The 57,671-nt window shown below is 36.4% G+C and carries 55 protein-coding genes (1 of these 55 running past the window's edge); 28 read left to right on the top strand and 27 right to left on the bottom strand.

The annotated features are described in order from the left end of the window. The 8 genes from Q0983_RS15630 to Q0983_RS15595 form a co-directional block, all read left to right on the top strand. Positions 1-469, top strand: the 3' portion of a protein-coding gene (locus Q0983_RS15630; protein ID WP_299555479.1) for an alpha/beta hydrolase-fold protein. The gene continues 662 nt to the left of window position 1, outside the view; 469 of the gene's 1,131 nt are visible here — the last part of the coding sequence; the start codon falls outside the window, past its left edge; its stop codon occupies positions 467-469. 169 nt (positions 470-638) lie between these two features. Then, positions 639-1,124, top strand: coding sequence for a hypothetical protein (locus tag Q0983_RS15625; RefSeq protein WP_299555476.1), 486 nt, complete (start codon positions 639-641; stop codon positions 1,122-1,124). Between the two features lie 189 nt (positions 1,125-1,313). Then, positions 1,314-1,937 carry a JAB domain-containing protein gene (locus Q0983_RS15620; RefSeq protein WP_299555473.1) on the top strand — a complete coding sequence of 208 codons (624 nt, stop codon included), beginning with the start codon at positions 1,314-1,316 and terminating at the stop codon, positions 1,935-1,937. A gap of 152 nt (positions 1,938-2,089) precedes the next feature. Beyond that, on the top strand, positions 2,090-2,728 hold the full coding sequence (hxlA, locus tag Q0983_RS15615) for a 3-hexulose-6-phosphate synthase (protein WP_299555470.1): 639 nt from the start codon (positions 2,090-2,092) through the stop codon (positions 2,726-2,728). Further along, entirely contained in the window at positions 2,718-3,278 is a 561-nt protein-coding gene (gene hxlB / locus Q0983_RS15610; protein WP_299555467.1) for a 6-phospho-3-hexuloisomerase, read from the top strand. The genes hxlA and hxlB overlap by 11 nt, the downstream gene beginning before the upstream one ends. 20 nt (positions 3,279-3,298) lie before the next feature. Next, complete coding sequence (locus Q0983_RS15605; protein ID WP_299555464.1) at positions 3,299-3,766, top strand: VOC family protein; 468 nt, start codon at positions 3,299-3,301, stop codon at positions 3,764-3,766. Positions 3,767-3,929: 163 nt separating this feature from the next. Next, a complete protein-coding gene (locus tag Q0983_RS15600) occupies positions 3,930-6,413 on the top strand; it encodes a hypothetical protein (RefSeq protein WP_299555461.1) in 2,484 nt (827 codons plus the stop codon). A 173-nt stretch (positions 6,414-6,586) separates the two neighbouring features. Beyond that, positions 6,587-7,114, top strand: a complete 528-nt coding sequence (locus Q0983_RS15595) for a DUF2911 domain-containing protein (protein ID WP_299555459.1) — start codon at positions 6,587-6,589, stop codon at positions 7,112-7,114. A 54-nt stretch (positions 7,115-7,168) separates the two neighbouring features. Here the strand turns inward: Q0983_RS15595 and Q0983_RS15590 are convergent, their stop codons facing one another. After that, entirely contained in the window at positions 7,169-7,798 is a 630-nt protein-coding gene (locus Q0983_RS15590; protein WP_299555606.1) for a 7-carboxy-7-deazaguanine synthase QueE, read from the bottom strand. Positions 7,799-7,916: 118 nt separating this feature from the next. On the opposite strand from Q0983_RS15590, the gene Q0983_RS15585 reads away from it, so the two are divergent. The 9 genes from Q0983_RS15585 to Q0983_RS15545 all read left to right on the top strand — a co-directional run bounded on the left by Q0983_RS15585 (position 7,917) and on the right by Q0983_RS15545 (position 15,161). Then, positions 7,917-8,678, top strand: coding sequence for a hypothetical protein (locus tag Q0983_RS15585; protein WP_299555456.1), 762 nt, complete (start codon positions 7,917-7,919; stop codon positions 8,676-8,678). A gap of 119 nt (positions 8,679-8,797) precedes the next feature. Further along, positions 8,798-9,397 carry a hypothetical protein gene (locus Q0983_RS15580; RefSeq protein WP_299555453.1) on the top strand — a complete coding sequence of 200 codons (600 nt, stop codon included), beginning with the start codon at positions 8,798-8,800 and terminating at the stop codon, positions 9,395-9,397. 74 nt (positions 9,398-9,471) lie between these two features. Continuing rightward, on the top strand, positions 9,472-11,019 hold the full coding sequence (locus Q0983_RS15575) for a helicase HerA-like domain-containing protein (RefSeq protein WP_299555450.1): 1,548 nt from the start codon (positions 9,472-9,474) through the stop codon (positions 11,017-11,019). A gap of 37 nt (positions 11,020-11,056) precedes the next feature. Continuing rightward, positions 11,057-11,614, top strand: coding sequence for a hypothetical protein (locus tag Q0983_RS15570; protein ID WP_299555447.1), 558 nt, complete (start codon positions 11,057-11,059; stop codon positions 11,612-11,614). Between the two features lie 10 nt (positions 11,615-11,624). Further along, a complete protein-coding gene (locus Q0983_RS15565; protein ID WP_299555444.1) occupies positions 11,625-12,599 on the top strand; it encodes a YitT family protein in 975 nt (324 codons plus the stop codon). Positions 12,600-12,603: 4 nt separating this feature from the next. Continuing rightward, on the top strand, positions 12,604-12,966 hold the full coding sequence (locus tag Q0983_RS15560; RefSeq protein WP_299555441.1) for a cupin domain-containing protein: 363 nt from the start codon (positions 12,604-12,606) through the stop codon (positions 12,964-12,966). Further along, positions 12,966-13,793 carry an alpha/beta hydrolase gene (locus tag Q0983_RS15555; RefSeq protein ID WP_299555438.1) on the top strand — a complete coding sequence of 276 codons (828 nt, stop codon included), beginning with the start codon at positions 12,966-12,968 and terminating at the stop codon, positions 13,791-13,793. The genes Q0983_RS15560 and Q0983_RS15555 overlap by 1 nt, the downstream gene beginning before the upstream one ends. Positions 13,794-13,972: 179 nt before the next feature. Then, the gene (locus Q0983_RS15550; protein ID WP_299555435.1) at positions 13,973-14,731 is read left to right on the top strand and encodes a pseudouridine synthase; all 759 of its coding nucleotides are present in this window, start codon (positions 13,973-13,975) and stop codon (positions 14,729-14,731) included. Position 14,732: 1 nt separating this feature from the next. Next, complete coding sequence (locus Q0983_RS15545; protein WP_299555433.1) at positions 14,733-15,161, top strand: VOC family protein; 429 nt, start codon at positions 14,733-14,735, stop codon at positions 15,159-15,161. A gap of 11 nt (positions 15,162-15,172) precedes the next feature. Here the strand turns inward: Q0983_RS15545 and folD are convergent, their stop codons facing one another. From folD to Q0983_RS15525, 4 genes are all read right to left on the bottom strand, one after another. Continuing rightward, positions 15,173-16,048: a bifunctional methylenetetrahydrofolate dehydrogenase/methenyltetrahydrofolate cyclohydrolase FolD gene (folD, locus tag Q0983_RS15540; protein WP_299555431.1), complete on the bottom strand. Its 876-nt coding sequence runs from the start codon at positions 16,046-16,048 to the stop codon at positions 15,173-15,175. A 41-nt stretch (positions 16,049-16,089) separates the two neighbouring features. Next, entirely contained in the window at positions 16,090-16,461 is a 372-nt protein-coding gene (locus Q0983_RS15535) for a four helix bundle protein (protein WP_299555428.1), read from the bottom strand. A 42-nt stretch (positions 16,462-16,503) separates the two neighbouring features. Continuing rightward, complete coding sequence (gene ffh / locus Q0983_RS15530) at positions 16,504-17,832, bottom strand: signal recognition particle protein (protein WP_299555425.1); 1,329 nt, start codon at positions 17,830-17,832, stop codon at positions 16,504-16,506. A gap of 336 nt (positions 17,833-18,168) precedes the next feature. Next, positions 18,169-19,926: a hypothetical protein gene (locus Q0983_RS15525; RefSeq protein WP_299555422.1), complete on the bottom strand. Its 1,758-nt coding sequence runs from the start codon at positions 19,924-19,926 to the stop codon at positions 18,169-18,171. Positions 19,927-20,199: 273 nt separating this feature from the next. On the opposite strand from Q0983_RS15525, the gene Q0983_RS15520 reads away from it, so the two are divergent. The 6 genes from Q0983_RS15520 to Q0983_RS15495 all read left to right on the top strand — a co-directional run bounded on the left by Q0983_RS15520 (position 20,200) and on the right by Q0983_RS15495 (position 30,283). Beyond that, positions 20,200-20,718, top strand: a complete 519-nt coding sequence (locus Q0983_RS15520) for a sigma-70 family RNA polymerase sigma factor (protein ID WP_299555419.1) — start codon at positions 20,200-20,202, stop codon at positions 20,716-20,718. Between the two features lie 246 nt (positions 20,719-20,964). Next, entirely contained in the window at positions 20,965-21,861 is an 897-nt protein-coding gene (locus Q0983_RS15515; protein WP_299555418.1) for a FecR family protein, read from the top strand. Positions 21,862-21,898: 37 nt separating this feature from the next. Continuing rightward, positions 21,899-24,199 (top strand): TonB-dependent receptor plug domain-containing protein, encoded by a 2,301-nt coding sequence (locus Q0983_RS15510; RefSeq protein ID WP_299555415.1) that lies wholly within the window; start codon positions 21,899-21,901, stop codon positions 24,197-24,199. Between the two features lie 103 nt (positions 24,200-24,302). Then, entirely contained in the window at positions 24,303-25,940 is a 1,638-nt protein-coding gene (locus Q0983_RS15505) for a DUF1800 family protein (protein WP_299555413.1), read from the top strand. Between the two features lie 13 nt (positions 25,941-25,953). Further along, a complete protein-coding gene (locus tag Q0983_RS15500) occupies positions 25,954-27,582 on the top strand; it encodes a DUF1501 domain-containing protein (protein ID WP_299555410.1) in 1,629 nt (542 codons plus the stop codon). Between the two features lie 166 nt (positions 27,583-27,748). Beyond that, positions 27,749-30,283, top strand: coding sequence for a sugar-binding domain-containing protein (locus tag Q0983_RS15495; protein ID WP_299555407.1), 2,535 nt, complete (start codon positions 27,749-27,751; stop codon positions 30,281-30,283). A 21-nt stretch (positions 30,284-30,304) separates the two neighbouring features. Here Q0983_RS15495 and argS read toward each other — a convergent pair whose 3' ends face one another. Continuing rightward, a complete protein-coding gene (argS, locus tag Q0983_RS15490; RefSeq protein WP_299555404.1) occupies positions 30,305-32,089 on the bottom strand; it encodes an arginine--tRNA ligase in 1,785 nt (594 codons plus the stop codon). Positions 32,090-32,568: 479 nt separating this feature from the next. On the opposite strand from argS, the gene Q0983_RS15485 reads away from it, so the two are divergent. Continuing rightward, the gene (locus Q0983_RS15485; RefSeq protein WP_299555401.1) at positions 32,569-34,635 is read left to right on the top strand and encodes a tetratricopeptide repeat-containing sensor histidine kinase; all 2,067 of its coding nucleotides are present in this window, start codon (positions 32,569-32,571) and stop codon (positions 34,633-34,635) included. Positions 34,636-34,640: 5 nt separating this feature from the next. On the opposite strand, the gene ctlX is transcribed toward Q0983_RS15485, so the two are convergent. The 3 genes from ctlX to Q0983_RS15470 all read right to left on the bottom strand — a co-directional run bounded on the left by ctlX (position 34,641) and on the right by Q0983_RS15470 (position 37,651). Next, positions 34,641-35,576, bottom strand: a complete 936-nt coding sequence (gene ctlX / locus Q0983_RS15480; protein ID WP_299555398.1) for a citrulline utilization hydrolase CtlX — start codon at positions 35,574-35,576, stop codon at positions 34,641-34,643. Between the two features lie 122 nt (positions 35,577-35,698). After that, on the bottom strand, positions 35,699-36,388 hold the full coding sequence (locus Q0983_RS15475) for a response regulator transcription factor (RefSeq protein WP_299555395.1): 690 nt from the start codon (positions 36,386-36,388) through the stop codon (positions 35,699-35,701). 3 nt (positions 36,389-36,391) lie between these two features. After that, a complete protein-coding gene (locus Q0983_RS15470; protein ID WP_299555392.1) occupies positions 36,392-37,651 on the bottom strand; it encodes a HAMP domain-containing sensor histidine kinase in 1,260 nt (419 codons plus the stop codon). 151 nt (positions 37,652-37,802) lie between these two features. Here Q0983_RS15470 and Q0983_RS15465 point away from each other — a divergent pair, with 151 nt between their 5' ends. Together Q0983_RS15465 and Q0983_RS15460 are read left to right on the top strand one after the other, a co-directional pair. Then, entirely contained in the window at positions 37,803-38,678 is an 876-nt protein-coding gene (locus tag Q0983_RS15465) for a DUF2911 domain-containing protein (protein WP_299555389.1), read from the top strand. 30 nt (positions 38,679-38,708) lie between these two features. Further along, positions 38,709-39,545 carry a hypothetical protein gene (locus tag Q0983_RS15460; protein ID WP_299555386.1) on the top strand — a complete coding sequence of 279 codons (837 nt, stop codon included), beginning with the start codon at positions 38,709-38,711 and terminating at the stop codon, positions 39,543-39,545. A 337-nt stretch (positions 39,546-39,882) separates the two neighbouring features. Here the strand turns inward: Q0983_RS15460 and Q0983_RS15455 are convergent, their stop codons facing one another. Genes Q0983_RS15455 through Q0983_RS15445 form a run of 3 tightly spaced genes read right to left on the bottom strand, consistent with a single transcriptional unit; the run spans position 39,883 to position 43,173 of the window. Continuing rightward, positions 39,883-40,767 (bottom strand): class II fructose-bisphosphate aldolase, encoded by an 885-nt coding sequence (locus Q0983_RS15455; protein WP_299555383.1) that lies wholly within the window; start codon positions 40,765-40,767, stop codon positions 39,883-39,885. Next, a complete protein-coding gene (locus Q0983_RS15450; RefSeq protein WP_299555380.1) occupies positions 40,751-42,259 on the bottom strand; it encodes a hypothetical protein in 1,509 nt (502 codons plus the stop codon). Before Q0983_RS15450 ends, Q0983_RS15455 begins: the two co-directional genes overlap by 17 nt. Before the next feature lie 11 nt (positions 42,260-42,270). After that, positions 42,271-43,173, bottom strand: coding sequence for a PfkB family carbohydrate kinase (locus tag Q0983_RS15445; protein WP_299555377.1), 903 nt, complete (start codon positions 43,171-43,173; stop codon positions 42,271-42,273). Between the two features lie 117 nt (positions 43,174-43,290). Between Q0983_RS15445 and Q0983_RS15440 the strand changes: the two genes are divergently transcribed. After that, on the top strand, positions 43,291-44,151 hold the full coding sequence (locus Q0983_RS15440) for an AraC family transcriptional regulator (RefSeq protein ID WP_299555374.1): 861 nt from the start codon (positions 43,291-43,293) through the stop codon (positions 44,149-44,151). Between the two features lie 160 nt (positions 44,152-44,311). Next, a complete protein-coding gene (locus Q0983_RS15435; RefSeq protein ID WP_299555371.1) occupies positions 44,312-45,025 on the top strand; it encodes a hypothetical protein in 714 nt (237 codons plus the stop codon). A 4-nt stretch (positions 45,026-45,029) separates the two neighbouring features. On the opposite strand, the gene Q0983_RS15430 is transcribed toward Q0983_RS15435, so the two are convergent. The 15 genes from Q0983_RS15430 to rpmD all read right to left on the bottom strand — a co-directional run bounded on the left by Q0983_RS15430 (position 45,030) and on the right by rpmD (position 57,621). Continuing rightward, positions 45,030-45,941 (bottom strand): arginine deiminase family protein, encoded by a 912-nt coding sequence (locus Q0983_RS15430; protein ID WP_299555368.1) that lies wholly within the window; start codon positions 45,939-45,941, stop codon positions 45,030-45,032. A 151-nt stretch (positions 45,942-46,092) separates the two neighbouring features. After that, positions 46,093-47,382 (bottom strand): citrate synthase, encoded by a 1,290-nt coding sequence (locus Q0983_RS15425; RefSeq protein WP_299555365.1) that lies wholly within the window; start codon positions 47,380-47,382, stop codon positions 46,093-46,095. A 179-nt stretch (positions 47,383-47,561) separates the two neighbouring features. Further along, positions 47,562-48,890: a citrate (Si)-synthase gene (locus tag Q0983_RS15420; RefSeq protein ID WP_299555362.1), complete on the bottom strand. Its 1,329-nt coding sequence runs from the start codon at positions 48,888-48,890 to the stop codon at positions 47,562-47,564. Between the two features lie 193 nt (positions 48,891-49,083). After that, positions 49,084-50,373, bottom strand: a complete 1,290-nt coding sequence (eno, locus tag Q0983_RS15415; protein WP_299555359.1) for a phosphopyruvate hydratase — start codon at positions 50,371-50,373, stop codon at positions 49,084-49,086. Between the two features lie 224 nt (positions 50,374-50,597). Continuing rightward, on the bottom strand, positions 50,598-51,704 hold the full coding sequence (gene carA, locus Q0983_RS15410; RefSeq protein WP_299555356.1) for a glutamine-hydrolyzing carbamoyl-phosphate synthase small subunit: 1,107 nt from the start codon (positions 51,702-51,704) through the stop codon (positions 50,598-50,600). Between the two features lie 117 nt (positions 51,705-51,821). Beyond that, positions 51,822-52,298 carry a 50S ribosomal protein L17 gene (gene rplQ / locus Q0983_RS15405; protein WP_299555353.1) on the bottom strand — a complete coding sequence of 159 codons (477 nt, stop codon included), beginning with the start codon at positions 52,296-52,298 and terminating at the stop codon, positions 51,822-51,824. A 127-nt stretch (positions 52,299-52,425) separates the two neighbouring features. Continuing rightward, a complete protein-coding gene (locus Q0983_RS15400) occupies positions 52,426-53,418 on the bottom strand; it encodes a DNA-directed RNA polymerase subunit alpha (RefSeq protein ID WP_299555350.1) in 993 nt (330 codons plus the stop codon). A 99-nt stretch (positions 53,419-53,517) separates the two neighbouring features. Then, on the bottom strand, positions 53,518-54,123 hold the full coding sequence (gene rpsD / locus Q0983_RS15395) for a 30S ribosomal protein S4 (RefSeq protein WP_299555346.1): 606 nt from the start codon (positions 54,121-54,123) through the stop codon (positions 53,518-53,520). A 186-nt stretch (positions 54,124-54,309) separates the two neighbouring features. Beyond that, positions 54,310-54,693 (bottom strand): 30S ribosomal protein S11, encoded by a 384-nt coding sequence (rpsK, locus tag Q0983_RS15390; RefSeq protein WP_299555343.1) that lies wholly within the window; start codon positions 54,691-54,693, stop codon positions 54,310-54,312. Positions 54,694-54,699: 6 nt separating this feature from the next. Further along, entirely contained in the window at positions 54,700-55,068 is a 369-nt protein-coding gene (gene rpsM, locus Q0983_RS15385; protein WP_299555340.1) for a 30S ribosomal protein S13, read from the bottom strand. 107 nt (positions 55,069-55,175) lie between these two features. Then, positions 55,176-55,292 (bottom strand): type B 50S ribosomal protein L36, encoded by a 117-nt coding sequence (ykgO, locus tag Q0983_RS15380; RefSeq protein ID WP_013305171.1) that lies wholly within the window; start codon positions 55,290-55,292, stop codon positions 55,176-55,178. 92 nt (positions 55,293-55,384) lie between these two features. After that, positions 55,385-55,600 (bottom strand): translation initiation factor IF-1, encoded by a 216-nt coding sequence (gene infA, locus Q0983_RS15375; protein ID WP_007094967.1) that lies wholly within the window; start codon positions 55,598-55,600, stop codon positions 55,385-55,387. Positions 55,601-55,610: 10 nt separating this feature from the next. Beyond that, positions 55,611-56,957 (bottom strand): preprotein translocase subunit SecY, encoded by a 1,347-nt coding sequence (secY, locus tag Q0983_RS15370; protein ID WP_299555336.1) that lies wholly within the window; start codon positions 56,955-56,957, stop codon positions 55,611-55,613. A gap of 15 nt (positions 56,958-56,972) precedes the next feature. After that, positions 56,973-57,425: a 50S ribosomal protein L15 gene (rplO, locus tag Q0983_RS15365; protein ID WP_076698015.1), complete on the bottom strand. Its 453-nt coding sequence runs from the start codon at positions 57,423-57,425 to the stop codon at positions 56,973-56,975. A gap of 16 nt (positions 57,426-57,441) precedes the next feature. Next, the gene (gene rpmD, locus Q0983_RS15360; RefSeq protein WP_186563058.1) at positions 57,442-57,621 is read right to left on the bottom strand and encodes a 50S ribosomal protein L30; all 180 of its coding nucleotides are present in this window, start codon (positions 57,619-57,621) and stop codon (positions 57,442-57,444) included. Between the last annotated feature and the right edge of the window lie 50 nt (positions 57,622-57,671).

Below are 57,671 nucleotides of genomic sequence, written 5' to 3'. Positions count from 1 at the left end.
CCCTTTCATAATTGTTGCCCCTCAATGTCCAAAAAATATTCGCTGGTCAACTGAAAACTGGTTTGAAAACTTTTATTCTGACTTGATAAAAGAATACAGGATAGATACAAATAAGGTCTATTTAACGGGAGAAAGTTTAGGAGGTTCTGGAACTTGGTATATTGCAACAAAATATTCAGATAAATTTACAGCAATTGCACCAATGAGTGGTTTCACCAGACATATGGATTATATTTCAGAAAACATTGAGAATTTAAAAAAAATGCCAATTTGGGCATTTCATGGAGAATTAGATAACGTAGTACCAGTTGAAGAAACAGATTATTTGATAAATAGACTAAACGACATAAATAGTCAAGTAAAATATACAAGAAAAAAAAGTGTTGGACATTGGATTCATTGGTTGGTATATCCAGAGAATGAATTATATGATTGGTTTATGAGTTATGATAAAAGAAATAATAAATAACGGGCTATAACAATGTATATAAAAAATTGCTAGTTTTAGCTTAACCAATGTGAGTTGCTCGTTTGCTAGCTTCTGATTTTCCTTTGGAAAATCCTCGTACACAAACTACGCAACTTTCCATAAACGAACCGTTGGCATTCATTAAATGACACCTGAAAAAATAATCAAAATGAAAATATTTATAAAAATTTTAGTTTTAACAAGTTTTGTTTTGACTTCTTGCTCAAAAGAAAATGAAGAATACTATTCTTATAATTTTTCAGAAAATAAAAAACTGAATATTGAAACATATGATGAGAGCTATATGAAATATGGAAACATTGAGCAAGGATCTAACTTAGTGTTTGAATATGAATATTCAGCAGAAGACGATGTTAATGTCTCGGATGATGAATATTCTGAATTTATTCGTTTTGAAATAAACCCAACACTTACAGAGTTTAACTATGAGAATGGTGAGTTGTTAGATATTAAAGCTGTTTTTTCAAAGAGTTGTTTTTGTTATTTTGAATATGACCCAAATAAAGACGTTCCCCCAACAGGAACAATAAGTGGAAAAAGAATTTCTCAAACCGAATGGAATATTTCAATAGATGTAACCTTTTATGGAGATGAACACAAAAACATTATGAATAAATTTCGATCGAAAAACTAACGAAATGCCAACAAAGATCGCTATAAGTAATTACTTGTTCTATCCTACTTCTGAAAATCCTTGCGGATTTTCAGCTTGGCGTGTACTTGCAAAATTAAGTACTAAACTACGCAACTACTCATAGCCTAAACCGTTAGGCACAAGCTAAAGATACGTCTTCGATTTTAAAAAAAGTCTTACATTTACCTTATGGACATAAAACTGACAGAAGAAGAAAAAATTAAAATCCTGAATTCCGATGATATTTACGGAATTATGCAAAAGATTCTGCTTCGTGAAGACAAAATTGACCAAAACAGGGAGCATTTTTGGGTTATCGGACTTGAGAATAATAATCGAATTCTATTTATTGAACTCATCAGTTTAGGAACCGTAAATAAAGCTCTAGCGGAGCCTATGGAGGTCTTTAGTCTTTCTTTGCAAAAAAGGGCTGTGAGAATCATTTTATGCCATAACCATCCAAGCGGAGAATTAAAACCATCTGAGGCCGATAAAGATATTTCGGATAGATTAATCCAAGTAGGCATTATTGTGGATACCGAGGTTATTGACCATTTAATAATATCTGACAAAAGCTACTTAAGCTTTGCTGACATCGGACTTTTAGACGAATTGAAAAAAAGCACAAAATACGTTCCTACCTATGTGCTTGAACAAAGGATTAAGAAAGAAGTAGCAGAAATTGCTAAACGAAAAGAAAAAATTGAAATAGCAAAAGAACTTAAGCGGAGAGGGACAAAGGATGAAGATATTTCTGAAATTACAGGTTTATCGATTGAAGAAGTTCAAAAGTTAAGAGTACGAAAAAAATAAAAAGCCAGTGCCTAACAAAGTATATAAAAAATTGTTTTTTTGGGCTAAACCAATGTTAGTTGCTCGTTTGCTAGCTTCCGATTTTCCTTCGGCAAATCGTCGCATACAAACACGCAACTTTTCATATACGTAACCGTTACCTGCAATAATTTATGACGAAACTTCAACTTGCGCTTGATAATGATCTAAATAATGCTTTCAGAATCCTGAAGGAGGTTCATTCTTTTATTGATATTATAGAGATTGGAACTCCGATGATTATTCGTGAAGGAATGAACGCTGTTCGTCAAGTTCGATTGAAATACCCCCATCTAACTCTTTTAGCCGATTTAAAAATTATGGATGCGGGTAAAGAAGAGGCGGATATTGCATTTGAAGCCGGAGCTGATATTGTGACTGTCTTGGGTGTAACAAATGATACAACTGTGGAGGGTGCTGTTCAAAGTGCTAATAATTGGGGGAAACAAATCATGATCGATATGATGTGTGTCACCAATCCAGTGGAATCCGGTCAAAAGTTTATTCATATGGGATGTGACATTTTATGTGTCCACACAGCTTATGATCAACAATCCTCTAAGGATAGCCCCTATCAGGAACTCAAATTACTAAGGCAGAATCTTCCATTGAGCAAGCTTGCAATAGCTGGCGGTATCAATAACGCCAAATTGGATTCGGCCCTCAAATATCAACCTGATATCGTTATTGTCGGGAATGCAATAACGGGTAAAAATGATTATGTTGAACACGCCAAGCAGATTAAAGAAAAATTAACGAATTATGCAGGTTGAGCAATTAATAGACAATATACTTAATGAACTTTCCAACACCTTGCATCAAATAGATGTAACCCAAATTGAAGAATTAGAAACTTCAATAATAAAAGCTAATCGGATATTTGTGGCCGGGAAAGGCCGAACAGGTCTTCAAATGAAAGCTTTTGCCATGAGACTTATGCATTTAGGCCTAAAGGTTTTTGTGGTTGATGATGTGACGACTCCGGGTATCCAACAATCTGATTTGCTCATCATAGGTTCAGGTTCCGGAAGAACAGAATCGCTCAATGGATATGCCAAATCAGCACTATCAAATAATGCTGATTTAGCTTTTATAACAGGCAACGCTCAGTCACCGATTACGAACTTATCTCATAATACAGTTTATATCCCGGCAAGTAATTTCAAATCTGACAATCAAGGAAAAAAATCCTCTGCGCTTATCATGGGATCTCTTTTTGAGTATACAATTGGGTTGCTATTTGATTTAATGATTATTCAGCTTATGAATAAACTTCAGCAAACAGAAGGTGCCATGAACAATCGTCATGCAAATCTTGAATAGGTTGTTTTTCATAATATGACGTGATAAAGCAGGTAACAATCGTTACCTGCAATCAGAACGAACGAGAAAAAATGTACCAAAGGATAGCACATATTGCATTAGTTGTAAAAGATTATGATGACGCAATTGAATTTTATACTAAAAAATTAGATTTCACACTTCTTGAAGACACAAGAATAGATGAAAAGAAAAGATGGGTAATGGTTGCACCGCCAGGAGCGAAAGAATGTTGCTTGTTACTTGCCAAAGCCGCTAATGAACGGCAATCCAAAAGTATTGGAAATCAGACAGGAGGACGAGTTGGATTTTTTCTATTCACAGATGATTTTTGGAGAGACTATAACAAAATGACAGAAAGAAAAATAAGTTTTGTAAGACCGCCAACTGAGTTTGACTATGGAACTGTCGCAGTATTTGAGGACTTATATGAAAATATGTGGGACTTGATTGAACCGAATAAAAATAATAAAGGATTGATAATAAAATAACAGCAGGTAACAGTGTATATAAAAAATAGGCGAAACAGTACTAATTTCAAGGTTTTTGGCTCGTAACAGACTATGTGCTTAACCGAAAGTTTGGAGCTTCGAAATCGCCTACTTTTCATATACTAGCCCGTTGTATGCAAGCTGAAAAACTCCAACAAAAAATATGAACAAACAAGTATTTGAAGATTTTCATTCAAAATTAACATCTAAAAATCTACAGAACAATAATGTGTTTGAAAAAGAAATTACAATACATTATTTTGAAATACTTGAAATATTAGCAACCGATTTCGAAACCTACCGAAAATTCTCCCCATTAATTCTATCCACTTTAGAAGATAACGATAGAAAGTCCATTTCTTATTCTTTATTTATCTTTTTCGATTTATTTGAAAAATTGACCAGCCAAAGTAATGTTTACAAGTTAGACCAGTCTGTAACTAAAGCTGAAATTACAGATGAATCGAATAGTAAATTTTTAAATTTATTAGAAAAAAGCCTTAAAATAAATAATCAATTAAGAATATCTGATTTTGAATTTCCTCCCAACGACTTAGCAGAGCTAGAAATAAAAGAAATAATCTCTTTACAAATTAGTATAATACAAGAGAGTGCCAAAGAGATAGACTGGAAAGAAGAACAAAGTGATAATATAATGTTACAGTTGCCTATTTTAAGGCATTTACTTGTTAGATTAAACAATCCCGAACTCTTTTATTTTATAATCGGAATATTTATTGATAGACTTAATTCTTCTGAATTTTATCAAGCGGCTAGAGATGTTTCTGAAGAAATTATAATTTCTAGTTTTAATGATGATTATCCACAATTTGGTTTTTTTAATGCTTTCAGATGTTATTCAGCGCAAGGTAGTGCTCAAACATCTCTTCTTTATGCTAATATAAGTATGCACCTTGTATTAAAAAACGAGCAAGGAGTTTCGGATAAATATCTACAAGAATTAATATGGCAGTCAATAAAATATTTTAGAAATACTGGCTTATACCCTTACGCTGTAAAAATTTATAAAAGCATACCTAAAACACTAGAATTTTCTGGTTATCATAGGCGGTCAATAGACCATTCTTACTTCACAAGTCTTATACCAATGGAGAAAGAAAAGTTACCTGATTTATTATTAGATTATCTAAACAAAGAAAGAGAGAATATATTCTCGGGTGGAGTTCACGAATCTTTACCTTGGTTAATTACATTGTATAATGTTAGAAGAATTTTCCCGAATGCAAATTTCAGTCTTACTGGTCTAGGTTATTATTTAAACATTTTCGAGCAAATTGTACCAAAAGAGTCTATTAGTAACTATAAAAATATTATCGATGGTAATTCCTCATCTTTAAAAGAGCAATTAAAAAAATCATTAATTAAATTAAATGAAACAAGGAATAAATCAGATATCGTTTATGATAATGATATGTCACTTAAAATTGCGAATAGAATAATTGAAGATAGTTTCGCAAAAAAAGATTCAGAAGCGATTTTGTTGGCTATGATGATTAAGTCGGATTTTAGTCTAATTTTTAAATCTAAAGAATCATTCGAGTTTGCTCCTTTTAAGGTTCCTACAACTGAATTAAAAAAATTCAACAAGATATATAGCGAGAGAGATAAAATCGAAAGTGAGATATCTAAAAATGAATTTCAATCGACATTTTGGCTTGCAATAACAGAGGGAAAAGTATTTCAATTAGCTTTCAGAAATAAGTCCTTTCAATATTTTGAGTTAACCCAATGGGATTGGTCAAAATTTAAAAGCCTCACTAACGGAGAATATTTTTCGAATTTTTCATTCGATGATACTGTTAAAGATAAAGGTGGAGTTCGAAATGTTTACGAAGAGGAACATTTTGAGCAAGCAAAAAAAATAAATGATGAACTTTCATTTAGCAAGCTAAATATTGATGATGATACGGATTCCATTTATCTTATAAAAGATATGGAACTAGCAGATTTTCCGCATAATTTGTTTCTCAATCAAAATGGAGAATTTCTGCACTTAAGTAAGCCTATTACAAATATCCTATCTACAGAATGGTATTTATCAGTTGACAAATCAACATCAATAAATAAAAATTATTCGAAATCTATATGGATACCAAAGGAAGAAGGAGATTTTACCTTAAACCAATTATATGCCAAAATCGAAAATAATTTAACCGAAAATAATTTTGATATTAATACTAAATTGGAAAAGGATTCCTCTATAACATCTGATATAAACATTATTTGTTCTCATGGAGCAAAAGATATTGCGGAAAAACAAATTATATATCCTTCTGAAAGACCACTAATAAATCTTAACAAAGTAATTGGCGAAGGAGAAGTTTTAATTTTCTTAATCTGCCATTCGGGTTCATACAAATCAGAACTATTTAAAAACAACATTACATCTTTAGTAAAAACATATATTGAAAAAGGGTATAAAGCTATAATAGCTCCATTTTGGGGATTACACATAAATGTTCCAGAAATTTGGCTACCCGAATTTTTAAGTTCATTTAATAACGGAGATTCAATTGATATTGCGCTTTTTAAAGCAAATAAAAAGGTTTATGCTAAATATCCTACCCCTGCTGCTTGGTGTGCAATGCATTTATATGGTAATCCGAATTTAAAAGTTGAACAATAGAAAAGCCAGCATACAACATGCGTATAAACCAAATAAAAAACTAAAATTTCACTAATAATTCTAGAAATTACATTTTTCAATAATCTTAAACTTTAACATTATCGTGTAAGTTTTATAAAAACTTTAAGACCATTGTAGCCTAACTTTAAGCATTAAACATAAAAATGTCAATTATGAAAAAATCATCAATCCTAAGCGCCTTTGCTTTTGTATTCGTTTTACTTTTATCAACAGATATTAACGCACAAAAGTTTGGCGGCTTAGACAAAAGCCCCATGGATGCGGCTATTTACAAAACTTCAAGAAATGCCCCGGCTATTGCAAAAGTTATTTATAGCAGACCTCAGTTAAAAGGAAGATCCCTAAGCAGTTTAGCTCCTAACGGGAAAGTTTGGAGAACCGGTGCCAATGAAGCGGCCTCCATTACGTTATACAACGACATGAAAATTGGAGGAAAATCCGTTAGTGCAGGGGAATATTCTCTTTTCACCATTCCCGGAGACAAAGAATGGACTATTATTATCAGTAAAGATATCAATGTCTGGGGGGCTTATTCATATAATAAGGCCAATGATGTTATTAGAGTTTCTGCTCCTGTTAGTTCCGGAGATTCCCTTGAAGCCTTTTCAATTGCTTTTACCCAGGGCAACATGCACTTAGGATGGGGAACCACCAGGGTTACCGTTCCTTTTTCAAAATAATTTTTTACTCAATTATAAAGCAATAAAAAGCCTTGATGTCTCAAGGCTTTTTATTTACGGAATATTCAAATACTTATGTGTTTGTAAAGACACTTTCCACTTGGGGTTTTCCATCACATAATCTACAATAAACGGAATCACTTTATCACGCTTACTCCATTCCGGTTGCAGATATAATATACAGTCTTTATTCACTTTCGACGCCTGCTCTTCTGCAAATCTTAAATCGTCTTTATTATAAACTATGATCTTTAATTCATCAGCAACTTTATAAATAGCCTCAGTAGGCTTTTTGATCTTTTTTGGCGACAAACAAATCCAATCCCATTGTCCTGTAAGCTTATAAGCCCCGGAGGTCTCAATATGGGTTTTTAAACCGGCTTCTTTCAGTTGGGTTGTTAAGACCGTCATATCCCAGGTTAATGGTTCACCACCCGTTACAACTATGGTATCGCTATATTTTCTGGCGTTCTCCACAATTTTTGCAGTCTCTGTGGGCGGGTGCAAATCGGCATTCCAACTCTCCTTGACATCACACCAATGACAGCCAACGTCACAACCGCCAATGCGAATGAAATAGGCAGCTGTTCCTTTATAATACCCTTCTCCCTGAATAGTATAGAACTCTTCCATCAGGGGAAGCATTTCTCCCTTGTCAACCAGTTTTTTTAGCACATCATTCATAAGTTTGCAAAGATACATAATCCCAACTGTTTTTTCGATTTTGAATTTCAATTCGGTTTTTATACTTTTACTGATCCCTAACGTAGTAAATTACCACATTACAATACTTAACTTAAGAATGAAAAAAATAGCATGTTTAGTAATGCTACTTTGTTATGGTTATTACAGCTCGGCTCAAATAGGGATCGGCACTACGAACCCGGAATCTTCTTCCATTTTACATGTGGAATCATCAGATCGGGGGTTATTACCCCCAAGGGTTAGTCTAACAAGTGTTAATGATATTTCAACCATTCCTGCTCCAACAGAGGGTTTAATGGTATACAGTTTATCAACCAACAATTGTAATTTACCTGCCGGTTTATATATATTCAACGGCTCTGTATGGCAAAGAGTTAGTTTTTCCGGCGGGACCAAGACCTATTCAAGACTGGTTAAAGATGAAATAGGCGTGGGTAGTGTTACTTTTACCGCCTATAATGCATCCAATAGCTATGGTCATTATAATAGCTTATTTGACGATGTAAATAATACCGGTGGAAACACTTTTCATATGAGCAGAGTTGGTTCGCCTGCAGGAGATTGGGGATTTGGTATTTCCTTTCCGGGCCAATATTTCATATCACAGGTCATTCTGGACGGGAGAAACGAATGCTGCACCAACAGGATAGAAAATGTTGTTATCAGGTTATATAGTTGTGGAAATTTGGTTTATTCAAGCCCGGCAATTAGCTCCTCTTCTACCGGAGACAATACCGTTTCCATACCCAATATCTATGCGGACGAAATAAGGCTGGTCGTTCCTAACGGAGGCACAACACCCGGCGGTTCTGTAATAAATTTCACAGAATTAGACATTGTAGGCTATTCATATGAATAGTTCTATATAATCAGGCAACAGCTAAATCCTAATTTGTAAGAATTTTGATATTTTCTTGAAAATTCCTATTTTCGCTTCAGGATTAATTAAAAGTAAATTGCTCTCTCACTTTCTCTAAGATGGAAAAACTCCCTTGTTTCCTCATACTATTACTATGCGTGCATGGTATTGGATTTTCTCAGGTAGGCATTGGTACCACCAACCCAACTGCAGAACTTGAAATTGAAACTACCGCCACAGGTATTCCTGCCCTGGAATTAAATGCCCAAACAACTCCAACAGGTACCGTAACCGGTCAAATCTCATTGATTGGGGACAAATTATTCATGTACGATGCTACCAGAGCCAAATGGTTAAGTTTAGAAACTATTGCTATACAATACGGCCGAAATGGAAATGCTGATAATCAACGACTTCATTACGGAGGAAACATGCAAAACAATAATAGCGGCGCTATGATGCCTTTTGACGGCACTATTGTAGCCGTATCTTCGAGATCCTCCGGAGGAAACGCCAGTAAGCAATTTCAAGTTAGAATTAGAAACGGTACTACAAACCAGGCAGGGACATTTACCTTTAATCATGTAAATAACGAATACATCTCTACTACCAACAATGCCGATTTTAATGCCGGGGATTATATAAATGTTCATGCACAGGCTGCCGGTTCTGCCGTTTCTAACGCCACAGTTATTCTTTGGATAAAATGGCGGGAATAAACCATAGGTTTATCTGGTAAAAGCCATTTTTTTCTTCCTTTTATTTCCTTTATTTTTATGCAAAATTACTGTGTATGGATACTAAGGAAACTTTCTTCAATTATATAACGGAAGGCAATAAAACCAAAGGTGATTTTATCCCCATGGGAGCCGCTATGTTAGCTGGTGAAACGGTTACCGGAGCTCATGTAAAAATCCCTTTAAAGACCATGAACCGTCATGGTTTAATAGCCGGTGCAACCGGAACGGGAAAAACAAAATCATTACAGGTTTTAGCCGAAAATTTAAGTGATAAAGGGATCCCGGTATTATTGATGGATATAAAAGGGGATTTAAGCGGATTGGCACAACCCAGTCCCGGGCACCCTAAAATTGATGAACGCCACGAAAAAATAGGACTGCCGTTTGAAGCCAAATCGTTTCCTGTTGAAGTTTTAACATTATCAGAACAAGACGGGGTTCGCCTCAGGGCCACTATTAGTGAATTTGGGCCGGTTTTACTATCCAGGATTTTAGATCTAACGGAAACACAAAGCGGTATTGTTTCGGTTATTTTCCAATATTGTGATGATAACAAACTCCCCCTGCTCGATCTAAAAGATTTTAAAAAAATATTACAATATGCCACCCAGGAAGGCAAAAAAGAGTTTATGGAAGCCTATGGCAGAATTTCTACGGCTTCTACCGGTGCCATCTTGCGAAAAATTGTTGAACTGGAACAACAGGGCGCCGATCTGTTTTTTGGCGAGACCTCTTTTGAAGTGGATGACCTGTTACGCGTAGACGACGATGGACGCGGATTTATTAACATTATCCGGCTTACCGATATCCAGGATAGGCCAAAGCTTTTTTCAACTTTTATGCTAAGTCTGTTAGCCGAAATCTATTCTACATTTCCGGAGCAAGGTGATAGTGACAGGCCGGAACTCGTCATGTTCATAGATGAAGCGCATTTAATTTTCAATGAAGCCTCCAAAGCACTTTTAAATCAAATTGAAAGTATTGTAAAGCTTATCAGAAGTAAAGGGGTGGGTTTATATTTTGTAACTCAAAATCCAACCGATGTTCCTGAAGAAGTTTTAGGCCAGTTAGGTTTAAAAGTACAACATGCTTTAAGGGCCTTTACCGCTAAAGACCGAAAAGCTATTAAGCTGACCGCTGAAAATTATCCGGACTCCGAATATTATGACACTACAGAGGTGTTAACATCCTTGGGTATTGGAGAGGCTCTGGTTTCTGCTTTGGATGAAAAAGGCAGGCCTACACCACTTGCAGCTACCATGATGCGCGCGCCTATGAGCAGAATGGATATTTTAACCGATGCCGAGTTAAACACCTTACTTTCTCAATCGAAGCTTTCAAAAAAATACAATAAGGAAGTAGACAGGGAAAGTGCTTACGAATTACTTAATGAAAAAATTGAAAAAGCCGAAGCCGAAGAAGCTAAAGAAAAAGCCAGACAAGAAAAAGAAGCCTTGAAAAGGGCAGAAGCCAAACGAAAAACAAAAAGTACTTACTCCCGGAGAAGAAGTACCAGAATGAACCCGGTGGTAAAAGTACTTACCAGTGCCACATTTATAAGAAGTGTGTTTGGTATTCTAACGAAAGTTATGAAGAAGTAAAGTCTATAATAATAATTTAAAAAATCATATTTATATAATGCATAAAACCGTTTTAAGCCTCCTGTTACTTGGTGTTGTTTTTTCAGGTTGTAAAAAAGAACAGGACCCTTTTGAAATATCAAAACATCACATTGGATTGTTAACAGATTCCACTCAAGTTAAGGACCTGAAAACTATTTTCAGTAACGATTCCATATCAAAATATATTAGCGGTGATGAGTTTGCCGGAAGCGTGAATAACATCGAAATATTTAAAAAAGGCGGTGAAAAGCGTCTTATTTTAACTCCTGAAACGACTTTGGATTCCACATCGGTCATTGAAAGTATTCAGATTATTGACCCACAATATAAAACAGCTAAAGGCATTTCAACTTTAAGCACATTTAAAGATATAACTGCGGCTTATAAAATTTCTAAAATAGATAACCTGATAAACTCCGTAGTGCTTTCTGTTAAAGAATTAAATGCCAGTTTTGTGATTGACAAGAAGGAACTACCGGCAAATTTACGCTTTGATCTGGACCTGAAATTTGAAGAAACCCATATTCCGGATCATGCTAAAATTAAATATTTCTTTTTAATTTGGAATGATTAAAACATTATAAATGAATCCTTTTTTAACCAAAATAATATTTGATATAGCTCGAAAGAAACTCGAGAAAAAGCATCCTAAAAAGAATGTCAGCAAGAAAAAAATTGTGCCTTTGGTCAGGCAACTTCAGGTTGAACTGACCCATGCTATCAGTGAGTATATCTTTATCATACTGGGGGTTTTTTCTGCAGGCTTTGGTTTAAAAGGCTTTTTATTACCTAATAGTTTCATTGATGGTGGTGCCACAGGTATATCACTGTTGTTAGAAAACATAACGTCGTTAGAAATAGGCGTATTATTAATTTTAGTTAATACCCCCTTTATTATTCTGGCATCAAGAACCATAAGCCTGAAGTTTGCGCTTCGTAGTATTGCTGCTATTGCTTTTTTGGCTTTTGTAGTACATTATATAGACTATCCAACAATTACTGAAGACAAATTACTCATTGCTGTTTTTGGAGGCTTTTTCCTTGGTTTGGGTATTGGCATGTCAATGCGCGGAAGAAGTGTGATAGATGGCACTGAAGTTTTAGCCATCTTTTTAAGCAGAAAATTATCCGTAACAGTAGGTGATGTGTTATTGATCATAAACATTATTATATTTTCTTTCGGAGCTTATATTCTATCCGTAGAAACGGCACTTTATGCTATTTTAACCTATTTGGCCGCTGCCAGAACTGTTGACTTTGTGGTAGATGGTGTAGAAGAATATGTAGGGCTAACCATTATATCAAAAAAACACGAGGAGATAAGGATCATGCTTACTCAAAAATTAGGACGAGCCTGTACTATATATGCAGGTAAAGGAGGCTACGGAAAAGAAAGGGAAAGTGATGAAAAAGATATAATCTACACTGTTATCACCCGTTTGGAATTGCCAAGGATAAAGACTGAAATTGACAAAATTGACCGAAAAGCATTCCTGATCATGGGGCTTGTTAAAGAAATTAAAGGCGGTATGATAAAACGGAAACCCTTTAAAGAGTAACATCATGGCCTATAACATTCAGGATAATCCTTTTGTAGTACCTACAACCGATGGCAAATCCATAAAAGAGCATTTTGGATTGGCTACCGATGGTAATTCTCAAATAAGTATTGCTCACATGACAGCGCCTTCCGGTTGGAGTGAGCCATTCCAAACCCCGGAATTTGATGAATACACGTTCATCGTCAAAGGTAGAAAACAGTTCATCATTGAAGGTGAAACGGTGATTCTAGAAGCCGGTCAATCCATAAAAATTGAAAAGAATACCAGGGTTCAATACGCCAATCCTTTTACAGAACCTTGTGAATACATCGCCATTTGCACACCTGCTTTTTCAATGGATTTGGTAAACAGAGAAGTTGAATAATGAACAAATACCTTCCTAACATTATTGGAGCCTTGGTAAATGCTACCGCATTGGTTTCATCTGAATATGCTGCTAAACAAGCCATAAATATGTTTTCAACACCGCGAAAGGGCAAACTGACCGGTGAAGAAATTGAGTATCTGAATGCAGCCACAACAGAACAGATCCCGTATGATGGTATACTGATCAAAACCTATAAATGGGAAGGGATCAAAGAAACCGTTTTACTGGCCCACGGCTGGGAAAGCAACTCGTACAGATGGAAAGATCTGATAGACATTCTAAGATCTGAAAATTATACGGTGCTTGCCCTGGATGCACCGGCTCATGGCGGTACCACTGGCAAGTATTTTAATGCGCTTGTATATTCGGAATGCATTAATCTTGTTACACAAAAGCATCATGTCAATATTATTATCGGACATTCGGTTGGAGGTATGTCCACTATTTTTTCGCATTATAAAAATCCAATAGCATCCGTTGAAAAATTAATCCTAATTGGTGCGATGGCCGATTTTATAGGTGTTTTCAAAAACTACAAAAAAATGATGGGCTATAGCGAAAAGGTTTCAAAGGCTTTAGACCACTATATCCTGAAGCATTATGATCATTTGCCTGAATATTTTTCAGCAGCAAATTTCTCTGAAGACCTTGCTACAAAAGGACTTATCATTCATGATAAGGGAGACGCTATTATTCCGTTTTCAGACGCCCTGAAATTTCAAAAAAAATATACCAATGCCAAATTGATAACTACGGAAGGCTATGATCACAGTATGAAATCTGAAGAAGTTTATAAGCACATTCTCAACTTTATTAACGCCTAGATTTGTTGTACTTTTCTTCGGTAAAAAGTTAAATTTTGTATTCAAAAAATTTACAAAATTTAACTTCACCTCAGTAACCACCCTTCAACCGCCTTAGGGCGTCGCTTTGTTAGTCCATACATTTTTTTCATTTGGTTTTTTCGAATTTTCAAATGAAAAAATTCATGTACTTTTGAGTCATGGATGAATCTTTAAAACGCATCAATAAATATTTAAGCGAAGTTGGCTATTGCTCCCGAAGAGAAGCAGATAAACTGATTGAAGCCGGCAGGGTAACCGTTAATGGAAACATCCCGGAAAAGGGCACTAAGTTATCTCCTGATGATGAAGTACATGTTGACGGAAAGCTCATTTCAAACAGCAAAAAGGCGTTTGTTTATTTAGCGTTCAACAAACCCGTTGGCATTGTTTGCACCACAGATACACGCGTTGAAAAGGATAATATTATTGATTTTATAAATTACCACAAACGCATCTTCCCTATTGGCCGATTGGATAAACCCAGTGAAGGCTTAATACTGCTGACTGATGATGGCGATATTGTAAACAAAATTCTCAGAGCCAGTAATAACCACGAAAAGGAATATGTTGTCACAGTAGACAAACCTATTTCGCAAACATTTGTTGAGCGTATGTCTAAAGGGATTTATTTGCAGGAATTAGAGCAGACCACAAAACCCTGTATTGTAAGGAAATTGAATTCAAATAAATTCAAAATTATACTTACCCAGGGACTGAACCGGCAAATTCGAAGAATGTGTTCGCATTTGAATTATGAAGTTAAAACACTTAAACGGGTAAGGATTATGAATATTACATTGGACTTACCTGTTGGAAACTATAGAGAACTTACAAAAGAAGAATTTGCCGAGTTGAGCAAACTGATTAGTGATTCAACTAAAGAATTTGTGCCTAGAACCGTAAAACGAAGACGATAGCATGACTCAAAATACAGCACCTTTCCATTTAGCGATTCCTGTTTATAATTTAGAGGACTGCCGGGCGTTTTACAGAGATGTTTTGGGTTTTGAAGAAGGCAGAAGTAGTGCTCATTGGGTTGATTTTAATTGCTTCGGACATCAGTTGGTGATTCATTACAAGCCCAAAGCATCCGATACTGACTTACATACGAATCCGGTTGACGGCAAAGACGTTCCGGTGCCTCATTTTGGCGTTGTGCTTCCCTGGAACGATTTTTTTGCTTTCGCAGAACTGTTAAAAAGCAAAAACATACAATTCATTATTGAACCTTATATTCGGTTTGAAGGTTTGATTGGCGAACAGGCTACCATGTTCTTTAAAGATCCTTCCGGCAATGCTCTAGAGTTTAAAGCCTTCAAAGATCTAAATCAGCTATTCGCTAAATAATGTAAGACAATTTAAGATCTTCTTTCTCTGGCTAAAAGAGTATTCTTCAGAAGCATGGCAATGGTCATTGGACCAACGCCTCCCGGGACAGGCGTAATATAACTGGCTTTTTTGCTTACGCTTTCAAAATGCACATCGCCGGCAAGCCTGTATCCATTTTTCTTTGTTTGATCCGGAACCCGCGTAATTCCAACATCGATCACAACCACATCTTCTTTCACCATATCTCCTGTTAAAAACTCAGAAATTCCGATAGCCGCTACTATAATATCGGCCTCCCGGGTTATTTCCTTTAAGTTTTTAGAACGACTGTGAACAACGGTAACGGTAGCATCTCCGGCTTTACGCTTTTGGCTCATCAGAATACTCATGGGACGGCCAACAATATGGCTTCTGCCCATAACCACTACATTTTTACCGGACGTTTCAACCTGATATCTTTCCAGTAACTCCATGATACCATAAGGCGTAGCCGGCAAAAAGGTTGGTAAATCCAATGCCATTTTACCAACGTTGGTTGGATGAAATCCGTCGACATCTTTATCAGGATCAACTGCCATTAATACCTTTTGCTCATCAATTTGATCCGGTAGAGGCAATTGCACGATGAACCCGTCTATGTCGTCATTCGTATTCAGTTCACGAATTTTCCCTAACAATTCTTCCTCTGAAGTATATTCCGGTAATTCAATTAGGGTAGAATTAAAACCTATCTTTTCGCAAGCTTTCACTTTAGCATTAACGTAGGTCATACTGGCACCGTCATTCCCTACCAAAACGGCTGCAAGATGCGGTACCTTTTCGCCTTTAGCAACCATGGCTTTTACATGTTCGGCAATTTCTTCTTTAATGTCGTTACTAACTTTTCTACCGTCTAAAATTGTCATTTTATATTAGTTTACAGTCTCGGTCTCAGTCACAGTACTAATCACTCATCATTAGCTCCGAACTTAGCCGGATTATTAATCATATAATTTATTAACTTTCCAATTTCCTTTCCTTGTTCAGAATATTTCGAATGATCTTCCCGTGAAATATATTCACAGGCTAAAGCAAAGTCTAACCATGTACTTGTTTCAGAATTCTCTCCATCCGCATCGGTCAGCTTACTTATAAAATGTTTTGGGTATCTTCTTTTTCTATAAGCCTCAGATATATTGGCACAAACTGAACGAGAACTTCTTCTAACCTGATCTGTTAAAGAATAAGTTTCTTCTTTTGGGAAAGACTTTGAAACATCAAATATTTCCATTGCTAATTCAAATGCTTTTTTATAGGCCAATAACTCTTTAAAATCCATATTTAGTAAATCTGAAAACTGTGACTGTTACTGAATACTAGATTAACGCATGCCTTTCATCATCTGCATCATCTTTCTGCCACCGCCACCTTGCATCATCTTCATCATTTTGCTCATTTGATTGAATTGCTTCAATAACTGGTTGACCTCCTGAACAGAAGTCCCTGAACCCTTTCCTATTCTTTTCTTCCTACTGGCATTTATTATGGATGGATTCGCTCTTTCTTTAGGGGTCATGGAGTAAATAATAGCCTCGATCCCTTTAAAGGCGTCGTCATCAATATCAATATCTTTCATCATTTTTCCGGCTCCCGGGATCATTCCAACAAGGTCTTTCATATTCCCCATTTTCTTGATCTGCTGGATTTGCTTTAAGAAATCATCAAAGCCGAATTTATTCTTGGCAATCTTCTTTTGAAGCTTTCTGGCTTCTTCTTCATCAAACTGTTCCTGAGCTCTTTCAACAAGAGACACCACATCTCCCATACCCAAAATACGATCCGCCATACGTGAAGGATGGAACACATCAATAGCCTCCATCTTTTCACCGGTACCAATAAACTTAATGGGTTTGTTTACAACAGATTTAATTGAAATAGCAGCACCACCGCGCGTATCACCATCTAATTTAGTCAGGATAACACCCTCAAAGTTCAAGACATCATTAAATGCCTTAGCCGTATTTACAGCATCCTGACCGGTCATGGAATCTACCACAAATAAAGTTTCCTGCGGTTGAATGGCTTTATGAATGTTTGATATTTCGGTCATCATGGCTTCATCTACTGCTAAACGACCTGCGGTATCAATAATAACCACATTGTGCCCGTTAGCTTTAGCATGCGCTACTGCCGCCTTTGAAATAGCTACCGGATCATTATTACCTCTATCACTAAAAACCTCAACACCAATTTGGTCACCAACTATATGTAACTGATCTATCGCAGCCGGACGATACACATCGCAGGCCACTAATAAAGGTTTTTTAGTCTTTTTATTTTTAAGATAATTAGCCAATTTACCGGAAAAGGTTGTTTTACCGGAACCCTGTAAACCGGACATTAAAATAACACTCGGCGTAGCAGACAAATTAATACCGGCAGCATCACCACCCATAAGCTGGGTTAATTCGTCTTTTACAATTTTAACCATCAATTGCCCCGGCTGTAATGTTGTTAATACATTTTGACCCAGCGCTTTTTCTTTAACCCTATTGGTAAACTCTTTGGCTATTTTAAAGTTAACATCCGCATCAAGTAGAGCACGTCTAACCTCTTTTAAAGTTTCTGCAACATTAACCTCTGTAATACTCCCGTGTCCCTTTAATACGTGTAAGGCTTTATCTAATTTATCACTTAAATTATTAAACATAATTTTCTTGAAATTTTAAGAAGTGCAAAGTTACGTATTTGAGGTGTATTTATAAAGCCAGGTTAATAAAAATGATTGGGTTTTAATTATAGCTTAGTAAAGCCTGCTTTCAATACCACGGGTAGGCAGGTGCTCAAAGAGTTATACCTGAGATCCCGAAATAAATTCGGGATTAGTTCAACTAACCATTTTGAATTCGTGTTACCCACTTTTTCAAAATGGAGTTTCACTAAAAAAGGCTGTCAAATTTAAAATCTGACAGCCTTAAAGGAAACTTAGCTAACTAACCTAACAAACCGAAAATCCAAGTTTCTCTTTTTTATTAACCAATCAACTTTAATTATTTGTTGCTTCAAGAACTAATACACGCTCAATCGCTCCGGTTGCTGAGTAATCTTTCAGCTCAATTCTATTTGGAGTGATTTCTTTAATTCTCCACCTGTGATTAAACTCACCTAATATATCATCATCGAATTTAACACCTAAAAACAATCCTTCATGTCTATATGATAACCAGGAGCCAACAATATTTCTCCCATCGCCTTCTGCAAATAATTTACCTTCCTCACCAAATCCAATGACGTAATCAAGATAGTTCTCAGTTAAATCTGCATCCTGAACCATATATGAAGCTACTTTCCAGATACCGGACATTAATACGTCATCAATATAGTTTAGGTCATCATCTACATCAGGACAGTGTCTTTTAAGTACCATTCTATTATGGTTATTCTCTAATTTGATCAGATCCGGACCTAGGAATGTGATTAACCAGTGAAGTTTTAAGTCTGGTCTGCCTTCTAATTCTATGGTTAATCCAATAGGACCACCGGCATTCACAACAAATACTTCGTAAGTACCTTCAACTAACTCACCGTTAATTCTAATCTTAACAACATTATTTTCAAAGAACTTAAGTGGCGTACCTATATAATCTTTTTCATTATCTGTATTGTCAACACTTAACCTGGCTATTCTCCATAAACATTCCTGCAGGTAGTTTTCAACACGCTCTATAGTATGATCTATAACTACATCACAATTTCGATGCATAATAATTCTTCCACCGTCTCCATCATAAATCTTAACTTTACCTTCTGCTATTTCGTAGATGAACCACTCTAATGTAAAGTCAGCTAAGTTTTCAAACTCCATTTTTAACTTCGCACCTCTTCCCATAACAATTCTGGTTTCCCAGGTTCCTGTAAGCATATCACCATTTCTGGCTCTCATCACAACAACACCATCTTCTTTGAAGTTGATAGCATAATCAAAATATCTATCTGTTAAAGCAACAGCATTTCTTTTGAATTCATTTACTAACCAAGGACATTTAACCAAGTAGTTATCTAAACGTTCTTTAGTGAAGTCGTCATCATTATGATCATTATCATCGTCTTCATCACAGGCATCCTTGGCTTCTTTAATAGTTCTGTGTAACTCTTCGTTACTGTTCACTTCTATTTCAGTACCGTCAGCTAATACCATGGTAACCGGATAATTAATACTTGCAATCACCTCATTGTTTCTTACACGTTTTATGAAACGGTGTAATTGCTCATCATTTTCAATTTCAATGGTATCAATAATTAAAAAGTCCGCATTAAAAATTGAGAATGAAATAGGGTATTTAAAGTCTATACACTCAATGTCATCGTCTTCTTCATTTTCTCCACCACATTCTTCAACGTAAGCTTCTAACTCATCTGCATTATTAATGACAACTTCGTCATGATCTGCATTGATAATGGTGATAGGGAAGATCATTTCAAGGCTATCCTCATCTTCATCAAACTCGTCAAAGATGGCTTCAATAACTTCGAAGTCTTCTTCCGAATCGATAATAATTTCTAATCCGTTAGCTATAACCGTAAGGGGTAATTTAACAGATATACAGCTGGCACGGTCTATAATATTGTCTCTAGATCCGTCCATTTTTGAAGTAGCACTTACAAAGGTTGTTAATTCTGAATCAGCCACTAAAGCTTCCGCTTCTGTAGGCTCAGTAATGTCAACTACTTCTTCCTGACATGATGTAAACATTAAAAGGGCAAAAAAAGGTAGTAATAGTAAAATTCTCCAATTAGTTTTCATGATATTTGATTTTGGGTTCAACATAGCTTTTTGGTGATAAAACAATTTAACTTTAAAAATTCCTACCCTGCAACTCAAAAAAAATCTCAAATTCCAAATTCCAAATTCTAAAAAGCCTTATTTTCGTAAAGAAATATTATGCTTAATATTATAGATTACTGTTAATATTTCTTTACGTAGATTCCCGCTTTCGCGAGAATGACAATTTTAAAGGAAACCTCTACGCTTAGCTTCGAGGAGTTTTTTTTTGAGTGCAACCAACTACCAACAAACATGAGTAAACAACTACATGACAATATTTGTGCTGAGCATATTTTTTCATCTATATTTAATAAACACGCCAAAGACCTACACAATTTTTTATATTATAAGTTTGGAGAATTGCTAAACCCAAAAGACAAGGCACAGGAAGCCTTTGTAAAACTTTGGGAAAACTGTTCTAAAATAACACCGGACAAGGCTAAAAGTTTTCTTTTTACTACTGCTAACAATTTAATGTTGAATGAAGCGGCACACCAAAAAGTGGTTTTAAAGCACCAACAAATTGCCAAACCTAAAATGAGCACCAATGAGAGTCCTGAATTTTTAATGCGTGAAAAGGAATATAATGATAAACTACAAAGAGCCCTGGCAAATTTAACCGAACCGCAACGTGTGGCATTTATGATGAATCGTGTTGAAGGGAAACGGTTTAAAGAGATTGCCGATATTTTGGACATATCTACCAAAGCCGTTGAAAAACGGATTTATGGCGCTTTGAAAAAATTGCGGGAGGAGATTCAGGAGTTGTGACAGGTGACCGAAGACCAATGAGCGAAGACTGAAGTACAAGGTATTAAGAACAAAGAATAGAGAGCATAGAATAAAGACAGAATCTGAATAATAAATACTGAGTACTGTATACTTTAGACTGAAGACTGAAGACTGAAGACTGAAGACTGAAGACTGAAGACTGAAATTTAAGCTTTTGAAAAAAAATTAAATGACAAGGGTAGGAAAAAATAAAACTTAATTGTTATATAGTTGAATAAAGGAATCATGGAACGAGAAACTTTAATATTAAAATGGTTAAATAACGATCTGAATGATCAGGAACTTCAAGCCTTTAAAAACCTTGAAGACTATGATGATTTGGTGAAGTTAAACAACAATATACAAGGGTTTAAGGCTCCGGAATATGATGCTTCAAAAGAACTTGAAAGTGTGTTATCTACTATTAGAAGCAATAAAAAGCAAAAGACGCATTGGATAAAACCATTGCTGCGTGTTGCTGCTATTCTGGCCATTTGTTTTAGCCTTTATTATTACACTACAACTATTGATACTACAATTACCACAGACATGGCTCAAAAAACTACGGTTGAGCTTCCGGATGCATCCAGTGTATCGTTAAATGCAAAGTCGGTTTTGGTATTCAATAAGAATTCATGGAAAAACAACAGAGAAGTTGAACTACAGGGCGAGGCCTTTTTTAAGGTTGCCAAGGGCTCTTCTTTTAACGTTATAACAGAAACAGGAACCGTAACGGTTTATGGTACTCAATTTAATGTAAAACAAAGGGACAATTATTTTGAGGTTATTTGCTACGAAGGTTTGGTAGGCGTTACTTTTAATTCTCAAGAAACAAAATTAAATCCTGGTGACAGTTTTTTAATTATCGATGGGAAAATGATTGCTAAAGAAAAAGAAAACAGCTTAACACCTTCGTGGTTAAATAACGAAAGCCAGTTTAAAAGTTTGCCTTACAAACAAGTCATTGCAGAGTTTGAAAGACAGTACAATGTTGATATTACTTTAATTGGAGTAGATTCTGAAGAGGTATTCACAGGTAATTTTACACATGACAGTATTGAAGTTGCCTTAAAATCTATTACCTTGCCTTTACATTTAACTTATAGTCAATCAGGCGATACTATAATCTTAAAGCGTGAATAGAAAAAGACTCTTTTCTCTTTTTATTTTACTGTTTTTTTTGAATGTTACTCTGTTAGGGGCGCAAACCGTTCAAAAAGAAAAGCAATCACTTACAGCCGTTTTAAGTGTATTGGAAGACCGATACAACATTAGCTTTTCTTATGCTGATAAAACTGTTAAAGACAAAAAAGCTATGTTACCCTCCAAAGACATACCTTTAGAAGACGCTTTAAGGATTCTTAAAAAAGAAACCCAATTGGATTTTGAACTGCTGGACAACAGGTTTGTAGTTATAAAGCCTGTAAAAAAAAAGAGAACCAGTTTTAGAATACAAACCCTTGAAGAAGTCATTGTTACCAATTTCCTTACAACAGGTTTAACAAAATTAAACGATGGATCTGTCACCATAAAACCCGAAAACTTTGGTATTCTTCCCGGGTTAATAGAACCTGATGTTTTACAGACCATACAGTCATTACCGGGCGTTTTAAGCACAGATGAAACCGTTTCAAACATCAATGTCAGAGGTGGTACTCATGACCAAAACCTATTGCTTTGGGATGGTATAAAAATGTATCAATCCGGTCATTTTTTCGGGCTTATTTCAGCATTCAACCCTTATATCACAAAAAAAATAAACGTTTATAAAAACGGAAGCGGTGCCAAATACGGTGATGGTATTTCCAGTATTATAGACATGCAATTACCGGATGATATCGATAATGAGTTTAAAGCCGGACTGGGTTTAAACCTGATTAATGCCGATGGATTTGCTAAAATTCCGCTTTCAGATAAAACGGAGTTACAAATTTCGTCGCGCCGTTCGGTGACCGATTTAATTGAAACCGCTACTTACGATCAGTACTTCAAACGTATTTTTCAAGATTCAGATTTTGGCAATAACGTCAGAAATTCGATCTCTCAAAATGAGTCGTTTTATTTTTATGATGTTACCGCTAAGTTTTTATATGATATTACGGAACAAGACAGACTAAGGTTTCACTTTTTAAACATAAACAACAGGTTTAATTATGATGAACAGTCCACTATCAATGATAGAACCGAAGCTTTAAACAGTAATCTGTCACAACAAAATCTATCTTTGGGAATTACATATACCAGAGATTGGACAGATCAATTGTCAACCACAGCACAGGTCTACGCATCCAATTACGATCTGGATGCTACCAACCATGATGTTATAAATAATCAACGGTTAATTCAGGAGAACAGGGTAAATGACCGTGCTATAAAACTTGACATCAATTATGAGCATAATTATCAATTAAAGTTTAATGGCGGTTACCAATTAAATGAAGTGGGGATCAGTAATTTAGAAGATGTTAACAATCCAAGCTTTAGGCGTTATATAAAAGAGGTTGTCAGGAGTCACTCGCTTTACGGAGAGACCGCTTTATTATCTTATGGCGCACAAACCAAGTTAAAACTGGGCGCTCGTTTAAACTACCTGGATAAGTTTGAAATGGCCTTTGTTGAACCCAGATTAAGTTTTAGTCAACGCTTTTTAAACGATTTCAGATTTGAAGTTTTAGGTGAATATAAAAGTCAGTTTACATCACAGATCATCGACTTACAAAACGATTTTCTGGGCATTGAAAAACGACGTTGGGTACTTTCAAACGACAATACGGAAGTTGTTGAAAAAGAAAACCAAACCATTTATCCTGTTCCCGTTCAAAAAAGTAAGCAAATTTCGGCTGGTATTCACTACAACAAAAACAAGTTGTTGATCAGTGCCGAGTCCTATATTAAAAAAGTGGATGGTATTACAACCAGAAGCCAGGGATTTCAGAACCAATATCAATTTGTTCACAGTATTGGCAGCTATGAAATCAAAGGTGTAGATGTATTACTAAACAAACAATTTGATGATATCATAAGTACCTGGATTTCATACTCCTTTAGCAAAAACAACTATTTGTTCCCGGATTTAAACAACGGCAACGAATTTCCGAATAATAATGATATCAGGCACGCTGTTACCTTTGCAGGAACCTATACACAAAATAATTTTAAACTGGCTGTCGGACTAAATTGGAATTCCGGCAGGCCTACAACATATCCTGCTGATCTGAACAATCAAAGTAATGTTATTATAAATTATCAAAGTCCTAATGCCGAAAATTTAGAAGATTACTTAAGAGCAGATTGTTCTGCTACTTATTCATTTGATATCTCAAGGACCTCGAAAGCTACCATTGGAGCTTCGATTTGGAACGTTTTAAACAGGAAAAACATTATCAATGAATACTATACCGTTATTGAAGATGAGATTATACCTGTTCAAAATGAGTCATTGGGCCTAACGCCAAATGTAAGTTTTAGAGTGCATTTTTAGCTTTTTTTAAAGATTTTCGGTCTAAAAAATTGCATTTTGTCGAATATTATATTCATTTTATCGGTAAAAGTGAATTATTATTTACATTGAAAAAAATTAAAGTATGGCCTCACTAAATCCGCTTAGTTCAAATTTAGATTTAAGGAAAGCTAAACACTTACTTAGAAGAGCTACTTTTAACTATACAAAAGAGCAGCTGGACACCTTTGTGGGGATGTCAGCCATAGACGCAGTTAATAGCCTGACAACTAATGTTCCATACATTTTAGCAGAACCTTATGACCCGCTTCCAACTGAAGCGCCCGACGGTTATTGGACCTCTTCAACGGAACATCCTAACACATTTGATGGTCAGTTTAGAAAACGGGCTTACATTACCGCATGGTGGTGGCATAATGCTTTTAATCAGGTAAGTTTAAAATATAAACTGTCCTTCTTTTTCCATACTTGTTTTACAGTTGCAAAAGATAATGGAGTAGGTTTATCGCCTTTTTTCTTTGATCATATGCGTTTACTGGATTTTTATGCTTTAGGGAACATAAAAGAGTTAGCCAAAAAGATAACACTGGATAATGCCATGTTAGATTATTTGGACAATACACAAAATAACAAGAATAACCCTAACGAAAACTACGCAAGAGAGTATTTGGAATTATTCACCATTTTAAAAGGCGAACAAATTGGTGAGGGTAATTACACCAATTACACTGAAGTAGATATACAACAGGCCGCCAAAGTATTTTCCGGTTTTAAAAAACAATGGGACAGAAATGGCAATATAGACCCGGATACTAATCTACCAATAGGCTATGCCAATGCAAATCAACATGACCCAAATGATAAAACATTTTCAAGTGCTTTTAATAATCAGGTCATTACAGGTAGAAGTACTGCCGAAACAATGTTTGATGAATTGGATGATTTTGTTGAAATGGTTTTTGCCCAACAGGAAACGGCTAAGGCATATTGCCGAAAACTATATAAATACTTTGTAAAAAGCGAGATTACCGAAACAGCGGAAACAGATATTATAGAGCCACTTTCAGAAATTTTAATCAACAATGATTACGACGTTTTACCTGTAGTAACAACACTCTTATCCAGCGAACATTTTTATGATGCTGACGACAGTGATGCTACAGATAATATTATCGGTGCTATTATAAAAAGTCCGTTACAGTTACTTTGTGAAGTGTTTTCATTATTTGAAATCACATATCCGGATCCGGAAACAGAACCGCTTTATTTTTACCGAAACTTTTTCCATTGGTACATTAGTAGCGGATATTTTCAGCCATCCGGTATGGAATTTTATAATCCGGACTCTGTAGCCGGTTATCCTGCTTATTATCAGGAACCGGGGTTTGACAGAAATTGGTTTTCGTCCAATACTATTATTGGAAGGTATACCCTGGTAGCTGCTATCCTAACTCAGAATTATATTCGTGCCGATTTAGATACCGTTTTATTTGTAGAAAATAAAATAGACGCCAATGCAGCTCAGGACCCTAATACACTGGTCTCCAGTTTAACTGATTTAATGTTTCCCGAAAGTGTTGATACAGATAGAATTAACTACTTTAAAACATTTTTAATTGGCAATGCTGATGATTACTATTGGACCGGAGCCTGGTTACAGTATATAAACACGCATAGTGAAGATGACAAAAACACTGTTAAAACAAGGCTGGACTCCCTAATAGTTGCCCTGGTTAATGCAGCAGAATTCCAACTAATGTAAAAGCTACGACACTATGAAACGAAGAAATTTTATAAAACTATCGGCTACAGCTTCAGTTGTTGGATTAACACCTTTTCAAATTCAAGCGGCATTAAGATCGTTTACGCCTTATTTTGAATGTCCGGACCTATCTGGCAGAAAATTAGTTCTGGTAAATTTAGATGGTGCCAATGACGGATTAAATAGCCTGGTTCCGTTAAATCAATATGACGCCTACAGCACTTTAAGACCAACTATAAAAGTTCCTGAGAGCGGTTCAAACAAATACATCGCTTTAGATGAAACCCTTCCGGATGAGCAACAGGTTGGTTTAAACCCTGCTTTATTAGGCTTTAAATCACTTTATGACAAAGGGGTTTTAAGAATTATTCAGGGCGTGGGTTATCCGTCGCAGAATAAAAGTCATTTTAAGTCCACCGATCTGTACTTCACCGGTAATGATGGCAACAGTCTTTTAAATGGTGCAGATACCGGTTGGATGGGGCGTTTTATGGAACAATACTATGCTGATTTGATCGTGGAAAATTTCCCGTTAGCGGTTGAGATTGGCTCTAACAAAACCTCCCTTGGATTTCATGCCGAAGAAGCTCATGGTCTATCATTAAATATTACAGGACAAGACCCTGCCGGCTTTTATAATATAATAAGTGGTTTAGGTGGTGAACCGCCCTTAAATATTCCTGATTCGGATTATGGAAAACAATTGGATTTTATAAACAATACGGATGCCTTAACCAATATTTATGCCGAATCCATATCCACGGCATTCAACAAAGGCCAAAACGATGTTACTTATCCGGATACCGATCTGGCAGACCAGTTAAAAACCGTAGCACGCTTAATTAGTGGGGATCTGGGTTCCAGAATCTATATGGTGAGAATAGGTGGCTTTGATACCCACAATGCCCAGGTACAGGCTTCTGGTGATGTTTTAGGCAGGCACCACGAATTATTGACGGAACTATCAGAAAGCATGGAAGCTTTTGTTACAGACCTGGAAAGTCAAAACTTAGCGGATGATGTGGTAAGTGTAACCTTTTCGGAATTTGGAAGAAAAGCCGCTGAAAATGGAAACCTGGGTACAGACCATGGTGAAATAGCACCTATGTTCGTTTTTGGAAAACCTGTTTCCGGAGGCATGACCGGAATCAACCCTAACCTATCGGAAGCTGTTGAGGGTAACAACTGGCAAATTCAAACGGTGCAATATGATTACAGACAAACCTTCGCCACATTGTTACAGGACTTTTTAGGAGCAGATAACAATATCATAGACAATACGTTTTTCAATCATTCCCTTAACGATAGTTTTACCAACTTAAAAATTGAGGACATATTACGAGCTGAATTTGACGTTTCAAAGAATTGTACTGCCAGCAATAATGATCCTCATGCGGGTAATAAAAACTGGTTACTATACCCAAATCCGGTTAGAGATATCATCAATATGTCAAGTATTGACCCCATTGAGAATGTAAGTTTCAGGATTTATAATGCTTCCGGGGTTCCTATAGTGGACCTAACAAGCGAAGTTATTGACGGTAAAGCGAGTGTCAATTTATCCAAATACAGTAGCGGCATTTACTTTTTTGAAGTCCTTGCCGGTGGTAAAAAAGAAATCCATAAAGTGATTAAAATTTAAGTTTCATTTTTCAATTTTGAACTAAAAAATAAAAACCTCTTTAGAGATTTACTTCTTTAAGGGTATATCCCTTGTTAGTATAGGAAATGTCTAGTTCAAATCTATACCGTTAGCACCGTTATTAAATACAAAATGCCCATCTTTGTTATTGTTAAAAATATTCAAAATGAGTAAAAAGTATTTAGTTGTTGGGATCCTATCTTTCCTGATGTTATCTTGTACAAAAGCTGAGAACCCGATACAGGAAGCTAACTTTAATTTGGATTGGAATTTCTTCTTAAGTGAAAAGGAAGTTGAATTCAGCCAAATTGAAGAAAGTCAATATAAAAAAGTAAACATTCCTCACGATTGGGTTGTAGAAGGCGAGTTTGATGAATCTTTAGGAAAAGACGCCTGGGCTACAGGCTATATTCCAGGCAAAGGATATGGCTATTATACCAAAACGTTTGACAAAGCTGTTGATAAGGATGAATTAGTATATGTATTGTTTGATGGTGTGTATAATAATGCCACCATTTTTATCAATGGCCATCAATTAGGGTTTCACCCTTACGGATATTCTCCTTTTTACTTTGAAGTTTCCAAATATTTGAAAGAAGACGGAAAAAACAATGTATTGGCCGTACAAATAGACCACTCCAGATACGCCGATAGCCGTTGGTATTCAGGCGCAGGAATCTACAGGGAAGTGGCCTTAATAACCGATAAAAAATTACATATTCCTGTTTGGGGAACCTTTGTTACAACTCCGGAGGTTTCAAAAGAGCAGGCCAAAGTAAACATTGAAGTTTCTGTTCAAAATGCATTTGATCAGGATGAAGAAGTGGAAGTCACCACAACCTTCCTGGACGAAGATAAAAAAGAGGTCGCCGTGGTTTCTCAAAATATTGAAGTTACCAAAACAAGCAGCAAAGCCATTTCTCAGGAAGTAGTGATTGAAACCCCAAGGTTATGGGGTATAGACAGTCCGTCTTTGTACACTGCGGTTACTACAATTAAAAAAGATGGAGCCCTTTTCGATTCTTACGAAACCCGTTTTGGAATCAGAAGTATCAAATTTGATACGGACAAAGGCTTTTTCTTAAACGGAGAAAACATGAAGATCAAAGGCGTCTGTTTGCATCACGATGTGGGTTTGGTTGGTGCCGCCGTGCCAAAAGGCGTTTGGAAAAGACGATTAAGGATCTTAAAAGATGGTGGCTGTAATGCCATTCGCAGTTCTCATAACCCGGCATCTAAAGTATTGTTAGAAGTTTGTGACGAAATGGGATTATTAATGCAGGATGAGTTCTTTGATGAATGGGATAACCCTAAAGACAAGCGATATAACAGGTGGGAAGAAAAGAGTACAGATTACATTACCAGGGGTTATGGCGAGCACTTTCATGAGTGGGCCCATAAAGATTTAACCAATGTGATGTTAAGTCACCGTAACCACCCTTCTATTTTCCAATGGAGTATTGGTAATGAAATTGAGTGGACTTATCCCAGAAATGCAGCCACTACAGGTTTTTTCAATAATATGAGCTGGAAAGGAAACTATTTCTGGTCGGAGCCACCGCATTCCGTTGAAAAGATCAGGCATTTAATGGAAACCCTTCCCAGGGGGAAATACGATATTGGTGAGACTGCCCAAAAACTATCTAAATGGACGAAAAAGCTGGATACCACAAGACCTGTAATAGCGAACTGTATTTTACCATCCTCCAGTCACTTATCAGGCTATGCCGATGCCCTGGATATTGTTGGCTATAGTTACCGAAGAGTTCTTTATGATTACGGACATAAAAACTATCCGGACAAACCCATTATGGGTACGGAAAACGTAGCCCAGTACCATGAATGGAAAGCTATTATGGAGCGACCTTTTATTTCCGGGACCTTCTTATGGACGGGAGCCGATTATATGGGAGAGATCAGGCAGGATTGGCCAACAAGGGTGCAACCATCCGGCATGATCAATACAGCAAGTTTCCCTAAGGGGTCTTATTATATGATGAAGTCTTTATGGACCGAAGACCCCATGATCCATATGGCTACCCAAACACTTGAAAAATCGCTTTATAAAATTGAGAATGAGCAATTAGTAGAAAAGAAGAAAGATGGCTGGAAACATTACCTCTGGAGGTGGCAGGATGTAAACGAGCATTGGGATTACCAGGAAGGCGAAACGGTTGTAACTGAAATTTATTCTAATTGCGATACTGTAGAGTTGTTCCTGAATGGACAATCATTAGGAAAACAAAAGTTATCCGAAACCGTAGGACACATTTTTAAATGGGCTATTCTTTATCAGGAAGGGACTTTGGTAGCCAAAGGCATTAAAGATGGGGTGTTGATAGAATCAAAAGTTATTACGGCCAGAAAAGCTTCTAAAGTTGTATTATCAGCCGATGTTACGTCTATTAAAGCAAATAACGAAGATGTTGTGCATGTAGTAGCGGAATTATTCGATGACCAGGGACACCCGGTTAAAAGTGATAATAAAGCAATCACCTTTACCATTAATGGAGCGGCGAAGTTATTAGGCGTAGATAGTGGCTGGAAAAACAGTATAGAGAAATTCCAATCGAATAAAGGCACTACCCATAACGGAAAGATTCTGTTAATAGTGCAGGCAAAAGACCAAACGGGAACCGTTGATATCGTTGCTAACGGCGAAGGATTACAAGGCGATACAGTTCAGGTTACGATACAATAATCGAAACGGCTTTTCGCAAAATTACATTCTTTCAGGAACCTGAATGCCTAAAACGCTAAACGCATTTTTAATGGTATTGGCTACTGTTTTGGAAAGCTGTACCCTGAAGGTTTTTTCATGCTCGTAATCAGCCCCTAAAATGGACACATTTTGGTAAAAGGAATTAAATTCTTTTACCAGGTCGTAGGTGTAATTGGCAATCAATGCCGGACTATGCTGTGACGCCGCATTTTGGATTACCTCCGGGAATAATTGCAGTTGTTTTAGTAATTCTTTTTCTTTTGCATGTAAAGACACTTCGGCGTCACTCAGTGTGACATCGGAATTAAAACTTGCTTTTCTTAAAATAGACTGAATTCTGGCATAGGTATATTGAATAAATGGCCCTGTATTGCCCTGAAAATCAATAGACTCTTTAGGGTCAAAAAGGATTCGTTTTCTGGGATCCACTTTTAAAATGTAATACTTTAAAGCCCCCAAGCCTATGGTCTTATATAAGGCTTTCTTTTCTTCTTCGGAATAGCCCTCTAATTTCCCTAGTTCTTTCGATATCTCTTCAGCGGTAGCTGCCATTTCATCAATGAGGTCATCAGCATCAACCACAGTGCCTTCCCTGCTCTTCATTTTTCCACTGGGTAAATCTACCATACCGTAACTTAAATGATATAAGTTTTTAGCCCAGTCAAAGCCTAATTTCTTCAGAATTAAAAACAACACCTGAAAGTGATAATCCTGCTCATTACCAACGGTATAAACCATGCCGCCCACATCCGGAAAATCTTTGATACGCTGTATAGCCGTCCCAATATCCTGGGTCATATAAACGGCCGTACCATCGGCGCGTTGTACTATTTTTTTATCCAACCCTTCATCGGTCAGGTCACACCAAACCGAACCGTCCTCCTCTGTATGAAACACTCCGGATCTTAAACCTTCAGCTACAAACTCCTTTCCCAATAAATAGGTGTTGCTTTCATAATATAAGGTATCAAAATCAACTCCCAGGTTTTTATAAGTTTCATTAAACCCGTCATATACCCAACCGTTCATGGTTTTCCAAAGCGACACCGTCTCTTCATCTCCAGACTCCCATTTCCTTAGCATGTCCTGAGCTTCCAACAAAATTGGAGCGTTCTTTTTGGCACTATCTTCAGATGTTCCCGAAGCTACCAAACTTTCTATCTCCTTTTTATATTCCTGATCAAATTTCACATAGTAGTTCCCGACCAGTTTATCGCCTTTTAAACCGGTACTTTCAGGCGTTTCACCATTTCCAAAGCGTTTCCAGGCCAGCATACTTTTACAAATATGGATGCCCCGGTCATTAATAATCTGGGTTTTGTAAACCTTTTTGCCACTGGCTTTTAAAATTTCAGATACACTGTACCCCAACAGGTTGTTTCTTATATGCCCTAAATGCAACGGTTTATTAGTATTTGGTGAAGAATACTCCACCATAACAGCCTTGTCTTCAGGGCCCGGAGACACAAACCCATAACTGTCATCCTGCTTTATGCCGTTAAAAAAATCCAGATAGTAAGCGTCGCTGATCTCTATATTCAAAAACCCCTTTACCACATTAAATGCCTTGACATCATTGACGTTCTCAATCAAATAGTTACCTATGGTGTCCCCAATTTGAACCGGATTTCCCTTAACATATCTCAGCATGGGAAAAACAACCACGGTAATATCTCCTGCAAACTCTTTTCTTGTTGCCTGAAACTCTACAGCATCAATATCTACGTTAAAAGAAGCTGAAACTGCTTGTTTTACATGGTTTTCTAAGGTTTTTTGAAGGCTCATTAACAGTCTGTTTTTTTAGATGCGCAAAGATAAAACTTTTATTAAAGCTTTGATACAAAAAGCGTATAGAAAGCACTCTATACAATATTTAATACTGAGGAGTGGATCGGGCTTAAATCGGGAAAACAAACCGCCAATTGACAACCCGTAAAGAAATCTTACAGAAATCGAATAGTGATAAAGTGCATTTCATCGACAAAAGTGTAGTTTTTCCATGATTTCTGCCGTTTATCTATTCGTCGATTTTTGGCCCAAATTTTGAGCATCATTTTATCTAATTTATTGGTATTAAAACCCAGAAATTAGATTTTAAAATGTCTTTTTCCAAATTTTGTTTTGTAAAGCTATTAATGTCCAATTTTATTTGGAAACATTTTAAACACTAACGAACCATTACAGCTTAATAAAGTAATCTTACTTTTCCCTCAAAATAAGACTTCTTTTGTGGTTGTTTTATTGCGTTGTAATTTAAATGTTATATGAGGAGAATAATTACTTTAATTATGTTTTTATCCATGTGCATTGGGTTTGCCCAAACCAATGACATAGATAGCCTCACCATTGAATTAGCTTATCAGACCCAGGACTCCTTAAAGGTTGACACTTCTTTAAAACTTATTAAATCGCTTTACGAGATTGAAGACTACGACAGGGCTTTAAAGTACATTATTCAAAGTGAAAAACTTTCCAGTAACCTTAATTACAGCAAAGGCATAGCAGAAATAACCTTTTACAAAGCATTAATATATGCTCAAAAAGACGACTATATCAATGCACTTAGTGGTTATACCAAAGCCAAAGAGTTATTTAGCAACCTAAAGGATACTTTGGGCATTGCAAAAGTTAACAACAGCATTGGGCTTATAGAAATCAAACGTGGTAATTATGCCAAAGGCTTACAATATTCGCTTGCTGCCATTGAAGCGTTAGAAAAACGGAACTTAAGGAAAGACTTAAAACTGGCTTATAGCAATTTAGCCAAAGCTTATAATAGTGTGGAGGCCTATGATAAAGCTATTGAGTATTATGAAAAAGCCTTAGTGATCCAGGAGCAACTTAACGATACCGAAGGTGTTAATACATCACATAGTAATTTAGCCGAATTGTATTCTTACAGAAAAGAACACAGAAAAGCTATTGAATATTATGAAAAAGTTTTAGCCGACAACAAAAATGATTCGGTAAGAGGAAAAATTTACCCAAGATTAGGTGGTGAATATTTAATGTTTAACGATTATGCCAAAGCTACACAATACCTGGTTCAGGGTTATAACATTACCAATCGAAAAAAAGACAAACCCAATTTACTCGTTGCTTTAAATAACCTGGGAGATTTAAACTTAAGACAAAACAGATTAAAGGTAGCCGAACAACAATTATTACAAGCCGGCGCCATAGCAAAAGAACTTGACAATAAAACCGAATTGCTAAAACATTATAAACTCATGAAATCTTTAGACTCTATTAACCGAAGGTTTGATAGAGCTTTTATTTGGCAACGTGAGTATTACAGTTTAAAAAATAAAATGGACAGGGAAAAAGTCAAAATCAAGACTTCAGACCCTAAGGTGCCATTGGAACTGGATCCTGATTTTGACAAACCTGAAGAACCGGAAACTACTGAAGTTTCCTCAACCGGTACTTCAACTGTATTAGAAAGTAGTGAAAAAATGGATAAGTTTAGACTTATCTTTTATGGTTTATTGGCAGCCCTTGCTATTGTTTCCACCTTTTTAATTTTAATTTACCTAAAACGAAACAGCAATATTAAATACACCCAGGAGCTGGAAGAAAAGAACATTAAAATTGAATTGCAAAACCAGGCTTTCCAGGAGCAAACCAGGCACCTTGAAAACGTTAACAATGTAAAAGACAAACTGTTCTCTATTGTATCTCACGACTTAAAAGATTCTCTTTCCTCTATTAATGGCTTTATAGAATTATTGAGAGATGGTTCGTTATCCAGAGAAGAGTTTGATAACTTAATTCCGGAATTAAGTGAAAATGCGAACAATGCCTCTTTGTTACTTTTCAATTTGCTTAATTGGTCCAAGTCCCAAATGCAATCCTTAGAGCCCAAACCAAGCTTGTTTGATATCCAGGAAGTTTTTGAAGACAAAGTAAAGCTTGTTGAAAAACGGATAGAAAGCAAAGGCATTAACCTGGTGGACCATTCTTTAAGAGATTTTGCTTATGCAGATCGCAGTATGTTTGAAATCGTCGTTCAAAACCTGTTGGCCAACGCCATCAAATTCTCCAAAAAAGGCGATACCATTACCATTTCAAATCATATCAGTAATGGTAGCTGTATTATTAGTATTGCCGATACCGGTATTGGTATTTCCAAAGAGAACTTAGAGAAGTTGTTTAAAAACACGTCGTTTACCACCATGGGGACCAATAATGAAAAAGGGACCGGTTTAGGACTTTCTATCTGTAAAGAACTGGTAGAGCTAAATCACGGTAAAATCTGGGTTGAAAGTACCCTGAATGTAGGTAGTACGTTCTATGTACAGCTTCCTAAATCAAGACCGGGTGATGCCTAATAAAGTTAAGCTTTAGGCAAAAACACCTCAGCCATCATACACCGGGCACTACCGCCACCACAGGCCTCAATAGTATCTAAAGAACTTGAAATGATCGGGCAATGCTTTTCTATTTGTTTGATCTGGGCTGCTGTCAAACTATCATAAGCCGCCTGGCTCATCACCAAAAACAACTGGTCATCAGCGCCACGAACCTGTAGCATATTGCCTGCAAAATTGTTGACCTGTGCTTCCGTTATGGCTATTACCTCTTTATTGGTTTCCTTGAGGTGTTTTATAACATTTTTACGCTCTTTTTTGTCATCAATGGCCTCTAAACAAATGACAGAAAACGTTTCTGCCAAACACATCATGACGTTGGTATGATAAATCGCTTTTCGTTCCCCATTGACCGTTTGGTTAGCCGTAAAAACCACCGGTGTATATTCAAAATCTTCACAGAATTCAATAAACAGGCTTTCATCAGCCCTGGGTGATAAGGCACAATAGGCTTTTCTGTTCTCCCGGTCCAGTAAAACACTTCCGGTACCTTCCAGAAAGACATCCTCAGCTTCAGCAGCCGTATAATCAACAATGTTTTCTATTACAAACCCCTCGTCTTCCAGAACATGCAACACATCTTCCCTACGTTCATGACGACGGTTTTCTGCGAACATCGGATAAATACCTACAGTACCGTTTTGGTGAAAAGAGATCCAGTTATTCGGAAATATAGAATCCGGTGTATCAAAATCATCCGTATCGGATACCACGATCACTTTAATACCAAAAGACCGCAACTTGTTTACATAAGCATCAAATTCTTCCTTGGCTTTTTTATTGACCGCTACCGGCAATACATCACCCATAGGTTTTTGGTAATAATTGTTTACGGCCGTCTGTTCATTCATTCTGAAATTAACCGGACGGATCATTAAAATAGTATTTGTGGTTTGTAGCATTTACACTTAAAATTTATGCTGCAAAAGTATAATTATTTCGGATTCAAAATAAGTATTGCTAGTTAAACTGAAAATATCTCTTTTGTTTAATAAGAAATTTCAAAATACAGCTATCAATTTAGCTACTCCACTACCTCAAACTTATAGCCGGTTCCGTGAATGTTTACAATGTTAATAGCGGCATCCTGCTTAAAATGTTTGCGGAGTTTGGAAATAAATACATCTAAGCTTCTACCCACGAAATAACTGTCGTCTTTCCAGATGGTCTTTAAAATATAGTCCCGTTTTAACAGGGTGTTTTGATTGGTAACAAACAAGGCCAGAATATCGGCTTCCTTTTGAGTCAACTGAATCATTTCAACAGCTGTTTTTAAACTTAAATTATTAAGGTCCAACTCATAATTTAAGAACGGTATTAGCTTTTTTGTGGTTTCCAAAACATAGCCCCGTTTTAAAATGGCCTTGATCCTCAGCACCAATTCTTCTACACTAAACGGTTTGGTTACATAATCATCGGCGCCCAGTTTAAAACCTTTGATCCGGTCCTCTTTCATAGCCTTGGCCGTCAGAAATATGATGGGAACATCTACATTAGACTTTCGAATTTCAGTGGCTAAACTGAAACCATCCATATGAGGCATCATCACATCCAGTAAACACAGATCAAAATGCTGGTTATTGAATTGGTCCAAAGCCACTTTACCATCAGGGGCATGAGTCACATTATAATGGTAGCTTTCCAAACTGTCTTTCAAAAGAAAGCCCATACTTTTGTCATCTTCAACTAGCAGAATGTGTTTTTTAAGCTCCATACATTACAGTGGTAAAAATATAGAAAATGTACTGCCTTCATTTTTCACACTCTTAAAGGTCATGGTCCCCTTATGCTTTTCTACAATAGATTTGGCATAACTAAGCCCTAAACCAAAGCCCTTGGTATTGTGCAAATCGCCACTCTCCGCTCTAAAAAATTTATCGAAAATCCGATGCTGATTTTCCTTTTCTATACCAATGCCTTTATCCGTTATTTCAACCACTACCCCATTCTTTTTGTTTGCGGTTTCAACCGTAATTCCCAGGATCTCATTGGAATATTTTATGGCATTATCTATGACATTGGATATCACGTTGGAAAGATGCATTCTATCCCCCTTTAGTTTAAAAGCTTTGGCATTCAAATGCATTTGCACCTTACCTTGCCGTTCCCGGATAACAGGTTTAAAACTATGAATCACCTCCTGGATAATATCGTGGATACTAAGGTCTTCAAAAGAAAAGGTGTCGTCCTCTTTTTCCATGGCTGAGATCTCCAGTACCTGGTCTACCAGTCCATGTAGTTTCTCATTTTCCTTGTAAATGATATCGGCATATTGCTTTTGTTTGGAGCTATCCATCTCCTTATGCCTCAAAGCATCAGAAGCCACCGAAATATTGGCAATGGGTGTTTTTAACTCGTGTGTCATATTGTTCACAAAGTCCTTTTTCAACAAGGCTAATTTCTTTCCTTTAATAATGGACACTACTATAAATGTAAATACCGCCAACAGCACCAATAAGGTCATGGAGGAATACATCCAGATGCCCATGGAAGCCAACAAATGGGTGGTTTTATTATTTATTCGGATCTTAAAATCTACATTGTTCTTACCATCGGTTCGTTCCAAACAAGCCGCTTCCGAAGTGTTGAAAGCACTGGATAAAGCTAATGTATTGCCAGATAAAATCTCGTTACTATCAGATCTTAAAATTAAGTAATCAAAATTCACATCAATAGCTCGGCCGGTGAATTCCTTTCGTATACAGCTATCCAGTGTTTTTATACTGAAATAACATTCTGTTCTTACATAAAATTCGTTGGATGACAGTTTGGCTATGGGTGCAATTCTTGAGAGAGAATCGTTGTCCAGTTTTAGCAGTTTATCTGCAACATTTCTAAGGGCCACATTGAGTTTTTCATCAAACTGGCGTTCTTCTAATTTAAATGATTTATTAAACCAATACGCCTGGGTAACGAACAAAGCCGCCAGAGTCAGGAGCATCATTATGATGATTAAGCGTATAGTTTTACCGGACATAATAGCGAAATTAAAGTATTTATTGCTTGAGTTTGTTGAATTTACATTTCATTAACATCTTTTTACATTTCATTTTCACAATAAAGAATAATGTCCAATTAGATTTGTTCTCAGGTTCTGTTTGATTTGAACAAAACAAAATTTAAAACGCATGATAAAAAGATCCATCCTCATTATACTCACAGTAATAACTTTCAATATTAAGGCTCAGGAGGTAACAAAATTCCCTTATCCATCTTTGAGCCCTAAAGGCACTATTTCTCAAACCGTTGGAAACACAGTTATTACAATAGAGTATGAAAGGCCTTCAGCTAGAAAAAGGCAAATATTTGGGACTTTAGTGCCCTGGGATAAAGTCTGGAGGACCGGAGCAGGACATTGTACCAAAATACATTTTGACAGAACGGTTAAAGTAGGTGGACAAACTGTTGAAGCCGGGATTTACTCCCTGTTCACAATACCTAACCCCAATGAATGGATCGTAATTTTGAATAGCAATACATCGTTGTATGGCTCCTTTAATTATGATCCTAAGGAAGATGTTGCCCGGTTTGTTGCTATTCCCAAAGCATCAAACAGGTTTTATGAAACTCTGAATTTCGATATAGATATTATACCAAATAACGCCAAGGTTTTTATCTCCTGGGCCAATATTCAGGTGAGCTTTGACATTCAAACAACTACAGACATGGATACGGAGGGGTATATCCAAACAGAGTTATTAACAAAAAAGAATAAAGACTCTGATGCTTATGCAGGTGCTGCCGAATATTTATTTTATCAAAGAGAAAATTTATCTGAGGCTTTAAAGCTTGCAGAAACCGGGATTGAATTAAACAATAACGGATGGGCGAGAGGGGTAAAAATCAGAATTTTTGAACATTTGAAATTATATAATAATGCACTTCAGGAGATTAATGAATACCTGCAAAAAGTTCCATCAATGAACTATAGTCAGGAACAGAAGAAAAGTTTATTAACACAGTTGAAGTCTGATTACGAACGCATAAGTAATCTTATGAAATAAAAAATAAAATAATCACAAAACAAAATTATCATGAAAAAACAACGTACAGTCACCATGCTTACCCTTGCCATTGCCACAGTAGGTTTTATAGCCTTAGGTTTTAGCAAAAAGAACACTGAAATTAAAGCTGAAAAAACAGCAATCTCAAAAGCTAATTTTAATGCAACTACCATAAACACCAACTTTTTTCCAGCCCTGATAGAAAAAAATAAAATTGCTGATGAGAAAGACAAGCTGGATTTATTCTATATGGTAAAAGGTAAATATTCGCGTTCCATATCAGATGGTAAACTAAAAAGCCCCCAAAGTATAGATGACATTGTTCCGGACTATCCCAGTTCATGGATAGCCAGTTACAACTGGGTTGAAATTACCACTAAACGCAACAACGAAGTCTATACGGCCTCAGGTAAAAGCGGAACCCTGACCGATGAACAAAAAGATCTTTTAAAAAATGTTCCAATTGACAATGCTGTTAATGTTACATTGAAATATAAGAGCAAAAATTCTATTTCTGAAAAATATGCTGAAAGACAAATGAAAGTGTCATTCACCGTTGTACCGGAAACCGAGGCAGAATTTATTGGCAGTTATGACGACATGATCTCTTATTTAAAAGAGAACAGCCTTAAGAAAATTGAAGCTGCAAATATTAAGGAATTCAAACCAGTTTCCATCATTTTTTATGTTGACGAAAACGGACAAACCGAAGATCTTGAATTGACTAACTCTTTTGGTAATGACGAAATAAATGAGCTGTTAATGAAGGCTATAAAGGATATGCCTGCATGGAAACCGGCAATAGATTCCAGTGGTAAAAAAGTTAAACAAAAATTTGAGCTTATTGTTGGCCCTGATATGTGTTAACTTAAAAAACTGTTTAAAGATTAAGTAAAAATGTCATATTGAGCCTGTCGAAATAGTTTAACCCTTGGATGGTCAAGATCGTTTTCGACAGGCTCAAACTGACAACAGAATTTAAGTTGACTTTTTAAATAGCAATTCGAACTTATTGCGGGCCCCGATATGCGTTAAGTTAAAAGGGAAACTGTCTAAAAATTGACTCCAATTGTCATTCTGAATTTATTTCAGAATCTCATCTCACAAGTTATAAGGTATTATGAGAACCTGAAACATACTTCGACTAAGCTCAGCACAGGAGTTCAGGTTGACAAAAATTTAGCTTTTTAGACAGTTTCTTTATTTACTGTAAAAAGTTTACGGCTCTAAGCCTGCCTTTTACCACATCTTTAATCTTTGGCAATACTTCCTTCATAACATATGGCGGATAAGCCCCATCGCCGGCTTTTTGAATTTCTTCCAAAGCATATTTCATATAGGTTGTATGCACAATGGTACCAATATTAATTTTACTCATCCCCATCTCAATCGATCTTTGAATATCCGCATCCGGGATGCCTGTGCCTCCATGCAACACCAATGGTATAGGAATAGCTTCGGCTATCTCTCCTAACCTGTCAAAGTGAATTTTAGGTTCTGTTGGCGTAAACCCATGTGCTGTTCCAATGCCAATGGCCATTAAATGAACGCCTGTTTCTTCATAGAGTCTGGTTACTTCTCCAACATCGGCTAAAAAATCATTATCTGATTTCACTTCAACACCACGTCCCATAATTTTTCCTATTTCAGCTTCAACCACAACCCCTGCACTATTGGCGTAATCGACCACTGCTTTGGTCATTTTAATATTCTCTTCAAGATTGACTTGAGAGCCATCTATCATAACAGCATCATAACCGGCATCAATAGCTCTTTTACATAGATCAACAGAGGTACTATGATCTAAATGAAGATAAATATCATTTGTCGCCTGTTTTTTGAATCCGTCTACCAAAGAACGGAACACCTCGGGTGTATTTAATTCTGCCACAGGCGGATAGGTCATGACCATCACATGTGTATCGAGTTCTTCGGCTGATTCTACCACCGCTTTTAAATCGTAATTATCGTTTACGTTAAAAGCTGGCAGGCATCGTTTTGTATTTCTATAATCTACAAATAGTTCTTGCAGGTTGTTGTATGGCTGATTATAAACTGCCTTTTCCATACGTTTAATTGCTACGTCCATATAAGTGATCTTTACTTTTATCTATTTCTATATTTTTTATTCCTAACCAATGATTTAATTCATGTAAACCCTTTTGCAAATAGCCTCTGCCGATAATCCAATGGTGATCCAAACCGTTATTTAATACGGTACTTAAAATATCTTCGGCAGAATTTCGCCTTGGTTCTACTTCTGCATAACTACCTCTGAATGCCATTTCTGATGACCTTACATCGCCTTCCCAAACCAAAACTTTTCCGGCATCCGGGTATTGGTATTTGGCAATCGTTACCGGCCCCTGTTTTTGCAAAAATTCCAATAACATGCCCACGCTACTTTCAACGCTATAGTTTTCCAGGATACTATGGTTCCTTACTTCATAACCGGTAGCTTCGTTAATTAGTTTTGTTGGTGCCCCTCCGCAATGCCAAAAACCTATTTGGTTTTTATCCTGGTTAATCAGGGATAAGTCCACAAGTGTTGGAACTGCTTCTCCTAAACTCAATTGATTCATCAGGACCATGGTCAACAAGGCGCCCATATCGGACTCATCTGCAACCGGGATCCCCAGATCCTGGATCAGGGCGCCGGCACCATCACCGGCAATACCATAGTGGTCAAATAATTCAGGCCAGTTCTTTAAGCCTATGCCCAAATAATCATTAATACGCGCATAATCTGCTACCGCTAACGAAAGCCGGATTGATTTCTCTATCTGTTCGTCCGGTACATTATTAAACTTGCACAACGGATGATTTAATAACTCTGATTTTATTTCCAGAATAATGGCATCTGTAAACTGCTCCCCATGTTGCCAGATAGTCTGAAAATCTATTCTGTCCACTTTAATTCCGAAGGTATTTAACAGTGATAATTCATTGAGCTCGCAATCGTAAAAACCAGGTACCCGGAAACCTCCGATCATACCCACTGCTTTTTGATTGATAGAGGCTTTGGCGTATACGGATTTTGCAAACTTTAAAATATTAGACTTGAAGTCGTCACTATTTGGAGATTCGAATAACCATGAATACTTCACGTCGCACGAATTGAAAATATTCAGCAAGAAATTTTGACCGCAAAGCCTGTTATTTGATAACCTGCCTCCTGTTATTTCATCATGGGACCAACTTAAAACGGGAATAACATTTTGGTTCAGCCATCGGGCTATGGTTGCTGCTAAATCGCCTGCAATAAAGGACGCCTGGTAAATAATAAGCCCTTCAATATTTTGAGCATGCATACTTTGCAACCAGGTGTGGATCTCCTCTTTAGTTTGCAAAGGTTGCTCAGAAGTGATCAGTTCAAATTTATTTTTAGGCAAAGCTTTGGCTAAACTCTTTTTTGCTATGTCGTAATTCTCTAAAATGGATTGCCAGTCAAAATGTTCTTCCAAACCAATTCCCACTACGGCTATTTTGGCAACATATGCAGGTTTAGCAGGGGTTATTACCTTTTCAAACAAATGACTAACAATGCCCTTTTTTAATGATATATTATTTAAAACTTCCATAAGTATACTATTTACTGATTTACTGGTAACGGACCATTAGCTTCCATAAAAGCACGGTCCGGTAAAAATGTTCGTCCTCCAAAATGTCGCGCTACCTGCGATGCGAAAAAGCTGGCGTAGGTAAGTCGCTCTTTTAAACTGAACCCCTGCAATAAAGCAGAAGCATAAGCGGCATGAAAAGCATCGCCACACCCTGTAGTGTCAACCACATCCACTTTAAACGCCGGTTGATGTACTAAATTCTTATACTCTAAAGCATAAGAACCATGGGCACCATCGGTAATAACAACTTGCCCGTTTGTTAATTCCGAAAGGGCTCTCAAACAGGCTTCGGGATGCTCTTGTCCCGATAGGGTTTGGGCACATTCCAAAGGCAAAATAGGGTCTGTACTAAGGCGCAACATCTGCTTCATAATATCTAAGTCCGCGGCCTCCATATCCAAAACCGTTTTAATGCCATACTTCTTTCCTACTTTTAAGAGATGAAGATTAATGTCCGTATCATATCCGTCCACTAAAAACAGGCTAAAATCTTTAACCAGTTCCTCATTTAAATCTCCAGGGTCAAACGGTATATAATCCTGCATGGAATACAATACGGTACGCTCGCCTTTGTTATCAATTTGAACAATGGCTATAGCGGGTGAAGCACCTTCTTTATAATATAAGAAATCTTCTTTTACGCCATAATTGGCCAGTTCATTTCTGGCAACAATACTCAGAGGGTTATCCCCTAAATACCCTAAAAAGAATGTTTCATGGCCTAAACTTGCCAAACCACAAGCGGCATTGCCTGCAGGGGCACCACCTTGCATTATAATGCGGTCACTCTCATTTTTGTACCCCATTTTAATATGATCCGGCGCTGAAACCAACAGGTCTACAACATTTAATCCACTACACAATACTTTCATAATTCTATATGCTTTCTTCAAAGTTACGACTGAAGCGCACTTTAATTTAAATCTGCTATTAGACAAAATATGTACTATTTTGTCTTTAATTAAATATAATATACCTTTGTAAACGATTTGAAAGCACAATTAGAACATATTCCACATGAATTAGAAGGCTCTATACATGCTTTCAAGTATGTTAATTCCGCGTTTGACGCCCCCTGGCATTATCATGAAGATTATGAGCTCACCTATATTTCAAAAAGTAGCGGCATCAGGCATGTAGGAAGCAGTATTGATACTTTTACCCATGGCGATTTGGTTTTGATCGGCAAAAATGTGCCTCATAATTGGAAAAACGAATCTGACTATGAAGCCGGCGTGGAGTCTTACTGTATCCAATGGACAGAAAACGCTTTTTCTTCGTTTATTTATGAAAACAAAAGCCTGAGCCCCATTAAAAAGTTACTTGAGATCTCACAATTTGGAATAAAGTTTACTGATTTAGCGTTTAATAAAACTATCGGGGACCAACTATTATCCTTAATTGATTTGGAACCCGGAAGACGGTTAATAAGCCTGTTAGACATTCTTTTTCAACTAAGTGACGCTAAAAACAAAGCGATATTGTCAGAAAAAGGCAATCTCTATCAATATTCTGAAAAACCCGACCCCAGAATAAAAAATATATTGGAATTTGTAGAAGAAAACTATCAAAGAAAAATAAGGATTGAAGAACTGGCGACCATTACTTATTTGACCGACGGTGCTTTTTGCAAGTATTTTAAAAAACAGTTCAAGCGTTCTTTCACAAATTATTTAAATGAATTTAGAATAAGGAAAGTTTGTGTACTGCTTCAGGAAACCAATAATAAACTCCTTGATATTGCTTTAAATTGTGGGTATGAAAACATGTCATTCTTTCACAGGCAATTCAAAAAATACATCAAAATGACGCCTTTGGAATATAAAAAGAAGCTATACGCTACTAACTAACCTAAGGCATTAACCGTTGACAATCAAAATTTCTGATTTAGGGCCTTATTGCACAACGGAGCAAGCCTTCCTCCTCCCCTATTTCGGACTAAAGAACTTCTTATAAATTTAGGTACAGTTTTTGATTCTCCTAAAATATTAATCACTCATAACCTAAATTATGAAAAGACTTCATTTCTTTTTGAATGCGTTGATCCCTCTATTGATTTTAAACTCGTGTATAAGCAATTATCATGTAACTGCCATACCCAGGTTCTCAAATACCATTGACAATGAAATCTATTATAAATATGGGCGATTTAAGGGCTATGATATACATGGTGTTTATAATCCCACTTCAAAGCTGGTTGAATGGAAAGAAAGCAAGTATAAAAGCTATGCTATAGCAGGGGTCTACAACCCTGAATTAGGAATTGTAGAATGGAAAGAAGGCAGATATAAAGGTTACACAGTGGTAGGAGTCTATAACCCGGAATTTAAAAAAGTGGTGTGGAAAGAAAGTAGATACAGAAATTATGCACTTGCCGGAGTTTACAACCCTTCGTTGCAATTAGTTGAATGGGAGTACGGAAAATATCGAGGTTATGACGTACAAGGCGTATACAATCCTGAACTGAAGCAGGTAGAATGGAAACATGGAACATATAGGGGGCTCTTATTAGCAGGCGTATATAATCCCGCTTTAAAGCAAGTTGAATGGAAAGACGGAAAATACAAATGGTATGATATTACCGGCACTTATAGTCCTATTTTAAAAAGCGTTGAATGGAAACATGGAAACTATAGAGGGTTTAGCGTAACGAGCGTTTCTACACATAAAACATATCCAACCCTGTCATCTTATAACACTTTGGTTTATTATGAGGAAGATTAAACCGTTAATCTCTTATTAGAGGCATTGTAGTACAACGGAGCAAGCCTTCCTGCTTCCCGATTTCGGCATAAGGGACTTCTTCTACTGTAAAACCTTGTTCACGTAGCCAGACATTTAAGCGTGTAAAATTCTTTTCAGAAATAATAACCTCTTCTGATATAGAGAAGATGTTACTATACATGTCGTACATTTCATCTTTGGTGATCTCGAATATATTTTCCTTTCCAAAGAAATTGACCAGCCACTCGTACTCACTTTCAATCAAAAATCCGTTTTTGTGAATAATGGCTTTATCTTTTCCTATAGGCTGAAAACAGCAGTCCAAATGCAATGCATTTTCTTTAGGATCCGTATTGGATTTTCTTAATTCGAAGGCTTTTACTTTTTTATTCGGGAATAAATCCTGAATAGCGTGTACCGCCTGTATATTTGTTCTGGCCGTTATAATATCAGGATAATCTGCACCGGTATAGGTACCGATAAAAATATAATCGTTCCATGGCATAACATCACCGCCTTCAACATGGCATGCTTCGGGTAAAATAATTCGGTTTTTATTTTCTATTTTATTCCAAACGTACCTAATGGCTTCAATCTCTTTATCTCTATCCGGTAAAATGTTGGCTTTTATCACTTTGTCTTCAATAACGAAAGCAATATCCCTGGAAAAAATCTGATTACAATCTTTTAAGACATCTGGTCTGTAAACGGTAACATCATACTTTTTAAAAACTTCGGCAACCGCTTCCATTTCTAAAATCATATCCGCTTCTTTGGGGTAAGTGCCCGCCAATACATGTTGAATGCTTTTAGGGTCGTAACAATCTTCTACTTTTGGTATTGGTCCGCAACTTTCTGCAGTTCCCAAAACAACTGCTCTTAACCTTGACGTTTCATTCTGAATATTTAATTCCATATAAAACTCAAAAACCTTTTTAAATTTTAAAGTTTCAAAGCTAACGATAAAAAAGGAATTCTTTGAATTATTCTTAAAAATAACCCATAAAAAAAGAAAAGCTTCATAGAAAAACTATGAAGCTTAACAATTATTTAAAATATTTTAAATGCTATCTTTCTGCAATTGGAAGAAAAGGTCGTTCTGTAGCACCAACATAAAGTTGTCTTGGCCTACCAATGGGCTCTTTGCGCAAACGCATTTCTCTCCATTGCGCAATCCAACCTGGCAAGCGCCCTAAAGCAAACATTACCGTAAACATTTCTGTTGGAATTCCCATAGCTCTGTAAATAATACCGGAATAGAAATCTACATTCGGATATAGTTTACGCTGTACAAAATAATCATCAATTAAGGCTTCTTGTTCTAACCCTTTGGCAATATCTAAAATAGGATCTACAACACCTAAATCACCTAAAACTTCATCGGCAGCTTTTTTGATGATCCTGGCACGAGGATCGAAATTTTTATAAACTCTATGACCGAATCCCATTAAGCGGAACGGATCTGATTTATCCTTAGCTTTAGCCATGTATTTTTTGGTATCTCCATCATCCGCTTTAATAGCTTCCAGCATTTCTAAAACTGCCTGGTTGGCTCCTCCATGAAGTGGCCCCCATAATGCTGAAATACCGGCTGAAATTGAAGCAAACAATCCGGCATGTGAAGATCCTGTAATTCTAACTGTAGAAGTAGAACAGTTTTGCTCATGATCTGCATGAAGAATCAATAACTTATCCAAAGCATTGACCAAAATAGGATTTTGAATATAGCGCTCTTCATTCGGTTGTTTGAACATCATTTTTAAAATGTTCTCAACATACCCTAAAGATGAGTCTCCGTAGTACAATGGCAATCCCTTTTTCTTACGCATGGTCCATGCCACCAAAATAGGAAGCTTTCCTAACAACCTGACAATAGCGTTGTACATATCTTCTTCAGAATCAACATTAACAGAATCCGGGTTAAAAGCTGTTAAAGCACTTGTTAAAGATGACAATACGCCCATAGGATGTGCTGCTTTTGGGAACGCATCCAAGATCTTCTTAACGTCATCATCAACTACCGAATGCGTTTTTATATCCGCATGAAACTTATCCAACTGTTCTGCTGTTGGCAATTCACCAAAGATTAAAAGGTAAGCTACTTCTAAAAAATGCGCTTTTTCTGCCAATTCTTCAATGGAGTACCCGCGGTATCTTAAAATACCTTTTTCTCCATCTAAAAAAGTAATAGCACTTTCGCAAGACCCTGTGTTTTTATAACCGGAATCAAGCGTTATGAAGCCATTTGTAGCTGCTCTAAGGCTTTTAATATCTATTGCAACTTCGTTTTCTGTTCCTTCAACTAAAGGAAATTCATGTTTTTGACCACCTATTTCAATGGTTGCAGTATTTGCCATAAGTTCGAGTAAATTTATTTTGTTTAAGCGGAGCGCTAAATTACGAAATAATAACCGATTTTTAAAGACTTTATAAAGGTGGGCAACCAAATTAGTATATTTCCAAAATAGGTACTAAATAAGAAAACGATTGTTAAAAAAACAATCGTTTTTTTTGTATTATTCTAATTCAGAGTCATTTAATTCGTGCTAACTAATTCTGGATCAGACCTAACCATTTCTTCCAGCATATCTGTTGTGATGGATTTAGGTCTTTCTAAAGGATAACCCAATGCTCTGTCCCAAATAATATTAGACAAAACCCCTATGGCCCTTCCTATGGCAAACAACACTGTATAAAAGTCAAACTGCGTAACACCATAATGCCATTGTACCACGCCTGATTGCGCATCAACGTTTGGCCAGGGGTTTTTTGCTTTCCCTTGTTCTCTTAAAATATCCGGAACTATTTTGTACAGGGCATCCACATATTTAAACAATTCATCATCAGGCATATGCTTTAAACAAAACTCTCTTTGGACCATGTATCTTGGATCTGTCTTTCTTAATACGGCATGACCATAACCCGGAATAACCTGGCCTTTGTTCAATGTATCCCAAACATACTGTTTCAATTCTTCTTCAGACGGCAGTCTACCTTTCATTTGATCCCGTAAACCCTGTAACCATCTTAGTACTTCTTGATTTGCCAACCCGTGTAAAGGCCCTGCCAACCCGTTAATCATAGCCGAGGTGGCGTAATAAACATCAGATAAAGAGCTAGCCACCAGATGTCCGGTATGTGCACTCACATTACCGCTTTCATGATCGGCATGAATTATAAAGTACATTCTTGTTACGTCATCATAGGGTTTGTCTTTACCTATCATATAGGCAAAGTTTGCTCCCAGATCCAATGACGGGTCAGGATAACGATGTCCTTTTTCAGGATGATAAAGCTTATTGTATATGTATGCCGCAATTAAAGGCATTTTAGCAAGCAGGTTAGTGGCATCTTCATAGGTTGAATTCCAGTAATCCATTTTATTCATCCCTTGCTTGTACTTAATGGTGAAGTGTGACTCCCGTTGTAAACTCATTACAGCCGCTGAAAAAATGGCCATTGGGTGGCTTTCACTTGGAAATGAATCTATGACATCCCAGACGTAGAGCGGAATAACACGCCTGTTTCTAAACGACATCATTACCCTGTTCACTTCATCAGTTGATGGAATTTCTCCTGTTAATAAAAGATAATACAAGCCTTCAACATAAGGCATTTCGGCTCCATCTGCCTTGGGTAACTTTTCTAATACTTCCGGAAGTGTATAGCCTCTGTAGCGAATCCCTTCATATGGGTCTAAATAAGAAATATCTGTTACCAAACTTTTAATACCCCGCATGCCTCCGATTATTTGTGATACGGTAACCTGATCTATTACCCTATCTCCATTCTCCTTTAAGAGTTTAGCAGTTCTTTTTCTGTGATCTTGAATTTTCTGATATAATTTATCTTTCAATTGGCTCATGACAGGATGCAACATTAGATTATACAAAAAGTGAATCTTATAAATTTATCACCTATTTAACATTTAAAATATGATAAATATCACAAAACCTATCCAGAGCTGCGATTATCTTAACAAAAAGAAAAGATCACAAAAAAAAGCTCAAATTCATAAAATGAATTTGAGCTTTAATTATAGTCGTTAAAGATATACTTTAATTTACTTTAAAAGCTTTTTCCTGTGGAAAATAAGCCACATCAGCCAACTCTTCTTCAATTCTCAATAATTGATTGTACTTAGCCATACGGTCACTACGTGACGCAGAACCTGTTTTGATTTGACCACAGTTTAATGCAACCGCCAGATCAGCAATAGTGTTGTCTTCAGTTTCACCGGATCTGTGTGACATTACAGAGGTATACCCCGCATTTTTAGCCATATTAACCGCAGCAATAGTTTCGGTTAAAGAACCAATTTGGTTTACTTTAATTAGAATAGAATTTGCAATACCGTTTTCAATACCTCTGGATAAACGCTCCACGTTTGTTACAAATAAATCATCACCAACTAACTGTACTTTATCACCAACTTTTTCAGTCAACGATTTCCAGCCATCCCAATCGTTTTCATCCATACCGTCTTCAATAGAGATAATTGGGTATTTTTCACATAATTCAGCTAAGTAAGCAGCTTGTTCCTCAGAAGTTCTTACTTCGCCTTTATCTCCTTCAAACTTGGTGTAATCATATTTACCATCAACATAGAACTCAGCTGAGGCACAGTCTAAGGCAATCTTAACTTCATCACCAAACTTGTATCCGGCATTTTCAACAGCTTTACCGATAGTTTCGATAGCATCCTCCGTACCGTTTAAAGTTGGAGCAAACCCGCCTTCATCACCTACAGCCGTACTTAAATTTCTATCGTGCAACACTTTCTTTAAATGATGAAATATCTCCGTACCCATTTGCATGGCATGGGTAAACGTCTCCGCTTTTACCGGCATGATCATAAACTCCTGGAATGCAATTGGTGCATCACTATGAGAACCTCCATTAATAATGTTCATCATAGGCACCGGAAGTGTGTTAGCAGATACCCCGCCTACGTAACGGTACAATGGCAAACCTAATTCGTTAGCAGCGGCTTTAGCAGCAGCTAAAGACACTCCTAAAATAGCATTAGCTCCTAATTTAGATTTGTTTGGAGTTCCATCTAAATCGATCATGATCTGATCGATCAAATTTTGTTCAAAAACAGAAACACCTAAAAGCGCTTCAGCTATAGTGGTGTTTACATTTTCAACAGCTTTTAAAACACCTTTACCCATGTAAGTATCACCTCCATCGCGTAATTCAACAGCTTCATGTTCTCCCGTTGAAGCTCCTGATGGCACAGCAGCTCTACCTAAAACATTGTTCTCTGTTACAACATCTACCTCTACAGTTGGATTCCCTCTGGAGTCCAGAATTTGTCTGGCATGAATATTTATTATTGAACTCATAATTTGGTTTATTTTTACTTTAATTTAATACGTCAAATTTACGGCTAAATCTTGTTTTTTTTCAGATGTTTTGGAAGAATTTCCCAAAATAACACCTATAACGTTTTAGTAAATTCCCGCCTTCACGGGAATGACAATTTCAGCGGATACCTCGATTAAATAATCGAGGCGTTTTTTTTAAATATAAGCCTTAATAATCAGAACTTTATTAAGGCTTATATGTACTATTTATTTTTGATATTCTCTATAAACTGATCGAATAAATAAGAGGAATCATGTGGTCCCGGACTCGCTTCAGGATGATACTGTACGGAGAATACATTTTTATCTTTCATAGCTAATCCTGCTACGGTATCATCGTTTAAATGAATATGGGTTATCTCTAAATCGGGATTTGCTTCAGCTTCTTCCCTGTTAACCGCAAATCCATGGTTTTGGGAGGTGATTTCACCTTTACCGGTTTTAAGGTTTTTTACAGGATGGTTAATCCCTCTGTGTCCGTTATACATTTTATAGGTTGAAACGCCATTAGCAATAGCAATCACCTGATGGCCCAGGCAAATACCGAATAATGGTAAATCTCTTTTGATGATTTCTCTAGCAACCGCCTGTGCTTCAACTAAAGGCTCTGGGTCTCCCGGGCCGTTTGATAAAAAGTAGCCATCCGGATTAAACGCTTCCAGATCCTTGAACTTAGAGTTGTACGGAAATACTTTTATGTAAGCATCTCTGCTGGCAATATTTCTAAGGATATTCTTTTTGATGCCTATATCTAAAGCAGCCACTTTGTACGTAGCATTTTCATCACCAAAATAATAAGGTTCCTTTGTGGACACTTTTGATGCTAATTCCAAACCTTCCATACTTGGTACTTTGGCTAATTGCTTTTTTAACCCTTCAACATTATCAACCTCTGTACTAATGACAGCGTTCATGGCTCCATGATCTCGAATGTAGCTTACCAACGCTCTGGTATCTACATCTGAAATAGCCAAAAGGTTATTCTTCTCCAGGAAATCTTCTAAAGAACTATCGGCCGCATCCCGTGAATAATCATAGCTAAAGTTTTTCACTATCAAACCGGCTATCTTTATAGAATCTGATTCTACTTCATCTTCATTGGTTCCGTAATTACCAATATGGGCATTAGTTGCCACCATTAACTGACCGTAATAGGACGGGTCTGTAAAAATTTCCTGGTAACCGGTCATACCGGTGTTAAAACACACCTCTCCAAAGGCTGTTCCTTGTTTGTTTCCTACTGCTTTACCGTAAAAAATAGTACCATCTGCTAAAAGTATGATGGCATCTTGCTTTTTTTGATATTTCATGTGTTTACTTTATTCATAAGATTCCTGCCCAGGCAGGAATGAAGTTTCGCAAAATTGCATAAAAAAAAGGATAAACTAAAATAGTTTATCCTTTATATATTAAATGCTTATCAACATTTATTCTTCCTCTTCGTTAGTTGAAGCTTCTACAACAGGAGCCGCTGCCGCTGGTTTGCTACCTCCGCGTCTACTTCTTCTTGTAGATTTCTTCTTAGGTTTCCCGGCGTTGTAAATTTCGTTGTAATCTACAAGCTCTATCATAGCCATATCAGCGTTATCACCTAATCGGTTTCCTAACTTAATGATTCTTGTGTAACCACCTGGTCTGTCACCTACTTTAACAGCTACTTCTCTAAACAACTCAGTAACGGCATCTTTTTGTCTTAATTTAGCGAAAACCTGACGTCTGTTATGCGTAGTATCTTCTTTAGACTTGGTAACTAATGGTTCTACAAATTGCTTTAAAGCTTTTGCTTTTGCTACAGTCGTGTTAATACGTTTGTGCTCTATTAAAGAACAAGCCATATTAGCTAACATTGCTTTTCTGTGAGCAGTTTTTCTACCTAAATGGTTGAATTTTTTTCCGTGTCTCATGACATTTGTTTTAAACCTTTATCTTGCTACTACCCATTTTGAGGAGCAAACTATAAAGGAGTTAATTATTAATTTACGATTTAAAAAAAGACCTGCAAGGTTTTAAAAACCTTGCAGGACTCTACTTTTAGTCTTTATCTAATTTATATTTGCTTAAATCCATTCCGAAATTTAACCCTTTAACATTTACAAGCTCTTCAAGCTCTGTTAAAGATTTTTTACCAAAGTTTCTGAATTTCATTAAGTCATTTTTATTAAATGATACCAGGTCTCCCAAAGTATCTACTTCTGCCGCTTTTAAACAGTTAAGTGCACGTACTGATAAATCCATATCAATTAACTTAGTCTTAAGTAACTGACGCATGTGTAATGATTCCTCATCATAAGTCTCAGTCTGTGCAATTTCATCAGCTTCCAGTGTAATTCTCTCATCAGAGAATAACATAAAGTGGTGAATTAATGTTTTAGCAGCTTCTGTTAAAGCATCTTGAGGTGTAATAGAACCATCTGTGATAATTTCAAAAACTAACTTTTCGTAATCAGTCTTTTGCTCAACACGATAGTTTTCTATACTATACTTAACGTTCTTTATTGGTGTGTAAACAGAATCTGTAAAGATAGTTCCAACCGGTGCAGCAGCTTTTTTATTCTCTTCTGCAGGAACATAGCCTCTACCTTTTTCTATTGTAATTTCTAAATTAAGGTTTACTTTAGGATCTAAGTTACAGATCACTAATTCCGTATTTAACACCTGGAATCCTGAAATAAACTTTTGAAAATCACCAGCTGTAATTCTTTCCTGACCAGATATTGAAATTGAAACGGATTCGTTATCAATATCGTCTATTTGTCTTTTAAAACGAATTTGTTTTAAGTTAAGAATGATTTCCGTAACATCTTCAACAACACCAGCAATCGCAGAAAATTCATGATCAACACCTTCAATTCTAACTGAAGTGATAGCAAAACCTTCTAATGAAGAAAGTAAAACTCTTCTTAAGGCGTTACCAACTGTTAATCCGTAACCAGGTTCTAAAGGACGAAATTCGAATTTCCCTTCAAAATCTGTTGAATCAATCATGATTACTTTGTCGGGCTTTTGAAAACTAAATACTGCCATAATTTTTTTCTTCGTTTTAATTGTTATTTAGTTGCGCGGTCTATAAGTTTGAAGAAGAACCAATAAACCCTTTGGCTAAATACCAATGTTATTAATTTATTATTTAGAGTATAATTCGACTATGAATTGCTCGTTAATATTTTCCGGAATTTGAATTCTAGCGGGAACTGAAACGTAAGTTCCTTCTTTAGTATCGTTATTCCAGGTAATCCACTCATAGACATGAGAAGAATTTGAAAGTGATGCGTCAATAACTTCTAATGATTTAGATTTTTCTCTTACAGCTACAACATCACCGGCTTTTAAAGAGTAAGAAGGAATGTTTACAACATGGCCGTTTACAGTAATGTGTCTGTGAGATACCAATTGTCTTGCACCGCTTCTAGAAGGTGCAATTCCCATACGGAACACCACGTTATCTAATCTGGACTCACAAAGTTGTAATAATACCTCACCGGTAATACCTTGTGCCGCTCTTGCTTTTTTAAATAAGTTTCTGAATTGACGCTCTAAAATACCGTAAGTATATTTAGCTTTTTGTTTTTCAGCTAATTGAATAGCGTATTCAGATTTTTTCCCACGTCTTCTATTGTTTCCGTGTTGACCCGGAGGATAATTTCTTTTTTCAAAAGACTTATCTTCTCCGAAAATAGCTTCACCAAATTTTCTAGCTATTTTAGTTTTAGGACCAGTATATCTTGCCATTTTAAATTGTTTTAAGAGTGGTTATGAATTAAGGTCTTAATCTTATCCTTCGATAACCAGTTTACCTCTTGTTGATACTTGTTTTTATTAAAAATTTTCAGTTTGCAAATTTATGCAAAAAATTAACATCCTCTGAGAATCAGATGACATTAATTTTTATCTTGTTATATACACGTAATATCGTGATTAAACTCTTCTACGTTTAGGAGGCCTACATCCGTTATGTGGTAACGGTGTTACATCAATGATCTCCGTTACTTCAATACCAGCATTGTGAATGGAACGAATAGCAGATTCTCTACCGTTACCAGGACCTTTAACATATACTTTTACTTTTTTCAATCCGGCCTCCTGAGCTGTTGATGCAGCATCTTCGGCAGCTAATTGAGCAGCGTAAGGTGTGTTTTTCTTAGAGCCTCTAAATCCCATCTTTCCAGCAGAAGACCATGAAATAACATCGCCTTTTTTATTGGTAAGAGATATGATAATGTTATTGAAAGAAGCTGTGATATGTGCTTCTCCAATTGCGTCAATAACAACTTTACGTTTTTTACTACTTGTCTTTGCCATAATAAATTATGCTTTTTTCTTATTAGCAACTGTTTTTCTTCTACCTTTTCTGGTTCTGGAATTGTTTTTAGTACGTTGACCTCTTAATGGTAAACCAGCTCTGTGACGAATGCCTCTAAAACATCCAATATCCATTAAACGCTTAATGTTTAACTGTGTTTCAGAACGTAATTCACCTTCAATCGTGTAAGCTCCAACAGCTTCACGAATACCGCTAATTTGATCATCGTTCCAATCCTGAACTTTGATATTCTCATCAACTTTAGCAGTTGCCAAAATTTCTTGTGCTCTACTCTTACCTACTCCATAGATATAAGTTAAAGCAATTACTCCTCTTTTGTGTTTTGGTATGTCTACACCTGCAATTCTTGCCATATTGTTTTTAGTTTCTAGTTGTTAGTCTTTAGTTGTTAGAATCCTAAACATTTCTATTTCAAACAGATTCATCTAACTCCTAAAAAACTAATGACTCTTTTCTAATTTTAACCTTGTCTTTGTTTAAATCTAGGGTTCTTTTTGTTTATAACGTAAAGTCTACCTTTTCTACGCACAATTTTACAATCTGCGCTTCTTTTCTTAACTGATGCTCTTACTTTCATCTTTATTAGTTTAAAGTTTCAAGTTTCAAGTCTCAAGTTTTAAGTTGGATCATATTCTAACTCATAACTTTTAACTTATAACTTTTAACTTATTAATATCTATAAGTTATACGAGCCTTAGTTAAATCGTAAGGACTCATTTCTAATTTTACTTTATCTCCCGGTAACAATTTAATGTAATGCATACGCATTTTACCGGAAATGTGAGCAGTCACAATGTGACCATTTTCTAATTCAACACGAAACATAGCATTTGATAATGCCTCTATAATAGTTCCGTCTTGTTCTATTGCTGCTTGTTTTGCCATAGTATAATAATTAAGCTATTGCTTTTCTATTTTTACCCGTTTTCATCAAGCCATCATAATGTCTATTCAACAAATACGAATTTATTTGCTGCATAGTATCAATTGCAACTCCTACCATAATTAGTAATGATGTACCACCAAAGAATAATGCCCATCCCGGACCTACATCCATAAGCTTAACAATAAATGCTGGGAACACAGCAATAAGTGCCAGGAATATGGAACCCGGTAAGGTTATTTGAGACATTATTTTATCTAAATATTCAGCTGTTTCAGTTCCCGGACGAATACCAGGAATAAAACCACCACTACGTTTTAAATCATCAGCCATTTTATTAGTTGGTACTGTAATTGCCGTATAAAAATATGTGAATACGATTATTAATAAGGCAAACACCAGGTTGTACCAAAAACCAAATAAATCGGCAAAGTTAGTTTGCAACCAATTCCCTACTGTAGTTTCTTTTAAGAAACCGGAACCACCAATAAGGCCAGGCACAAACATAATGGCCTGTGCAAAAATTATCGGCATAACACCTGAAGCATTAAGCTTTAACGGAATGTATTGTCTTGATCCACCGGCTGCTGCTCTTTCATAACCACCAGAGGCTGTTCTTCTGGCATATTGTACCGCAATTTTTCTAACGGCCATTACCAACATAACAGAAGCTAAAATAATAACGAACCAAATTACCAATTCAAAAAGGATTAGCATCACGTTGTTACCTTCCATTCTAACGGCTGCATTTTGTACAAATGCCTGTGGTAATGTAGCAATAATACCAACCATAATTAATAAAGAGATACCATTACCAATACCTTTGTCTGTGATCTTTTCACCTAACCACATAGCAAAAATACATCCGGTAACCAGAATACTTACAGATGAAAAATAGAATAAAGGTCCTGTTCCTAATAAAAAGGCACTTGGTGGTACTCCTAAACTTGGTAAACTAGCTAAATATGTTGGCGATTGAAACAAACATATAGCAATGGTTAACCAACGTGTAATCTGAGTAATTTTCTTTTGACCACTGGCACCTTCCTTTTGCAGTTTTTGCAAATAAGGAATAGCAATACCCATTAATTGTACAACAATAGAAGCAGAAATGTATGGCATAATACCTAAAGCAAAAACAGAAGCCTTAGCCAGGGCTCCACCGGTAAAAGCATTTAATAACCCTCCTAAACCACCATCTAATGTATTAGATAAACCGGTTAATTGAGAGGCATCAATACCAGGTAATGTAACCTGAGCACCAAAACGATAAACCAGTAACAAACCTAATGTCACTATGATTCTGTTTCTTAGCTCCTCTATTTTCCAAACATTTTTTATTGATTCTATAAATTTCATACTTGTAAAAAGGTCTTATAATGTTACAGCTTCTCCTCCTGCAGCTTCAATAGCAGCTTTTGCCGAAGCAGTAAACTTATGAGCAGATACTTTTAATTTAGCTTTTAATTCACCTCTTCCTAAAATCTTAACCAAGTCATTTTTACCGGCTAATCTGTTAGATAAAATAACATCTAAATCTACTGTATCCTTAATTTTCTTATCATCAACCAATTGTTGTAAGGTATCTAAGTTGATTCCTTGATACTCAACACGGTTTATATTTTTAAAGCCAAATTTAGGAACACGTCTTTGAAGCGGCATTTGACCACCTTCGAAACCTAGTTTCTTAGAATAACCAGAACGCGACTTAGCTCCTTTGTGTCCACGTGTAGCCGTACCACCTTTACCGGAACCTTGCCCTCTACCTACTCTTTTTCCTTGACTTTTTACTGAACCTTGTGCAGGTTTTAAATTACTTAAATCCATTTCAGTTTTGTATTATTTATGCTTCTTCAACAGAAACTAAATGTGAAACTTTAGCAATCATTCCAAGAATATTTGGAGTTGCCTCGTGTTCTTTTACTTGTCCAATCTTTTTAAGACCAAGAGCCTCTAAAGTTCTTTTTTGTCTTTGCGTACGATTGATTGCGCTTTTAACCTTTGTTACTTTAATCTTTCCCATGATTGATCTTATTAAGCGTTAAAAACTTTTTCAAGTGAAATACCTCTATC

The organism is Seonamhaeicola sp., assembly GCF_028281565.1.
In the GTDB taxonomy this organism is placed as follows: domain Bacteria; phylum Bacteroidota; class Bacteroidia; order Flavobacteriales; family Flavobacteriaceae; genus Seonamhaeicola.
Note: the sequence above shows the minus strand (reverse complement) of the source record. Positions and strands in the feature narration are given on the sequence as shown.

Bases quoted from the DNA above. Each gene is read 5' to 3' on its own strand.
- Q0983_RS15625 (WP_299555476.1), top strand. From the start codon at position 639: ATGAAAATATTTATAAAAATTTTAGTTTTAACAAGTTTTGTTTTGACT.
- Q0983_RS15600 (WP_299555461.1), top strand. From the start codon at position 3,930: ATGAACAAACAAGTATTTGAAGATTTTCATTCAAAATTAACATCTAAA.
- rplO (WP_076698015.1), bottom strand. From the start codon at position 57,425: ATGGATTTAAGTAATTTAAAACCTGCACAAGGTTCAGTAAAAAGTCAA.
- ctlX (WP_299555398.1), bottom strand. From the start codon at position 35,576: ATGCTACAAACCACAAATACTATTTTAATGATCCGTCCGGTTAATTTC.
- Q0983_RS15550 (WP_299555435.1), top strand. From the start codon at position 13,973: ATGGATGAATCTTTAAAACGCATCAATAAATATTTAAGCGAAGTTGGC.
- Q0983_RS15525 (WP_299555422.1), bottom strand. From the start codon at position 19,926: ATGAAAACTAATTGGAGAATTTTACTATTACTACCTTTTTTTGCCCTT.
- rplQ (WP_299555353.1), bottom strand. From the start codon at position 52,298: ATGAGACACGGAAAAAAATTCAACCATTTAGGTAGAAAAACTGCTCAC.
- Q0983_RS15580 (WP_299555453.1), top strand. From the start codon at position 8,798: ATGGAAAAACTCCCTTGTTTCCTCATACTATTACTATGCGTGCATGGT.
- rpsM (WP_299555340.1), bottom strand. From the start codon at position 55,068: ATGGCAAGAATTGCAGGTGTAGACATACCAAAACACAAAAGAGGAGTA.
- argS (WP_299555404.1), bottom strand. From the start codon at position 32,089: ATGAGCCTTCAAAAAACCTTAGAAAACCATGTAAAACAAGCAGTTTCA.
- eno (WP_299555359.1), bottom strand. From the start codon at position 50,373: ATGAGTTCAATAATAAATATTCATGCCAGACAAATTCTGGACTCCAGA.
- infA (WP_007094967.1), bottom strand. From the start codon at position 55,600: ATGGCAAAACAAGCAGCAATAGAACAAGACGGAACTATTATAGAGGCA.
- rpsD (WP_299555346.1), bottom strand. From the start codon at position 54,123: ATGGCAAGATATACTGGTCCTAAAACTAAAATAGCTAGAAAATTTGGT.
- Q0983_RS15430 (WP_299555368.1), bottom strand. From the start codon at position 45,941: ATGGAATTAAATATTCAGAATGAAACGTCAAGGTTAAGAGCAGTTGTT.
- rpsK (WP_299555343.1), bottom strand. From the start codon at position 54,693: ATGGCAAAGACAAGTAGTAAAAAACGTAAAGTTGTTATTGACGCAATT.
- Q0983_RS15485 (WP_299555401.1), top strand. From the start codon at position 32,569: ATGAGGAGAATAATTACTTTAATTATGTTTTTATCCATGTGCATTGGG.
- Q0983_RS15475 (WP_299555395.1), bottom strand. From the start codon at position 36,388: ATGGAGCTTAAAAAACACATTCTGCTAGTTGAAGATGACAAAAGTATG.
- Q0983_RS15545 (WP_299555433.1), top strand. From the start codon at position 14,733: ATGACTCAAAATACAGCACCTTTCCATTTAGCGATTCCTGTTTATAAT.
- ykgO (WP_013305171.1), bottom strand. From the start codon at position 55,292: ATGAAAGTAAGAGCATCAGTTAAGAAAAGAAGCGCAGATTGTAAAATT.
- rpmD (WP_186563058.1), bottom strand. From the start codon at position 57,621: ATGGGAAAGATTAAAGTAACAAAGGTTAAAAGCGCAATCAATCGTACG.
- Q0983_RS15470 (WP_299555392.1), bottom strand. From the start codon at position 37,651: ATGTCCGGTAAAACTATACGCTTAATCATCATAATGATGCTCCTGACT.
- Q0983_RS15620 (WP_299555473.1), top strand. From the start codon at position 1,314: ATGGACATAAAACTGACAGAAGAAGAAAAAATTAAAATCCTGAATTCC.
- Q0983_RS15585 (WP_299555456.1), top strand. From the start codon at position 7,917: ATGAAAAAAATAGCATGTTTAGTAATGCTACTTTGTTATGGTTATTAC.
- Q0983_RS15595 (WP_299555459.1), top strand. From the start codon at position 6,587: ATGAAAAAATCATCAATCCTAAGCGCCTTTGCTTTTGTATTCGTTTTA.
- Q0983_RS15590 (WP_299555606.1), bottom strand. From the start codon at position 7,798: ATGAATGATGTGCTAAAAAAACTGGTTGACAAGGGAGAAATGCTTCCC.
- Q0983_RS15520 (WP_299555419.1), top strand. From the start codon at position 20,200: ATGAGTAAACAACTACATGACAATATTTGTGCTGAGCATATTTTTTCA.
- Q0983_RS15420 (WP_299555362.1), bottom strand. From the start codon at position 48,890: ATGAGCCAATTGAAAGATAAATTATATCAGAAAATTCAAGATCACAGA.
- Q0983_RS15400 (WP_299555350.1), bottom strand. From the start codon at position 53,418: ATGGCAGTATTTAGTTTTCAAAAGCCCGACAAAGTAATCATGATTGAT.
- Q0983_RS15435 (WP_299555371.1), top strand. From the start codon at position 44,312: ATGAAAAGACTTCATTTCTTTTTGAATGCGTTGATCCCTCTATTGATT.
- Q0983_RS15455 (WP_299555383.1), bottom strand. From the start codon at position 40,767: ATGGACGTAGCAATTAAACGTATGGAAAAGGCAGTTTATAATCAGCCA.
- carA (WP_299555356.1), bottom strand. From the start codon at position 51,704: ATGAAATATCAAAAAAAGCAAGATGCCATCATACTTTTAGCAGATGGT.
- Q0983_RS15575 (WP_299555450.1), top strand. From the start codon at position 9,472: ATGGATACTAAGGAAACTTTCTTCAATTATATAACGGAAGGCAATAAA.
- folD (WP_299555431.1), bottom strand. From the start codon at position 16,048: ATGACAATTTTAGACGGTAGAAAAGTTAGTAACGACATTAAAGAAGAA.
- Q0983_RS15450 (WP_299555380.1), bottom strand. From the start codon at position 42,259: ATGGAAGTTTTAAATAATATATCATTAAAAAAGGGCATTGTTAGTCAT.
- Q0983_RS15535 (WP_299555428.1), bottom strand. From the start codon at position 16,461: ATGGATTTTAAAGAGTTATTGGCCTATAAAAAAGCATTTGAATTAGCA.
- hxlB (WP_299555467.1), top strand. From the start codon at position 2,718: ATGCAGGTTGAGCAATTAATAGACAATATACTTAATGAACTTTCCAAC.
- Q0983_RS15570 (WP_299555447.1), top strand. From the start codon at position 11,057: ATGCATAAAACCGTTTTAAGCCTCCTGTTACTTGGTGTTGTTTTTTCA.
- Q0983_RS15515 (WP_299555418.1), top strand. From the start codon at position 20,965: ATGGAACGAGAAACTTTAATATTAAAATGGTTAAATAACGATCTGAAT.
- Q0983_RS15565 (WP_299555444.1), top strand. From the start codon at position 11,625: ATGAATCCTTTTTTAACCAAAATAATATTTGATATAGCTCGAAAGAAA.
- ffh (WP_299555425.1), bottom strand. From the start codon at position 17,832: ATGTTTAATAATTTAAGTGATAAATTAGATAAAGCCTTACACGTATTA.
- Q0983_RS15465 (WP_299555389.1), top strand. From the start codon at position 37,803: ATGATAAAAAGATCCATCCTCATTATACTCACAGTAATAACTTTCAAT.
- Q0983_RS15500 (WP_299555410.1), top strand. From the start codon at position 25,954: ATGAAACGAAGAAATTTTATAAAACTATCGGCTACAGCTTCAGTTGTT.
- Q0983_RS15505 (WP_299555413.1), top strand. From the start codon at position 24,303: ATGGCCTCACTAAATCCGCTTAGTTCAAATTTAGATTTAAGGAAAGCT.
- Q0983_RS15460 (WP_299555386.1), top strand. From the start codon at position 38,709: ATGAAAAAACAACGTACAGTCACCATGCTTACCCTTGCCATTGCCACA.
- Q0983_RS15425 (WP_299555365.1), bottom strand. From the start codon at position 47,382: ATGGCAAATACTGCAACCATTGAAATAGGTGGTCAAAAACATGAATTT.
- Q0983_RS15445 (WP_299555377.1), bottom strand. From the start codon at position 43,173: ATGAAAGTATTGTGTAGTGGATTAAATGTTGTAGACCTGTTGGTTTCA.
- Q0983_RS15560 (WP_299555441.1), top strand. From the start codon at position 12,604: ATGGCCTATAACATTCAGGATAATCCTTTTGTAGTACCTACAACCGAT.
- Q0983_RS15495 (WP_299555407.1), top strand. From the start codon at position 27,749: ATGAGTAAAAAGTATTTAGTTGTTGGGATCCTATCTTTCCTGATGTTA.
- secY (WP_299555336.1), bottom strand. From the start codon at position 56,957: ATGAAATTTATAGAATCAATAAAAAATGTTTGGAAAATAGAGGAGCTA.
- hxlA (WP_299555470.1), top strand. From the start codon at position 2,090: ATGACGAAACTTCAACTTGCGCTTGATAATGATCTAAATAATGCTTTC.
- Q0983_RS15555 (WP_299555438.1), top strand. From the start codon at position 12,966: ATGAACAAATACCTTCCTAACATTATTGGAGCCTTGGTAAATGCTACC.